General features: G+C 53.6%; 38 protein-coding genes, 3 tRNA genes and 1 other RNA gene (1 of these 42 only partly in view). 31 read left to right on the top strand and 11 right to left on the bottom strand.

What is annotated here, in order from left to right; genetic code table 11:
• Positions 1 to 179 precede the first annotated feature (179 nt).
• Positions 180 to 267, bottom strand: a tRNA-Ser gene (locus ACTOVJ_RS05200).
• Between the two features lie 212 nt (positions 268 to 479).
• Between ACTOVJ_RS05200 and ffs the strand changes: the two genes are divergently transcribed.
• The 5 genes from ffs to pdxT all read left to right on the top strand — a co-directional run bounded on the left by ffs (position 480) and on the right by pdxT (position 5,944).
• Positions 480 to 575, top strand: an RNA gene (gene ffs, locus ACTOVJ_RS05195) — signal recognition particle sRNA small type.
• 242 nt (positions 576 to 817) lie between these two features.
• Positions 818 to 3,559 (top strand): DNA polymerase III subunit gamma and tau, encoded by a 2,742-nt coding sequence (locus ACTOVJ_RS05190; protein ID WP_449503650.1) that lies wholly within the window; start codon positions 818 to 820, stop codon positions 3,557 to 3,559.
• On the top strand, positions 3,559 to 4,191 hold the full coding sequence (gene recR, locus ACTOVJ_RS05185) for a recombination mediator RecR (protein WP_449502559.1): 633 nt from the start codon (positions 3,559 to 3,561) through the stop codon (positions 4,189 to 4,191). The genes ACTOVJ_RS05190 and recR overlap by 1 nt, the downstream gene beginning before the upstream one ends.
• A 221-nt stretch (positions 4,192 to 4,412) precedes the next feature.
• A complete protein-coding gene (gene pdxS, locus ACTOVJ_RS05180; protein WP_449502558.1) occupies positions 4,413 to 5,288 on the top strand; it encodes a pyridoxal 5'-phosphate synthase lyase subunit PdxS in 876 nt (291 codons plus the stop codon).
• Entirely contained in the window at positions 5,285 to 5,944 is a 660-nt protein-coding gene (pdxT, locus tag ACTOVJ_RS05175; RefSeq protein ID WP_449503651.1) for a pyridoxal 5'-phosphate synthase glutaminase subunit PdxT, read from the top strand. The genes pdxS and pdxT overlap by 4 nt, the downstream gene beginning before the upstream one ends.
• Positions 5,945 to 6,019: 75 nt before the next feature.
• Here the strand turns inward: pdxT and ACTOVJ_RS05170 are convergent, their stop codons facing one another.
• Positions 6,020 to 7,276, bottom strand: coding sequence for a DUF4032 domain-containing protein (locus tag ACTOVJ_RS05170; protein WP_449503652.1), 1,257 nt, complete (start codon positions 7,274 to 7,276; stop codon positions 6,020 to 6,022).
• A 159-nt stretch (positions 7,277 to 7,435) separates the two neighbouring features.
• Positions 7,436 to 8,560, bottom strand: coding sequence for an ABC transporter ATP-binding protein (locus ACTOVJ_RS05165; RefSeq protein WP_449502555.1), 1,125 nt, complete (start codon positions 8,558 to 8,560; stop codon positions 7,436 to 7,438).
• A gap of 222 nt (positions 8,561 to 8,782) precedes the next feature.
• Between ACTOVJ_RS05165 and ACTOVJ_RS05160 the strand changes: the two genes are divergently transcribed.
• The 4 genes from ACTOVJ_RS05160 to trhO all read left to right on the top strand — a co-directional run bounded on the left by ACTOVJ_RS05160 (position 8,783) and on the right by trhO (position 12,647).
• Positions 8,783 to 10,489 carry a serine/threonine protein kinase gene (locus tag ACTOVJ_RS05160; RefSeq protein ID WP_449503653.1) on the top strand — a complete coding sequence of 569 codons (1,707 nt, stop codon included), beginning with the start codon at positions 8,783 to 8,785 and terminating at the stop codon, positions 10,487 to 10,489.
• Positions 10,490 to 10,555: 66 nt separating this feature from the next.
• Positions 10,556 to 11,404 (top strand): DsbA family protein, encoded by an 849-nt coding sequence (locus ACTOVJ_RS05155; RefSeq protein WP_449503242.1) that lies wholly within the window; start codon positions 10,556 to 10,558, stop codon positions 11,402 to 11,404.
• A 133-nt stretch (positions 11,405 to 11,537) separates the two neighbouring features.
• Positions 11,538 to 11,610, top strand: a tRNA-Thr gene (locus ACTOVJ_RS05150).
• A 134-nt stretch (positions 11,611 to 11,744) separates the two neighbouring features.
• Positions 11,745 to 12,647 (top strand): oxygen-dependent tRNA uridine(34) hydroxylase TrhO, encoded by a 903-nt coding sequence (gene trhO / locus ACTOVJ_RS05145; RefSeq protein ID WP_449502552.1) that lies wholly within the window; start codon positions 11,745 to 11,747, stop codon positions 12,645 to 12,647.
• 13 nt (positions 12,648 to 12,660) lie between these two features.
• On the opposite strand, the gene ACTOVJ_RS05140 is transcribed toward trhO, so the two are convergent.
• Complete coding sequence (locus tag ACTOVJ_RS05140; RefSeq protein WP_449502551.1) at positions 12,661 to 13,329, bottom strand: uracil-DNA glycosylase; 669 nt, start codon at positions 13,327 to 13,329, stop codon at positions 12,661 to 12,663.
• Between the two features lie 199 nt (positions 13,330 to 13,528).
• Between ACTOVJ_RS05140 and ACTOVJ_RS05135 the strand changes: the two genes are divergently transcribed.
• The 4 genes from ACTOVJ_RS05135 to groL all read left to right on the top strand — a co-directional run bounded on the left by ACTOVJ_RS05135 (position 13,529) and on the right by groL (position 16,956).
• Positions 13,529 to 14,110 carry a biotin transporter BioY gene (locus ACTOVJ_RS05135; RefSeq protein WP_449503744.1) on the top strand — a complete coding sequence of 194 codons (582 nt, stop codon included), beginning with the start codon at positions 13,529 to 13,531 and terminating at the stop codon, positions 14,108 to 14,110.
• A 36-nt stretch (positions 14,111 to 14,146) separates the two neighbouring features.
• Entirely contained in the window at positions 14,147 to 14,422 is a 276-nt protein-coding gene (locus ACTOVJ_RS05130) for a DUF3263 domain-containing protein (protein ID WP_449502550.1), read from the top strand.
• Positions 14,423 to 14,445: 23 nt separating this feature from the next.
• Complete coding sequence (locus tag ACTOVJ_RS05125; protein WP_449503244.1) at positions 14,446 to 15,033, top strand: LytR C-terminal domain-containing protein; 588 nt, start codon at positions 14,446 to 14,448, stop codon at positions 15,031 to 15,033.
• 300 nt (positions 15,034 to 15,333) lie between these two features.
• Positions 15,334 to 16,956 carry a chaperonin GroEL gene (gene groL / locus ACTOVJ_RS05120; protein WP_449502548.1) on the top strand — a complete coding sequence of 541 codons (1,623 nt, stop codon included), beginning with the start codon at positions 15,334 to 15,336 and terminating at the stop codon, positions 16,954 to 16,956.
• Positions 16,957 to 17,310: 354 nt separating this feature from the next.
• Here the strand turns inward: groL and ACTOVJ_RS05115 are convergent, their stop codons facing one another.
• Positions 17,311 to 18,543 (bottom strand): HD domain-containing protein, encoded by a 1,233-nt coding sequence (locus tag ACTOVJ_RS05115; RefSeq protein WP_449503654.1) that lies wholly within the window; start codon positions 18,541 to 18,543, stop codon positions 17,311 to 17,313.
• A 135-nt stretch (positions 18,544 to 18,678) separates the two neighbouring features.
• Between ACTOVJ_RS05115 and ACTOVJ_RS05110 the strand changes: the two genes are divergently transcribed.
• Together ACTOVJ_RS05110 and ACTOVJ_RS05105 are read left to right on the top strand one after the other, a co-directional pair.
• Positions 18,679 to 19,455 (top strand): SDR family NAD(P)-dependent oxidoreductase, encoded by a 777-nt coding sequence (locus tag ACTOVJ_RS05110; RefSeq protein WP_449503655.1) that lies wholly within the window; start codon positions 18,679 to 18,681, stop codon positions 19,453 to 19,455.
• Entirely contained in the window at positions 19,452 to 20,198 is a 747-nt protein-coding gene (locus tag ACTOVJ_RS05105; RefSeq protein WP_449503247.1) for a lysophospholipid acyltransferase family protein, read from the top strand. The genes ACTOVJ_RS05110 and ACTOVJ_RS05105 overlap by 4 nt, the downstream gene beginning before the upstream one ends.
• Before the next feature lie 38 nt (positions 20,199 to 20,236).
• Here ACTOVJ_RS05105 and ACTOVJ_RS05100 read toward each other — a convergent pair whose 3' ends face one another.
• The 5 genes from ACTOVJ_RS05100 to ACTOVJ_RS05080 form a co-directional block, all read right to left on the bottom strand.
• The gene (locus ACTOVJ_RS05100; protein WP_449504645.1) at positions 20,237 to 21,790 is read right to left on the bottom strand and encodes a sensor histidine kinase; all 1,554 of its coding nucleotides are present in this window, start codon (positions 21,788 to 21,790) and stop codon (positions 20,237 to 20,239) included.
• A 4-nt stretch (positions 21,791 to 21,794) separates the two neighbouring features.
• Positions 21,795 to 22,538: a response regulator transcription factor gene (locus ACTOVJ_RS05095; protein ID WP_449504644.1), complete on the bottom strand. Its 744-nt coding sequence runs from the start codon at positions 22,536 to 22,538 to the stop codon at positions 21,795 to 21,797.
• 175 nt (positions 22,539 to 22,713) lie between these two features.
• A complete protein-coding gene (locus tag ACTOVJ_RS05090; protein WP_449503658.1) occupies positions 22,714 to 23,277 on the bottom strand; it encodes an NYN domain-containing protein in 564 nt (187 codons plus the stop codon).
• A 126-nt stretch (positions 23,278 to 23,403) separates the two neighbouring features.
• Complete coding sequence (locus ACTOVJ_RS05085) at positions 23,404 to 24,159, bottom strand: PspA/IM30 family protein (protein WP_449501383.1); 756 nt, start codon at positions 24,157 to 24,159, stop codon at positions 23,404 to 23,406.
• A 102-nt stretch (positions 24,160 to 24,261) separates the two neighbouring features.
• Positions 24,262 to 26,163 (bottom strand): TPM domain-containing protein, encoded by a 1,902-nt coding sequence (locus tag ACTOVJ_RS05080; RefSeq protein ID WP_449504643.1) that lies wholly within the window; start codon positions 26,161 to 26,163, stop codon positions 24,262 to 24,264.
• A 173-nt stretch (positions 26,164 to 26,336) separates the two neighbouring features.
• Between ACTOVJ_RS05080 and ACTOVJ_RS05075 the strand changes: the two genes are divergently transcribed.
• The 11 genes from ACTOVJ_RS05075 (at position 26,337) to ACTOVJ_RS05025 (ending at position 43,204) form a co-directional block, all read left to right on the top strand.
• Positions 26,337 to 26,714: a cold-shock protein gene (locus ACTOVJ_RS05075; protein WP_449501381.1), complete on the top strand. Its 378-nt coding sequence runs from the start codon at positions 26,337 to 26,339 to the stop codon at positions 26,712 to 26,714.
• The gene (locus tag ACTOVJ_RS05070; protein ID WP_449501380.1) at positions 26,704 to 27,498 is read left to right on the top strand and encodes a DUF3027 domain-containing protein; all 795 of its coding nucleotides are present in this window, start codon (positions 26,704 to 26,706) and stop codon (positions 27,496 to 27,498) included. The genes ACTOVJ_RS05075 and ACTOVJ_RS05070 overlap by 11 nt, the downstream gene beginning before the upstream one ends.
• Before the next feature lie 3 nt (positions 27,499 to 27,501).
• On the top strand, positions 27,502 to 28,728 hold the full coding sequence (gene manA / locus ACTOVJ_RS05065) for a mannose-6-phosphate isomerase, class I (RefSeq protein ID WP_449503660.1): 1,227 nt from the start codon (positions 27,502 to 27,504) through the stop codon (positions 28,726 to 28,728).
• 114 nt (positions 28,729 to 28,842) lie between these two features.
• A complete protein-coding gene (locus ACTOVJ_RS05060; RefSeq protein WP_449501378.1) occupies positions 28,843 to 30,318 on the top strand; it encodes an NCS2 family permease in 1,476 nt (491 codons plus the stop codon).
• Between the two features lie 189 nt (positions 30,319 to 30,507).
• Positions 30,508 to 31,194: a metal-dependent transcriptional regulator gene (locus ACTOVJ_RS05055; protein WP_449503661.1), complete on the top strand. Its 687-nt coding sequence runs from the start codon at positions 30,508 to 30,510 to the stop codon at positions 31,192 to 31,194.
• A 920-nt stretch (positions 31,195 to 32,114) separates the two neighbouring features.
• Positions 32,115 to 34,733: an MSCRAMM family protein gene (locus tag ACTOVJ_RS05050; RefSeq protein WP_449504642.1), complete on the top strand. Its 2,619-nt coding sequence runs from the start codon at positions 32,115 to 32,117 to the stop codon at positions 34,731 to 34,733.
• A 44-nt stretch (positions 34,734 to 34,777) separates the two neighbouring features.
• A complete protein-coding gene (locus ACTOVJ_RS05045; protein WP_449503663.1) occupies positions 34,778 to 36,223 on the top strand; it encodes a SpaH/EbpB family LPXTG-anchored major pilin in 1,446 nt (481 codons plus the stop codon).
• A 77-nt stretch (positions 36,224 to 36,300) separates the two neighbouring features.
• Positions 36,301 to 37,194 (top strand): class C sortase, encoded by an 894-nt coding sequence (locus ACTOVJ_RS05040; RefSeq protein WP_449501374.1) that lies wholly within the window; start codon positions 36,301 to 36,303, stop codon positions 37,192 to 37,194.
• A 520-nt stretch (positions 37,195 to 37,714) separates the two neighbouring features.
• Complete coding sequence (locus ACTOVJ_RS05035) at positions 37,715 to 39,193, top strand: MFS transporter (protein ID WP_449503664.1); 1,479 nt, start codon at positions 37,715 to 37,717, stop codon at positions 39,191 to 39,193.
• 11 nt (positions 39,194 to 39,204) lie between these two features.
• Positions 39,205 to 40,866: an exo-alpha-sialidase gene (locus ACTOVJ_RS05030; protein WP_449503665.1), complete on the top strand. Its 1,662-nt coding sequence runs from the start codon at positions 39,205 to 39,207 to the stop codon at positions 40,864 to 40,866.
• A gap of 43 nt (positions 40,867 to 40,909) precedes the next feature.
• Positions 40,910 to 43,204, top strand: coding sequence for a sialidase family protein (locus ACTOVJ_RS05025; RefSeq protein WP_449503666.1), 2,295 nt, complete (start codon positions 40,910 to 40,912; stop codon positions 43,202 to 43,204).
• Between the two features lie 182 nt (positions 43,205 to 43,386).
• Here the strand turns inward: ACTOVJ_RS05025 and ACTOVJ_RS05020 are convergent, their stop codons facing one another.
• Positions 43,387 to 44,304, bottom strand: coding sequence for a DUF4862 family protein (locus tag ACTOVJ_RS05020; RefSeq protein ID WP_449503667.1), 918 nt, complete (start codon positions 44,302 to 44,304; stop codon positions 43,387 to 43,389).
• A 412-nt stretch (positions 44,305 to 44,716) separates the two neighbouring features.
• On the opposite strand from ACTOVJ_RS05020, the gene ACTOVJ_RS05015 reads away from it, so the two are divergent.
• The 5 genes from ACTOVJ_RS05015 to ACTOVJ_RS04995 form a co-directional block, all read left to right on the top strand.
• A complete protein-coding gene (locus ACTOVJ_RS05015; RefSeq protein WP_449501369.1) occupies positions 44,717 to 45,475 on the top strand; it encodes a C40 family peptidase in 759 nt (252 codons plus the stop codon).
• 157 nt (positions 45,476 to 45,632) lie between these two features.
• Positions 45,633 to 46,538, top strand: a complete 906-nt coding sequence (locus tag ACTOVJ_RS05010; RefSeq protein ID WP_449501368.1) for a universal stress protein — start codon at positions 45,633 to 45,635, stop codon at positions 46,536 to 46,538.
• A gap of 102 nt (positions 46,539 to 46,640) precedes the next feature.
• Positions 46,641 to 46,713: transfer RNA gene (locus ACTOVJ_RS05005), tRNA-Arg, on the top strand.
• Positions 46,714 to 46,779: 66 nt separating this feature from the next.
• Positions 46,780 to 51,255 (top strand): hypothetical protein, encoded by a 4,476-nt coding sequence (locus ACTOVJ_RS05000; protein ID WP_449503668.1) that lies wholly within the window; start codon positions 46,780 to 46,782, stop codon positions 51,253 to 51,255.
• On the top strand, positions 51,255 to 51,269 hold the 5' portion of the coding sequence (locus tag ACTOVJ_RS04995) for a hypothetical protein (RefSeq protein ID WP_449501366.1). Its footprint extends 195 nt past the window's final position; 15 of the gene's 210 nt are visible here — the first part of the coding sequence; its start codon is at positions 51,255 to 51,257; its stop codon lies off the right edge, out of view. Before ACTOVJ_RS05000 ends, ACTOVJ_RS04995 begins: the two co-directional genes overlap by 1 nt.

Below are 51,269 nucleotides of genomic sequence, written 5' to 3'. Positions count from 1 at the left end.
CGCCCCGGCGCTCGGGGGCCTGCCGGCCTGTCCCCGGGGGCCCGGGCGCTTCCCCCGCGGGCCCCACTCACGTTGTCCTACATGAACTTGAGATATGAACGGTGAGCGAAATCGTTGACTCTCGATGAATCCGCCCCTATGCAAAACCCGGAGGCCTGGTATCCAAGCCTCCGGGTATTTGGCGGAGGTAGGGAGATTCGAACTCCCGAGGGCTTGCACCCAACACGCTTTCCAAGCGTGCGCCATAGGCCGCTAGGCGATACCTCCACGCGCGCCACAACCGTGGCATGCCCATTTATCCTACGTGTTTTGTGAAGAAAAAGAAAATCGAACCGATGCATTGTTTGTGGTGGAATGTGCCACAAAAGGAGAGGCGCTGCCATGTCTTCCCAGTGCGATAGGCCGCTCTTCCCAGTGCGATAGGCCGCTCATTTTCGCGAATCGCTTGGCGTTACATTGGGAAATTCGGTAACCTGTAGGAAGACTCCTCACGTGGCGTCATCTGATGTAACTCCCCAGGGCAGGAATGCAGCAAGGAAACGTTAGCTCTGGCGGGTGCGTGGGGAGTCCTTATTTTCGGGCGATCCAGATATGAAGACACACTTTTTGTGACATCGCCCTATTCCCCGCACGGCCTTTACACGCGGAGCCGACGCAGAAGCTCTCGAAGCAGCAGATTCACTCGAGCGCACGGTCTTTACGCGTGGAGCCGACCGTAAAATCGCTGAACGATTCGTGGCTGACGCAACGATGCGTACCTACGTCGGCGAAAGTGATCACAATTTTTTGTCATACCCTAACCGGTAGACTAGGGCACGTGAGTATCGCATTGTATCGTCGTTATCGTCCCGAGAACTTCCAGGAGGTCATTGGGCAATCCCATGTGACCACGCCGCTGATGGCTGCCTTAGCATCAGGGCGTACGACCCACGCCTATCTGTTCTCTGGCCCGCGAGGGTGCGGGAAAACTACTTCCGCGCGTATCCTTGCGCGATGTCTCAACTGCGTGGAGTACCCCACCGATACCCCATGCGGGAAGTGCGATTCGTGTCGTGAGTTAGCTCGTAACGGTTCGGGTTCGCTTGACGTCGTCGAACTTGACGCAGCGTCACACGGGGGCGTAGATGACGCGCGCGAGTTGCGTGAGCAAGCGGGTTTCGCACCTGTCCGTGATCGCTTTAAAATTTTCATTATCGACGAGGCACATATGGTGTCGAACCAAGGTTTTAACGCCCTGTTAAAAGTGGTTGAAGAGCCACCCGAGCACGTGAAATTTATCTTTGCGACCACTGAGCCTGAGAAGGTGATCGGTACGATCCGATCGCGTACACATCACTACCCGTTCCGTCTGGTTCCGCCCACTGAACTCGAAGATTATCTTGCTCAAGTGTGCGCGAATGAGGGGATCGAAGCTCCACGTTCAGTCCTCAGCCTCGCTGTACGAGCGGGTACCGGGTCTGTCCGTGACACCATGTCTGTTCTTGACCAACTTATTGGTGGCTCTGAAAATAGTATGCTCAATTATGAGCGAGCAGTGGCTCTATTGGGCTACACATCGGCAACATTGCTTGACGATGCGGTAACAGCGATTGCTAACCGTGATGGTGCGCACCTGTTCAGCGTGGTTGATTCAGTCGTCAAAAGTGGGCACGATCCACGTCGTTTTGTGGAGGACCTTCTCCAGCGCTTGCGCGATTTGGTGATCATCGCGCTCACGGGCGAAACTGCTCGCGATGTTTTCGTCGCCGTCCCTGAAGATCAGTATTCGCGTATGGTGCGGCAGGCAATGAACCTTGGTGCGAGTCGCGCATCGCGTTGTGCCGACCTGGTCAACGAGGCGCTGTCGCAGATGGTGGGTGCCACTGCGCCAAGGCTCCAGCTCGAGTTGCTCTGTGCTCGACTTATTGTCGACGAGGGGACAAATCTGCGTTCTTCCTCTCCTGACGCCGTTGGGGCGGGGATCTCGCAATCATCGTCGAACGTCGGAACGTCGGGGCGTGGGTCAGTTGTACCTCCGCCCGAACAGTTGACGAAATTGAAAACAACTCCGCAAGAGGCTGCACGCACTGCTGCACATCCTCCGCAATCGACGCGCAATCAAGGAATGAGCGCCCCGCAGAATCGGAAGATGCCGCACATACCAGCATCGAGTGCACAGATTGCTCCCCAGGATCGCCCGATGCCGCAGATACCTGGAGAAGATGCTATCGAGCGTCCTCGTCATACTCCAGTGGCACCTGGGCAGGAACAATCAATGCCCGAGAAGACACAGGGGCAGGCCGTTCACGGTGTGCCAACTGAGGCGACACCGCAAAAGAAAACAGCTGTGGATCCATCACGTGCTCTGAATGCAGTTCGTGGTCGCTGGGAGGATGTGCTGGCTGCGGTCAAGAGCACGTCAAAGGTTGCTGGCTCACAGCTTTCGGCTTCTGCTGGGCCGATTGCATTTGAGGATGGAACCCTCGTGATCGGATTCTCTCAGCCTGGATTGGCGCAGGCTTTTGGGCGGCATACGGGGGAAGTCTCTGCTGCAATCGGCAAAGTATTTGGAAAGTCCTTGCCCGTTGAAGCACGTGTAGGGGAACACACTTCGGGCGATCAGAGGGGGAAAATACGTCCTACTGTGTCCGATTCGCAAGAGAAGACGGACGCTGATCTCCCAAAAGGTGAAGCCGCGCAGGCCGCGGCCACTGATCGCGCCAATGACAACACCCATGAAATAGCTCCTCATGGAGACGTTACTGCGGAACACACTGCGCATGAGCTCCCTCTAGCAACATCGGCTGCTGAACAATATCGCGCCTTTTCTGGGGCGGGGCCACTTGGTGAGCCGAAGGATGGTCTTGAAGAAACTGTTCACCCTGAAGACGATCCTGTTTATCACCAGGATCCGAGTCGTGAACCCGAGGTTCGTGACTTGGCAGACCCTGCAGGTGTGCTCGGGACATTGCTCAGTGGTGAAGTGGAATTTGCTGGTGAGGATCATACGCGTGCTTCTGCTCCGATGGGGAAATCCCCGGTGCCTTCGCATACTCCTCCTCCCACCTTAGATGTTCCGATCAGACAAGATCCGATCCATGAGGAAGGGCCTGTTCCTGGCTACGAATACATTCCGCCTGAATTCGAGCCAGCACCCGAAGAAGAATTCGAACCATACCACCCAGCGGCAATGGCAAATGAGACGCCGTTCTATGCCCAAAATATGCCAGAGCCTCCTCCTCAGTCCTTTCCCGCTATCCAGCAGCATTCCAATGCGACGCCTGTGAGGACACCTGCGGTTCCTCATGAGTCGAGCGTAACGGATAATTTCGTTGCTGATACTGTCCGAATGCTAGGGCGCGCGCCTGAATATCAGTCATCACACATGAAACCAGTGACGATCGACGCAACTAGGCTTGCTGTTGCCCACCAGAAGAAAACAGAAGAGCAAGATGACTGGGATGAAGTAACAGATGATGACCCAGAAATCTCCGTTGCTGAAAACGCCGGGGTAAACATTCTGGTGGAAAAGCTTGATGCTCAAATCGTTGAAGAAATCCCGTTTGAGGAGGCACACTAATGGCCGGAGTCTACGATGGTGCAGTACAACAGTTGATTGATGAACTCGGACGTCTGCCTGGCGTTGGCCCGAAAAGTGCCCAGCGCATTGCGTTTTATTTGCTTGAAGCGGAAAACACAGAGGTCGAAGCGCTCGTCAGTGCCTTGCAGGCAGTCAAAACAAAGGTTCGTTTCTGTTCAATTTGCGGCAATGTCACTGAGAGCGATATCTGCTCTATTTGTTCCGATCCGCGCCGGCTTGATTCCGTGATCTGCGTGGTTGAAGAAGCAAAAGATATCGTCGCGATCGAGCGCGCTCGCGAATACCGCGGTCGCTATCATGTGCTCGGTGGAGCTATCGATCCTATCGCCGGTATTGGGCCAGATCAATTGAGAATTCGTGAGCTTTACTCTCGTCTTGGCTCTGGCGAGGTAAAAGAAGTCATTCTTGCCATGGATCCGAATGTGGAAGGCGAGGCCACAGCCACATACTTGTCGTTAAATCTTGCGCATATGGGAGTAGTCGTTTCGCGTCTGGCTTCGGGATTGCCTGTTGGCGGTGATCTGGAATATGCAGATGAAATGACGATCTCTCGTGCGCTTGAAGGCCGAACCCGATTAAGCGAGCCAGCAACGCTGCCGTCGGTAATCTGAAACGCCGTCGGCTTCCTGCCTACGTGCAAGCTGGGAACACCCACTATTGGCAGTACTCGACATACCGCCTGCGTCCCGACCCTAAGGCTGCGCATCAGGAAGGAACACAAGCGAAAACTTGCAGGGCATGAGCGAAAAAAGTCACGTATAGTCTTGTGCGGAAGTCAGCCCGGCGTACCAGCGTGGGCACGGGCACACACTGTCAACAGTAAAGTGAGATTATGGCCAACTCCCGTTACGAACTGAATAAGCAACTTGCACAGATGCTCAAAGGTGGCGTCATTATGGACGTCACGAATGCCGATCAGGCACGCATCGCCGAACAAGCCGGAGCATGTGCTGTGATGGCACTTGAGCGTATCCCGGCAGATATTCGTGCGGCAGGCGGTGTCTCGCGTATGAGCGATCCGCGCCTGATCAAGGAAATTCAGCAGGCCGTATCGATCCCCGTTATGGCGAAGGTACGCATCGGACACTTCGTGGAAGCCCAGGTGCTCCAGGCGCTCGAAATCGATTACATCGACGAATCCGAAGTACTTTCGCCGGCAGACAACGTCTACCACATCGACAAGAACACCTTCGATGTGCCGTTCGTGTGCGGAGCCAAAGACCTCGGTGAAGCACTTCGCAGAATTGCTGAAGGAGCATCGATGATCCGCACGAAAGGTGAGCCTGGCACGGGCGACGTCGTTCAGGCAGTGACACACATGCGTCTGATTCAATCACAAATCCGCCAAGTTGCGGGGTTACGTGGTGACGAAGTGTTTGAGTATGCCAAGCAACTAGCCGTTCCTGTGGAACTGCTTTGCCAGGTCAAGGAAACGGGCAAGCTTCCGGTGGTGAACTTTGCTGCCGGCGGTGTGGCTACTCCAGCCGACGCTGCGCTGATGATGCAACTTGGAGCTGAAGGGGTGTTCGTTGGCTCGGGTATTTTCAAGTCTGGCGACCCTGCAAAGCGCGCGTCCGCAATCGTGAAGTCTGTGACTAACTTTGAGGATGCGGCGTTGATCGCTGAGCTCTCCGAAGACCTCGGTGAAGCAATGGTCGGAATCAACGAGTCTGAGATTGATCTCCTCATGGCGGAGCGCGGTAAGTGACCGGCAAAACAGTAGGGGTTCTTGCCGTTCAAGGTGCGTTCATTGAGCACCGACGTCGGCTAGAAGAACTCGGCTTACGTGCAGTTGAACTGCGTCAAGCAGCAGACGCGCATCAATCGCTTGACGGCCTGGTGCTACCTGGCGGAGAGTCAACAGTCCAGAGCAAGCTCCTACATGAGCTGGATATGTTTGATCCGCTAGCAGAGGCCATTGGCGGTGGAATGCCGGTATTCGGTACGTGCGCCGGACTGATCCTGCTGGCGCAACACGTGATGAACGGTCCAGTGCCCGGGATTGACGGCGCACAAGCAGCGATGGAAACGAGCTCAACCGTGGAGGTCAACGGCTTCTCAACGATGCCGGTGACAGTAGTGCGTAACGCTTACGGACGCCAGCTGGGGAGCTTCCGCATCGACGATGGCCTTTACATTAAGAACGATGATAGCGGGACACTGCAGAATGATCCGGTCATGATCCCCATGACCTTTATCCGAGCACCTCACATTGCCCGACGGGGTGAGGGAGTGGACGTCATTGCGCAATTGCCGAACGGCACGCCCGTGGCGGTGCGCTACGAGAATCAAATAGGAGCCACATTCCATCCTGAACTTGATTCTGACCTGCACATATATGAGGCCTTTGCCCAGATGTTATAGAATGCGATTTCTACTTGAGATCCATGCAGTTGGTGGGTGGGAGATTCCATAAGGAAATCTCCCACCCACCAACTGTCACTCCATGATTAAAGGAATCGTGGTGGTCTCGGTCTGCGGGATCAATGCCTGCTCATCTGGCCGGTGTACAAGCACGTCATTGATATATGACTCGATGACATCCTTCATTGGCACGTCATGGCCTGCCTTTTCAGACATGTACCAGCGATGTTCAAGTACCTCATGGAAAATCTCGGCACGCTGGAGTTTTCCTGCCAGCTCGCGTGGAATCGCATTGACGGTGGGCTCGAATACTTCCGTCATCCATTGATGAGCCACCACGGAGAGCGGAAGCGAATCGCGTCCTGTGAGTGTGCGATACGAATCGAGATCATTCATCATGCGCCGAGCCTGTTGCTCTTCAACATCCATTCCAGTCAATCGCATGATTTGACGTGAGTAGTGCCCGGCATCTACCACCATCGGTTGAATCGAAAGCTGTGTTCCACCAATATCAGTGGACATCGACATCTCGCCGACATCGAATCCGAGCTGATTGAGCCTGTTGATCCGCTCGTCCACACGCCAACGATCGGATAACGAGAAAGATTCTGCTGCAGTCAGCTCCGCCCACAGCGCATGGTAGCGCTCTTCAAAACGGTTTCCGACGGCGATCGCATCGAACTCTTCGTCCAGAATTCCACCGGCTTGGAGATCCATGAGTTCACCGATGATATTTGTCCGTGCAACATCGATATCGTAGGCGCGTTTGCGCGGCGAAAGGTTCGCCTCAAGCTCGCCCGTTTCTGCATCGACGAGATAAGCGGCATATTCCCCGGCATCGCGCCGGAAAAGTGTATTCGACAGTGACACATCGCCCCAGAAAAAACCGATGAGGTGTAAACGCACCATCAGTACGGTGAGCGCGTCGGTGAGACGATTGACAGTCTCAGGCCGCATTGAGGACTGTTGAGAAAAAATTGCGCGGTACGGCAAAGAGTATGGCAGGTGGTGCGTAATCAACACAGCGTTGAGAGGGTCACCAGCGTCGTCGTAACGGCCAGTAATAACAGCGAGTGCATCGACACAGGGCGCATCAATACGATCGAGATCGCGAAGCATCTCGTATTCGTGATGTGCCACTTCTTCACCGATTTCTTTGATCGCGATGATTTCGCCTTCGAGGTTGACGAACCGGACAACGTGACGAGAGATGCCTCGCGGAAGTGTTGCGATGAGTTCTTCAGGCCACTCTTCGAGCGGAATGTTCCACGGCAGATCGAGTAACGCTGGCACAACTTTTGCCGACGTAATCTGAAGCGCCTTTGGTGGCATTCGCAGATCCTTTCTTTGCGGTCTTGAGAACCTCAGTCTACTCGCCGACGCCGGTGGGACGGGTTCTCACGGGTTGAGCGTGGCAAGCATTGCCGCACAAGTCAGGGGGTCGGTGCTGGAATAGCACCGACCCCCTGATGAGACACGATGAGACTTTTCTCAGTCACCTAGGCGAACGCCTGAGGAGGCTGCGAAGAAGTGTGCATGATCAAGCTGCGGACGCAGGTACACAATTGAGCCGGGCAGCGGGTTCATCGTCGGAGGTGTACGCACGGTGACGATGTCCGAGTTGTCGCCAGAGCCAAAGCGTTCAGCTTCGCGCTCTTGTCCAACGATGTGACCATGGACGTAAGCATCCGAACCTAGCCCTTCAACGAAGGTTACCTTCAACGGGATTGACTGCTCAGCTTCGGACACGACGTCGAACGCTTCAGGGCGCAGACCCACGATGATCTTGCCATTATCCTCAGCGGTGACGCCTGCTGCGACGTTGGCCGGAACAGGAATCGACGCATCACCGAAGCGAGCAACGCCGCCGTCAAGTGTCCACGGGCCAAGGTTCATTGCCGGTGAGCCGATGAAGCCTGCGACGAAGGCGTTTGCTGGACGTGAGAACATTTCTGCCGGAGACGCCACTTGCTGGAGCACACCGAAGTTGAGCACTGCAATGCGATCACCCATGGTCAGAGCTTCAGTCTGATCGTGGGTCACGTATACGGTGGTGATGCCGAGTTCTCGCTGGAGCGAAGCGATCTGGGTACGGGTCTGCACACGCAGCTTCGCATCCAGGTTCGACAGCGGTTCGTCCATGAGGAACACTTGCGGTTCGCGCACGATGGCGCGCCCCATGGCCACGCGTTGGCGCTGACCACCTGACAGCGCCTTCGGCTTGCGCTCAAGGTATGGAGTGAGATCGAGAATCTCTGCGGCCTTCGCCACGCGCTCCTTAATCACGTTCTTGTCTACACCAGCGATTTTCAGAGCGAAGCCCATGTTCTCGCCAACGGACATGTGCGGGTAGAGTGCGTAGTTCTGGAAGACCATAGCGATGTCACGATCTTTAGGGGAGACGTCGGTGACGTCGCGATCCCCGATGAAGATCTTTCCGGAGTTCACATCTTCGAGGCCTGCAAGCATACGCAGAGCGGTTGATTTGCCCGAACCCGAAGGTCCAACGAGAACCAGGAACTCGCCGTCGGCAATATCGAGGTTCAAAGAATCAACTGAAGGAGTGGTGTTTCCCGGGTAGACGCGGGTAGCGTTTTGATAAGTAACGGTAGCCATTGCTGGTCCCTCCACCGGCAGGTACGTGCCGGACGATCCGAGTGAAAGGTGCCTATATATAAAGACACGATGCCCACGTCGGTGTGGACACCGTGTTGATTATTTCACAGCTTTGCGTATTGGTCTACCTCAGAGCCTCCATTATTTCGCAGTGTTTCGCCGTGCCATCACATTTCATGGGCGATAGGGCAAAATGAGAGAAGTAACTGGGGAGGGGTGATCGTGGAACGCACGGAAATTGGCGGCTATCAGCTTGTTGAACGCATCGGTGTCGGTGGCATGTCGACGGTGTACGAGGCCGTCGATGGAGGTGGCACACGGGTCGCATTGAAACTTCTTCATCCTGCGCTTTCGGCTGACCCCGCTGCCCGAGTGCGCTTGAAGCGTGAGGTTGCAATGCTTCAACGTGTGCGCGGGCCTTATGTTGCGCAGATTCTTGACGCTGAAACTGATGACACCGACGTCTTTATCGTCACTGAGCTGATCGACGGACCGACTCTTGACGACGACGTCGCTCAACAAGGAGTGTTCACGGGGGACGATCTTGCGCAACTTTCACGAGAGCTTGGACAGGCGTTGGAATCGATCCACGCTCAAGGCGTTCTTCATCGAGACATTAAGCCGTCGAATGTGATGCTCGGACGCAACGGGCCAGTGCTCATCGATTTCGGTATTTCTCAGCTGGGTGATGATCTGCGTCTTACTCAGACTGGTTCTCTGACCCACACGCCTGGATGGGCGGACCCTCGAGTGATTCGCGGTAGCGCGCCGGATGAACTGGCAGATTGGTGGTCGATGGCTGCGGTGATGGCATTCGCTGCGACGGGGCGACCGCCTTTCGGGCGCGGTAACACTTCGGCTGTGATGAACCGTGTGCTTGCGGGCGAAGCAGATCTTTCGGGGCTGCCGGATCGCCTCGTCGCTGTTTTTCGTGCTGCGCTGTCGCCGAACGAATCGGCGCGGCTGTCGTATGCGACGCTTCAAAAAGCGCTTGATGATGACGATTTTGCGCCAATGATTCCTGTCGTTGAGAGTGCCGAAAGAGCCGACGACGTGGTGCTTGGTGGCGAGGAGGCAGTCGACGCCGAGCCAGCGCCGATCGTTGAGCCGACCGCTATTGTAGAGCGTCCAACTGTTATTGAGCCTCCCGTTGTGCGTGAGTCCGCACCCGTCGTCGAGCCAACTCGTGTGATGACGATGCCCACGGAACAGCCGATTGCTTCCTCTCCGCGTCGTCCACTTGTCTCGTATGCTCCACAGGGGGACGACGTGCCGGTGCCGCAGCCGATGCCGCAGCCGGTGCCGCAACAGGTGCCGCAGCCGGTGCCGCAACAGGTGCCGCAGCCGATGCCGCAGCCGATGCCGCAGTGGATGAAGACTCCACGAACATTTCCGCTCTTCTTCTTCACCGCAGGGACAACATTGGCGCTGATTGGTGGGGTGTATCCGTGGATGACGATGTTCGCAATGGTGGCCGTGTTCTGGTGTGCCGATATTGTGGGGGACACCCGCGAAGAGCTCCATGACAGACGCTACCGTCATGGAGGTCCCTATGCGGGAGAATCTGTACGTTCTGTCCTCCGTTTACCGTGGGTGATGGTGACGGCGACGTTGAGATTATTGATGTCCGTATTGGTTGGCGGAGGAATTGCCATGGGCGTTGGTTGGGTGATGACGCGAATGGATGTGGCAAGGTCAAGACCCCTATATTCTGCTGTCGTCGGACTTGCTATTGTGCTCATCTGGACGTTTGCCGCGTCTCGCAAGGCAAGAGAAGGCTCACGTTATATGATGGAATCTGTCACTCCGACCTCCGGGTATCGGGCATTGTGGGTGGTTTTTGCGATAGCGGCAGCCGCCGGAGCGTTTGTTTTCTGGGGGAGCGGAACGACAGTCAACCTCGCTCCTATCGGACGAATTCTTTTCTAGGTTAAACTTTCAACTGATACTTGCAGATGTAGCTCACGCATCGGCGTTGGGGCAAGAAAGGACACCATGGCACCCAAGCAAACTCCCGGAACTACCGCGGTCAAACTCTCCAAGGAAGAGCGTCGCGCCGCTGCGCGAGAAAAGGCGCGCGCGCTGAAGGAAGCTGAGACTAAGCGCGCCCGCCGAAACAAGATCGTCGGCATCGTCGTCGCAGCTATTGTCGCGGTTGCAGTGATCGCAACCGCGTATATGGTGTTGACGTCAAACACAGGGGAAGCAAAGTACGGCGGTACAGCGCGTGCACTCGAAATTAAGAACGTCGATAAGGACTACGGCATCACCGTCAATGCGAAGGGTGAAGCGGGAAAGAAAGTTGACGGTAAGCCAGAAGTGGCAATCTACTCAGATTTCCGTTGTCCGTTCTGCCAGCAGCTTGAGCTCCAGAACAAGGATGCCATTAACTCCTACAGCTCAGAAGGCAAGGTTGGCTTCAAATTCTACCCCGTCAATATTCTCCACCAGCCGTTCTCTGCTACTGGAGCTGCTGCCATGTTCTACACGGCAACGTACGCACCCGAAATCGCACGTCCAATGTTCGAAGCTCTGATGGAACAAGGCGCGAAAACCGCTGAATCCTCCGCTGAACAGGCAACTCCTGAAGATATCCGTGAGGTTGCCAAGAAACTTGGCATGAAGGACAAGGATCTCGAAGATCTGGCTGCAACGATCACATCAAAGGAATGGGCCGAGTATGTGACCAAGGCGACCCAGGCATTTGGTGAGAAGGGCTACAACGGCACTCCGACTGTGACTGTCGACGGTAAAAAGGTCGACGTCAGGATTGACCAGTTCGCACAGATGCTTGCAGATGTCAGCGAGGGCAAGGCAATTCCTGAGGCCCCTGAGCAAGGCTGATCGCAATTTTGTATGAGCGAAAACGTTGATAAATAGCCAGATATTTATCGACGAATGAGACGAGGAACGCATAACTAGCGTTCCTCGTCTCATTCTGGCAAAATATTCCCGTTGGCTAGACCACCTAGCCTGCGCCTCCTTAGCTCAGTTGGTAGAGCATCTGTCTTGTAAACAGAAGGTCGTCGGTTCGAGTCCGACAGGGGGCTCTCTTTTTGCTTGAAATACCGCCACTAAGATTTTTTCACCAAAGAAGTGCCCGGACATTTATGATGAAATTGTTTTAGCGGACGAGATAGTGCGCTCGCCTTCGTTCCCGACGCCGTAATTTAAGGGAGAGAACATGACCGATTCAAAAGTGCTGCTGTTTTACAAGTTCGCGCCTCTGCCAGATCCACTTGCAGTGAAGATGTGGCAGAAGAGTCTCTGCGAGAAGCTGGGATTGCGTGGTCGTCTCCTGATTTCCCAAGATGGTATTAACGGAACACTTGGTGGCACGGTTCAGGCGTGCAAGGCATATGTCAAGGAGCTGAAGAGCTATCCGCCATTTGCCGATGTTGATATGAAGTGGTCTGAGGGAACCGGTATTGGTGAGGACGGCTTTTCGCGTGATTTTCCGCGTCTTTCGGTCAAGGTGCGTGATGAAATTGTGGCATTCGGTGCTCCTGGTGAACTTAAAGTTGGCCCCGAAGGTGTGATTGGTGGCGGTGTTCATATCAAGCCTGAGGAAGTTGAGAACCTCATCGATGCGAACCCGGATCTTGTCTTCTTCGACGGGCGCAACAAGGTGGAGTGGGAGATCGGCCGATTTGAAGGCGCCGTCGTACCTAATACCACCACAACGCATGACTTTATCGCCGAGCTCGAATCAGGCAAGTTTGATGACATCAAGGACAAGCCAATCTTGACGTACTGTACGGGTGGAATTCGTTGTGAAGTGCTCTCGGTCTTGATGAAGAACCGTGGGTTCACCCAGGTCTATCAGCTCGACGGTGGTATTGTCCGTTACGGCGAAAAGTTTGCCAACTCTGGACGCTGGCAGGGTTCGCTGACAGTATTTGACAACCGTGAGGTCGTGGATTTCGACGGCGAAGCAACCAAGCTCGCCCAGTGCCACACCTGTGGTGCGCCGGCGGGGCGTCTGCATAACTGCGATGAGCCTTCGTGTCGCACGCGTATGCCCGTGTGTGAGGATTGTGTGCAAAAAGCAGCGTTCTGCGACGAGCACCTCAGTGTGAGTGCCTAGCGTTTGTTGCTTTTCAGCGGCTTAAATCCCAGTTAATCGGCTCGGCACCCTGCTCCATAAGCAGGGTGTTTGCGCGTGTAAATGGGCGGGATCCGAAGAACCCTCGCGAAGCTGACAGTGGTGAGGGATGCGGCGAGGCGATAATCGGAACTCCGCTGAGCAGCGGAGAAAGTTCTTGTGCTTGTTTGCCCCAAAGGATCGCTACCAGTGGGCGTCCACGCCGTGCCAGTGCGCGGATGGCGTGGTCGGTGATGCGTTCCCAGCCTTTTCCGCGGTGGGATGCTGGAGCCCCTGGCGTGACAGTCAATACCCTGTTCAAGAGCATTACTCCTCGTTCGGACCACGGCGTGAGGTCACCATTGGGTGGCATTGGCACGTTAGTGTCGGCGACGAGCTCCTGAAAAATGTTCGCAAGACTGCGTGGAAGTGGGCGTACATCGGCATTTGCTGAGAAGCTCAATCCGATCGGGTGTCCGGGAGTGGGGTAGGGGTCTTGGCCCACGATCAGTACCTTTACCTCGTCGAAAGGGTATGTGAACGCGCGGAGAACGTTGGCTCCTTGTGGGAGGTAGCCGCGACCAGCCGCATTTTCCTTGCGGAGAAAATCACCCATGGCATGAATGTTGTCTTCGATGGGTGCTAGTTCACGTGCCCAGCCGGGATCGATGTTCGTGATGCTCATGGACTTAGTGTAGCGCCCGGTGTGTGCGTTGCTGTTGAGGAATTTTCTTCCCGACGTCGGAGATTTGTTTATGGAGTATGCTCCATTGGGACGTTGTTTCGGTAACGTTCGCGTGCTCTCGTACTACTCGTAACTTACGGTGCAGTAACTTGGATGCGAAGAGCATATTTGGTTCATATCCGAAGGAGATCAGGTGGCTATGACAACATCGACGTCGATCATCACAAACCCTATCCGCATGAAAGCGCTTCCTGTGGTGCAGTCAGTGGTGCTCATTGCCGCAGCAACAGCGCTCATTGCACTTGCTTCGCAAATAAAAATTCCGGTGGGGCCGGTTCCGATCACTTTGCAAACTCTCGTGATCCCACTTGTCTCGCTTGCTTTAGGATTCCGACGAGCCGTCGTCACCACTATTGTCTACATCACGATAGGCCTAGTGGGTGCTCCTGTTTTTGCTGGGGGTCTCGGTGGTACGTCGATTCTTTTCGGGGCAACTTTTGGTTATCTTCTGGGAATGGTTGGCCAGGCGGCGATTACCGGGTGGATGTCTGATCATGGCGTGACGTCGGGGTGGCGTTATGCGGGCGGAATGCTTGGCGCGTTCAGTGTGCCGTTCGTGCCAGGGCTGATATGGTTGGCTGTTTTCTTGGGCGACGGCGCAACATGGGCCACCGTTCTGAGTGTTGGGTTGGTGCCCTTTGTGCCAGGTGAGCTTATCAAAATGGTGTTTGTGACAGTGTCGCTTCCGACTCTGCGCGCATTTAGGCGAATTGCTAGATGATCAATGCTGTCAGAGAGTCGCGATACAGTAGTGAATATGGCGAAGCAAAACTCACTGCCCGACGACGAACGTGGCTTGTCTGAAGAAGAGATCGCTATCCTCGACTTTGAAAAAGGGTGGCGCAAGATCGCCCGCTCAAAAGACGCGGCGATCCGACACACGTTTCAGCTCGCTCCGTTTGAATATTATCTTCGTCTTGCTGATCTTCTTGATGACCCTCGAGCCTATGCTCGTGAACCTGTCCTTGTGGCTCGCTTGAAAGAGCTGACGTGGAAAAAGCTTGCAGAACGCGACAATGGTTCGCATCGTTAGCTCAGCACGGTAAGATCTGCATCGTGAATACTTATCCTGAAGACGAATTCGATAGGCTTGCCCGCGAGCGCGGCTCGCTCGGTGCTCATCGCGGTCCGGAGGTGTCGCTGCGTAAATGGTGGATCGCCCTCATTGCAGTCGTGATTGTGATGCCGTTGCTCGGTGCTGCTGTGGGGCACTTTTATTCCACCTATGAATCATCGCCGGTTTCGTCTGCGGTGAGTGGGAAACCCAGCCAAGCTCCGTCGGCGACGGCTGTCCCGTCGGCATCGGTTGCTCCGTCGGTATCTGCGCCTGCCGCGAAAGCGACCCCCTCACCTGCTAAAACTGAGTCTGCCCAGGTTGCGGATAAAACGATCTCGATTATGTTGCTCAATGGCAAGGGTGTGAAAGGGTACGCGGCTGAACAGGGTAAAGTGCTCAGGGCTGAGGGGTACACCAACATTGAGGTGGGGAACTATTCGAAGGGTGCTCCGGCACAAACGACTGTCTACTATCGTGATTCGTCTGTCAAAGCTGCTGCGGAACATGTGGCTCAAAAACTTGGCGGAACAGCGGTAGAGTCTGTGGCTGCTGTGGGGGCGGGCCAGATTGTGGCGGTGTTGCGCTAGAAGATGAATGACAATGAGGGTGCCTCTGGCACCCTCATTGTCATTGCTGCGGGTATGTTGAGCGCGCGAGTGACGGCAGTGTCAGATGTGTATCGCTCGCGGTGAAATAGGGAAACATAGCGCCACAATTCGTTTGCACTCATAGGCCGTGAGTGCCAGAATTGGTCTTGGCACTCGACGTCAACGAGTGATAAAACTACCGGCCAGTGAGGCGTCGGAAGTGGTGGGAAATGAACGCCACTGCCGTCGTCGTCCGTCGCGGGCACTGGGTGGAATCATCCCTAGTGGAGGAATGTAAATATGTCGAAGATCATCGCATTTGATGAGGATGCACGCCGTGGTATGGAGCGAGGCCTGGATCTGCTCGCCAATACGGTGAAGGTCACCCTTGGCCCTAAGGGTCGCAACGTCGTGTTGGATAAGAAGTGGGGTGCGCCCACCATCACGAACGACGGCGTGTCGATCGCAAAGGAAATCGAGCTTGAGGATCCGTACGAGCGTATCGGTGCGGAGCTGGTGAAGGAAGTTGCCAAGAAGACGGATGACGTTGCAGGCGACGGCACCACCACCGCAACCGTTCTCGCTCAGGCGCTCGTGAAGGAAGGCCTGCGTAACGTTGTTGCCGGCGCCAACCCGATCGCACTGCGCAAGGGCATCGACAAGGCTGTGGCCGCAGTCGTGGCCAAGCTGCATGAGAATGGCAAGGAAATCGAGACCAAGGACGAAATCGCTGCTACTGCTGCTATTTCGGCTGGCGATGCGGAAATTGGCTCGCTCATCGCTGAGGCTCTGGACAAAGTGGGTAAGGAAGGCGTTGTGACCGTTGAAGAGTCCAACACCTTCGGCACCGAGCTGGAGATCACCGAAGGTATGTCCTTCGATAAGGGCTACCTTTCGCCGTACTTCGTCACCGATGCAGAGCGCCAGGAAGCTGTTCTTGAAGATGCATACGTGCTCCTTGTTGAGTCCAAGATTGCCAATATCAAGGACATGTTGCCGTTGCTTGAGAAGGTGATGCAGTCGGGCAAGCCGCTCGTCATCATCGCAGAGGACATTGAGGGTGAGGCGCTGGCTACCCTCGTTGTGAACAAGATCCGTGGCACCTTCAAGTCGGCTGCTGTGAAGGCACCGGGCTTTGGTGATCGCCGTAAGGAAATGCTCCAGGATATGGCAGTGCTCACTGGCGCTACCGTCATCTCCGAGACCGTTGGTCTCAAGCTGGAGAATGCGGATCTTTCCATGCTTGGTACCGCACGCAAGATTGTTCTGACCAAGGACAACACCACCATTGTTGATGGTGCTGGCTCGAAGGAAGATCTCGATGCTCGCGTTGCTGTGATCAAGTCGCAGATCGAGAAGTCCACTTCGGACTACGATCGTGAGAAGCTGATGGAGCGCCTCGCGAAGCTCTCTGGTGGCGTTGCTGTGATCAAGTCTGGCGCTGCAACCGAGGTGGAACTCAAGGAGCGCAAGCACCGCATTGAAGATGCGATCCGTAACGCGAAGGCTGCTGTGGAAGAGGGCATCATCTCTGGTGGTGGTGTGGCTCTGATTCACGCTGCTGACCAGGCTCTGGAGAACATCGAACTTGAGGGTGACGAAGCTGTCGGTGCGCAGATCGTGCGTGTGGCTGCTTTGGCTCCGCTCAAGCAGATTGCTGAGAACGCTGGCCTCGAAGGCGGCGTCGTGGCAGAGAAGGTACGTCACCTCCCCACTGGCCACGGCTTGAATGCGGCAACGGGCGAGTACGAGGATCTTCTTGCTGCTGGTATTAATGATCCGGTGAAGGTGACTCGTTCAGCTCTTCAGAATGCTGCATCGATCGCTGGTCTGTTCCTGACCACCGAGGCTGTTGTGGCTGACAAGCCGGAACCGCCGGCACCGGCAGCTCCGGGCGGTGAAGATATGGGCGGCATGTACTGATCGCATCAGACATTGTCGTGAATTGAGATCGTAAGCGCGGGGGAGACCTTGGCGGTGATCTGATTTCATCAATGGTGAGGGCGGCGGATGAAAATCCGCCGCCCTCACCATATTCGTGCTCTGAAGAAGACAAAGTGATGTTGATGTCAAGCGCTATTGCTTGTTGATTGACTAATTTTCACGGAAGGACGAAAATATCTTCATCATTCTAGACCAGATTAATGAGAGTGATCGTCCCGTTTTTCCAGCGCATTACGATCGGTATGTTGACCCGGAAGTTGGCCGTAAGATGCAACGAATTGCGTGTGCATCGAGGAAAACGAGCGGGCGAAGCACATCGAATTTGGGTGAATCTTAAAAACTATCTTCTACCGAGTCTGCTTTTTCCATCGTCGAAGTTTGCGCTGAACTACTCCTGTCCTTCGCCACGTCAGCCTTGCGGGCTTCTTTTGCGCAGCGACGCTTTGACGCAATGATATCGAGAGTATCGCGGGCGATCTTTTCACGTTTAACAGCTTCGGCTTCTGGCCCTGACAGAACTGTAGGCTGGACTCCTGGCTCGAAAGAATCGTCTGGATCTTCGAGCGTCGAACGAAACTCTTCGGCGGTTAAACGCCTGAATGGAACTATGTGAGGTACCTCGTCGGCACCGCCGTCGGCGTCGAAATTTTCGTCATCTTCAGGCTCGGACTGAGCTAGCAACTGCGCAGTTAACGCATTGCCGACCTCGTCGTGTATTTTCGGTGCAGATGTTGTCGACTCCTTGGTGGTACGTGTGCTGGTATTGCAGGGTGATTCGGATTCGTTGATGAGAGGAAAATACGTGGTATCGCTGACCGCCGATTCATTTGCTTCAATGAACGCCTTGATACGTTCTAGTTCGGCGGTGGCATTCTGACGTGCATTGAGTTCCCAATCAGCGGCAAGTGGAGAGATAAAGAGGCGCTTACGGGAAAGCAAACGGGTGAGGATCCGTGAGCGTGCACGATAATATGACACGTCGTCCACGCCTGCGTATTCCTCGCGAGTCAGGGCGTTGTACTTTTTATAGCGCTTAGGATCAGATGCCAGAACACCCAAGTGGGCGTCCCGGAGAGCAATTTGGTCAGAATCAACCGCATCAAAGGTTGAGGTTTCTCCTAGTTGCTGGGAAAACGATGAGTGACGGTGGTGCAGTGATGTGATCAGCGTAGCAATAGACTCACAAGTTGCTTGCGGAATACCGAGCTGTGCGAGATCTTCACGGGCGACGGCTGCACTAGCAAGCTCATCCTCGCCGCCGTTGTGAGCATAAACGGCGTGATCATCAACAGAAAAAACGACCCCGTGATACCACGTTGCGAGGCAGATGCAATCGGGATCGCGAGTTTCGGGTGCCAGGGTATCGATGCGAGTGAGCATATCCATGACATGCGTCATGTTATGGACCTTACGATCGGGGGTAGACCAAATCTCAATCAGAGCACGGCACGCATGAGCGAGTTCTTTTGCGTGAGCATCAGCACCGACATTTATTGCACTACGCACGAAGGAGCGGATCACCCAATCGGGAACCGCCGCAGTTGCGACTTTTTCGTTTTCGAGCACCCCAGCAGTCTAGCGGGTGATGTGTGAACCGGCGAAGTGGAATTCAGCTTTTGATGGTGTGAAAATCACTGTGAAGTCACTTCCCACAGACCAACTAAGCCACAACTGGCTGGCCTAATGTTTTACATTAGATGGGTGGATACTTTTCGTAAAAGACGTGCTCTCATTACCGGCGGCACTTCGGGCTTAGGCTGTGAGTTCGCTCGCCAGCTTGCGCGACGTGGTTTCGATATTGTGCTGGTCGCTCGCGATGAGGAGCGTCTTGAGCGCACTCGGGGGGAGATCGAGACCCTCGGTGTCGATGTCGAAACTCTCAGTGCCGATTTGTCAACGCCCGATGGCGTTGAGATGGTCAGTGAACGTTTGAAAGCTGATCCGCACGTGACGTTCTTCGTCAATAATGCAGGCGCGGGTCTCTACGCCAAACTTGCGCAAGCCGATTACTCCCAGTTTTTAGCAGGAGCCCAGTTGATGGCTCTCGCACCGATGCAACTCGGAGGCGTTGCTGCGTCGGTGATGAAAAAGCGCGGCTCGGGTGTCATCATCAATACGGTGTCCATGGCCGCTGTCGCTCCCATGGGGTCGTATTCGACGGTCAAAGGCGCTTTCAAAATGTGGTCAGACTCCCTGGCAATTGAGCTTTCCGGCACCGGGGTTCATGTTGTGACGTTTATGCCTGGCTGGGTTCATACGGAGTTCCATGCGCGCACGGGGGTGTCAAATTCCTCGATCCCATCGTTTTTGTGGATGCAGGCTCCCGACGTCGTCGCTGCAGCGCTCGCCGACGTCGACGCTGGGCGTACCTTGTCTATCCCGTCTAAGCGATACAAAGTCCTTGGGTTCCTCGCACAGCACGCCCCGCGTTCGCTTGTTGCCAAGGCCGTGCGCAAACTGAATAAGGGGCGTCGATGAGCGAAAACCAGCGCAGGAAACTCCATCCTCTTGACAGCTATCACTCTGGTGCGAAGCGTAACCAGCGCAAGGCCGTGCGCAAACTTGTGACGCGTCCGGTGATCAATGCATTGTTGAATGCCACAGTGTGGGGATCAGAAAACGTTGAGGGGCTTGAGGGTGCCTATATTTGTGTGGGCAACCACTCTTCGCATCTGGATGCTCCGATGGTGTTTTCCTTACTTCCAGAGTTTATGGCCGAGCGTCTGGCGACAGGAGCCGCAGCTGATTATTTTTATCGCCGCAAGGGGATCTCAAAGCTCACCTCGATGTTTTTTAATACCTATCCCATCGAGCGAAAAGGAAAATATCACGGGCCGAATGCCGGGCGTGCTGCCGGAATGACAGGCCGACTTCTGCGTGACGGTGTCCCGATCTTGATTTTCCCTGAAGGAACACGATCGCGCGACGGCCAGATGGGGCAGTTCAAGCCAGGAGCGGCGGCGCTGGCCATCAAGACTCATGTCCCGATTATCCCGTTGGGGCTTGCAGGCGGGCACGACGCGATGCCTGTTGGACGTTTCTTACCGAAGTTGGGGCGACCGCCGGTCAGTATGTATATCGGAAAGCCGATGTGGGCATTGCCAGATGAAGAGCCAGAGCAGTTCATGGCTCGCGTTCAAACACATATTGAGTCGATGCTTGTCAGCCGTTCAGCCAATCCCGAAATGCTGGGTGAAACTGGTGGCGGCGAGTGCGCATGATTGCGTACTCGCCGCCGGGGATAACGTTGGGGGGATAATTATTTGCGTGAAGTGAATGCTTTAGCAAGTTTTGGTGCTGCATAGGTGGACATGTGTTGGCGTGACTTCTCAGGCGCGCTCGGTTTTTCCATGAGCCGGGGGAAGGTCAAGCGAATAGTCAGCCCACCACCCGGGGTTTCTGCTACTTCAGTACTTCCAGAGTGTGCTTGCATAATGGCTGAGACAATGGCCAGGCCGAGTCCCGAACCACCTGATTCACGCGAACGTGACGTGTCAGTTCGGAAGAAGCGCTCAAAGACTCGAGATCGGTCTTTCTCCTTGATTCCAGGGCCGTGATCGCGCACTTCAACAATCGCGGAATCTGGGCGTTGATTCGAGCGTCCGACAGCCACTTCTACTGCTGTCCCTGATGGTGTGTGCGAGCGAACATTCGATAGCAGATTCGAAATCACTTGGGTGATCTTCTCTTCGTTGCCGATAATCATCACTGATTGAGGCTCATCCCCGTCCAGATCGGTGACTTCAATGGGGTAATCAGGTGCGCGTACCTCGAAGTCTGACACTGCATTCAAGGCAACTGAAGCCAGATCGACGTCGGAGTAGTTGAGTTTGCGTCCTTCGTCCAGGCGCGCGAGTTGTAGCAGATCTTCGACGAGGTGGCTCATTCGTGTCGACTCGGACTCAACTCGTGCCATGACGTGCGGTACCTGATCTGCGGGGACGCCGCCCATACGGTAGAGCTGGGCGTAACCGTTGACGGAGGCCAGTGGTGTGCGCAGTTCATGGGATGCATCCGACACGAATTGTTTCATTTTTTGTTCGGAAGCTTCTTTTGATTCGAATGATTCCTGAATCTGCGACAGCATGACATTGATGGATCGTCCGAGCATACCGACTTCGGAACCTGATGAACCTGACGGCACACGGCGGGAGAGGTTTCCAGAGGCAACGTCACGTGTCGCTACTTCGATCGCATGTAAACTTCGCAGCTGGCGCCGGATCATCAAAAATGATACGGCTCCACCGAGGACACCAAGAACGAGCTCGAACGCTACGAGCATCTGGATCAGGTTCGTCACTGCTGCGTCGACGCTGATTGTGGGCAGACCGATCACGACAGAACCGATTGGTTGATTTGTTTGCGGCTCCACCATTTGTAGCGTAATAATCCGCCACTTGGAGTTCTTTGTGCCGGGGACGGTGATGGGATCCTGTGTGAGCTGTGTTGCCAGCGTCGCTGGATGGGCAGGTTCTCCCACGGTGCGTCGCATGGGTTCGCCCACCACAGTGAATGGTTTGAAATTCTGGTAGGCGACGTACACAAAATATTCAGATGGCAGGATCTGTGTGTAATCGGATGCAGTAATTTCTTTGCGTGACCCGTTGACCACGCGATCGAGGGTTTGGGTCGCGATTTCGGTACCGGAGGTCATCAGCTCGGTGTCAATTTTCCGAGTCAGGTGAGTGCGCAAGATCTGCGCGCCGATGAAAGAGATCAGGACGAACACGACAACCAGCAGTGACATGAAGGTAACGCTGAGTTTAAAAGAAAGCGTGCGATACCAACGTGGCGGATCGTGTGGAGCCATCATGAGTTCACTTCGCGGTACGGAGCACGTAACCGATGCCGCGCTTGGTATGAATCAACGGCACGAAGGCGGCTGCTTCCTGTGGGTCGGTCATACCGAGGGCTTGAGGTGAATCGAGCTTGCGACGCAAATAAGAAATGTACGATTCGACGATCGAGGCTTCTCCTACCCAGTTGTAATCCCACACGTGATCGAGGATCTGCATTTTAGAAACCACGCGTTCGGAGTTCACCATGAGGTAACGCAAGAGCTTGAACTCAGTGGGGGAGAGGTCGATCTCGCGGCCAGCGCGCGTCACTTCGTAGGTGTCTTCGTTCAAGATAATATCTGCATATGTGATGACGGCGGTCTGTGGAGTGGTTGCGGTGGTGCGACGAAGAACAGTGCGAATACGTGCGACGACTTCTTCAAGCGAGAATGGTTTAGTGATGTAATCGTCCCCGCCGACTGAGAGGCCTTGGAGCTTGTCTTGGAGATCGTCTTTTGCTGTCAGGAACACGACCGGCAATGTTGCGCGATGTTCGCGCAGGTGACGAAGTACCTCGAATCCATCCATGTCGGGGAGCATAACGTCAAGTACGACGATGTCAGGGTTGAAAGCAAGTTGTTGTTTGAGCGCTTCGGCGCCGTCGCCTGCGGCAGCGACTTCGAAGCCTGCAAAACGCAGGGAGGCTGAGAGGAGCTCACGGATGGTTGGCTCATCATCGACTACGAGGATGCGAGCTTCCGGTTCAGAATACTGGGCTGTCATGCCACTATTCTTACCATTATCGCTGGAAGTGTGCTGAAAGTTTTCTGAATGCGCCGGATATGTTTTCCTGCCGACGACGGCGGTGCGCTGTTGTTTTGTGCACACTCTGCCGAGCGGTGAGGCAAGTGACGATTGTGTGAAGAAATATGGAGCGGGTCAGGCTCACATACGGGCATTAAATAAACTCCAGAGGATCGAATTCTTCGACATCCATCGCGTGGATACGTGACAGTGGCTGGTTGAAAGCATGAACATCATATTCGAGATCGATAATTGTCACCCCTCGATCTTGGAGAGAGGCGAGTGATGTCGAAAGGAATTCGCGGAAACACAAAATGGACACACGATGCCCAGCGTCTAGTAGTTCTTCGATCTGGGGAAGATAGTCCGCGTCATGTGAACCGAGCACGATATCGGTGCCGGGCTTCGTCTTCGCGATGGCTTCAAGCGTGCGTTGGATTCCTCGATCGACAACCTTGACATTGGGATCTTCAGACGTCAAAAGAAGTGGACGCCATCCGATGGCCATGAGTGCTTGGACAAACGAGGTTGCGATCTTTTCGGTGGCGTTCAAAAAGAACAGACCCGAAATAGAATGGCCGTCTGACGGCTGGTCTTGCCAAGGATCGAAGTCAAGTACGCGATCCCAGCGGGGGCGCTCCTCTGCTCGTGGAGCACGCCCAAGAATGTTGACACCCAACGTGGCATCAAGGTTTTCGCCGTCAATAAGAAAATACATAGCGCAATTCTAAACCGAATGCGGGCGGGAGGTTAGCCTCCCGCCCGCATTGGTGAATATTGTGATGACTCAATTCGAGGTTAGTGCTGTGAGAAATTGGGGATCGCCCATCCCTCACATGCCTGATCAGTAGGCTGTGAAGTCCTTGCCTTCAATTTGCTTAGCGGGTTCGCCAGCCTGCAACGCTGCCAAGCGGGCTTCTACTTCGGTCATGTCTTTGCCTGATTCCAGTTCAGCGAACTGAGCGTCCAGGGAAGACTGGGCAATTTCAGCTTTGCCTAGTGCGAGTGCTTCTTCGCGGCGAACCTTTTCTTCGAAGCGACCAAGCTCAGAAGTGGGATCGAGAACGTTGATTGCCGAGATCGCATCATGAACCGTGTTTTGAGCGGCGGCAGTCTTTGAGCGAGCCACTAGCTGATCACGCTTTGCCTTGAGTTCTTCAAGCTTGGAGCGCATCATGTTTAAGCCGTCTTTGAGCTTAGCAACGACTTCTTCTTGCGAAGCGAGTACCGGTTCTGCGGATTTTGCTTCACCTTCGGACTGGATTTGCTTCTCGATTGCGATCTTTGCCAGATTTTCGAACTTCGCGGCGCCGTCTTCGTTGCCGGCTTCGCGCAGTTGCTTCGCCTTCGCGACCGCGGCGGCTGCCTTCTGACCCCATTCGCGTGCGGATTCAACGTCTTCTTTGTAGTCTGACTGGGCCAGGCGGAGGTTGCCCACGGTGACAGCGACGGCGTCCTCAGCCTCAGCAATGGAGTTGGTGTAATCGCGGACCATCTGATCGAGCATCTTTTGTGGATCTTCGGCGCGATCGAGAAGCGCGTTTACGTTTGCTTTCGCCAATTGAGCGATACGGCCCAGGATCGACTGCTTTTCTGCCATGGTTAGCCTTTCGTTGGATATCGGCTGTTTCTTCAAGAAACATCCGGTCTCTATTTTATCGGTGTTTCGTTGTTGTGACTGCTTATTGCGCTCAGCGTGAGATCAGAACTTCAATGAGCCGCCGCCCCCGCCGCCAAAACTTCCTCCTCCGAAGTCTCCGCCGCCAAAGGAACCACCGCCCCAGCCTCTATCCCATCCACTCGAACGGTGCCCGGAGGAAGCGATACCGTTAAGAATTCCGCCAATGATCATGCCGGTCAGGAGGTCACCGCTGTTGTTGCCACGGCGAGAATGATCCATCCTGCGGATGTCGTTTTGTGCTTCACTCAGCGCAGCAGTTGCCTGTGTTGCCGCTTCGCGCGCGTGATCGGCCTTGCGCTCAAGCTCCGTTTCGCTCATGGCACGAGCCAGAGCAGTGCGGGCGCGAGCCAATAGAGAACGCGCCTGAGCGCCGACGCCGGAACGATAAGTGTTCACGAGTGCGTCAGCTTGGGATAGAGCATCGGTTGCAGAATTCATATCCGCCTCGGTGCGCGACTGAAGCTTCTGACGGCGATCATCGGCTGCGCGCACGCCAGAAAGAGCCAGATCAAGAGCATCTTCGGCGGTGCGGAGATCGTGTTGGAGCCCAAGGAAATTATCATCACTTCCCACGCGTGCCAACACTGCGCGCGCTTCTTGAGCGCGAGCGTGAATGGCACCATCGGAGCCGCCTAGGCGATCGGCGTCGGCGAGGTCAGAGGTCAGCGATGCGGCTGCCTGAGCGACAGCGTCCTTTGCGTTTGCGATCAGCTCAGGTGCTCGATCGATGCTTGCCACGAGTTCGGATGCTTGGCCGATTGCCCCCTCAGCAAGTTGCGCATACGGGACGGCCTTGTTTTTCTCTCCTTGAGCCACGAGCTTATTCGCCGTGTCAATGGACTCTCCTGCTGCTGCGAGCAGACCTTCGACTTGTGTTGGGACGGTTTCAAAACTCACCAGCATCTGTTTGGCATATGAACGTGACAGGTCATCGAGTTTCTTTGCCACCAAGGGAAGTGTGGAGAAGATGTCATCTTTGCGTTGGCGTAACTCCTCAAGCTTGACGTCAACGTGTCGAGCCAGAGATCGCAGTTCAGAGAATGCTTTTTGGTGTTCCTTGAGTGCGGTTTGCACGGACTGCGCGTAAGCGAGGATTTTTTCATTCATCTCGCGTTGCTCTTCAGGGGTTTCGGGGTCATCGTCCCCTAGGAGCTTTTGCAGCATGAATGCTTCATGGATATCACGTTGGGCACTGTCCAACACGGACGAAAACTTCGCTGTGGCATCAACTCCAAACTCTGCTTGAGCGAACTCCAACTCGGCTTGGGCTGAACGCAGGTTGTCATCGGCGTCGAGAAGAGCGGCAGACGCCTGCTGCGCGAGTTTGTTAAGATCGGCAGCTTCAATTTTCTTTTTGTTGCGCGCCTTCACGCGCGAGACAGCAAAAATGCCAGCGCCGACGGCGAGTGCTCCACCGGCGATGGGCACGATAGGCGGAGTCGAGCCACCGTGTTCCACACTGTCGCCGTTCATTGCTGAGGTGACGTTCTGGGCAAGTTTCTGCACAGCAGTGTCCCAGTTCTCGTTCTTGAGATCCTGCAAGACACTGTCATTGATAGCCTGTTGTAAAACGGAGGCAGTGACACCGTTGTATCCATCAAGAGCATAAAAACCGATATCGCGAGTTTTGGTGGCGATTGCCACGATTCCCTGGCCTGCTTTGAGCCCGGTTTTTTCTGCGGTTTGCTTGGCCCAGGTTTCAGAATTCATTTGGGAAAAATCATCCACAATGACCACGTACAAGCCGGTTTTGGGTACCCGAGCCACGGAATTGAAAGTTTGTGCTGAATCTGTGACCACGCCACTTTCATCGACGAAATGTGCATCGAGTGAATGAGGCTCAACTGCTAACGCTGCCGCTGGCCACATCAATCCTGCCAGCATTGTCATGCCAGCGGCGACCTTCACCAATCGTTTCACCATGACATCAATCTACCAAGGTGAGTGTTGTCTCGCGGTGGCTGTTTCGCTTCAAGCCGTAAACCGGCGTCGCTAAGGCGGGGGCAAAGTGCCATAATGAAGGAGAATAGCTTTTCGGGGAGATCCCCCGCGCTCGCGGTATGTCCGCGAAATTTTAGAAGAAAGAGAGTGAAGCTGTGCCTACCGGAAAGGTGAAGTTCTTCGACGAAGCGAAGGGTTTCGGTTTTATTTCTGGCGACGACGGCGAGTCTGTCTACCTGCCCGCTAGTGCGTTGCCGATTGGTGTGCGTGTCAAGGCAGGAACGCGTGTGGAATACGGTGTGGGGTCAACCCGCCGCGGTCCTGCTGCGCTCTCGGTTGAGGTCATCGCTAAACCTACATCTCTTGCTGCTGCGGCTCGCCGTAAGCCAGAGGAGATGCGCCCGCTGATTGAAGATCTGATTAAGATTCTCGATTCGGCGTCTGAGCAGTTGCGTCATGGCCGCTACCCTAAGGATGGGCCGCGTATCGCGATGGCATTGCGTGCTCTCGCAGAGGATTTCGATGTCGAATAATCGCATTGTCCCTCAGGATCGCCCGGTCAAAGATAAGTTGCTCGGCGGTGCAATCGAGCAGGCTCGTGAGGCAATTTTAGAGGTCACGAAAGAAAGTAACGTCGGGTCTCATGCCGGAATGTTGCAGGAAAGTGATCGCGTCATTACACACGCGTTTGAGTGTCTTTTGCCTGGCTATAAGGGATGGTTCTGGACTGTCACGCTCGCTCGCGCACCTCGGGCGAAGAAGATTACTGTTTCTGAAGTCGTCATGCGTCCTGGCCCGGATGCTCTTTTGGCTCCGACGTGGATTCCTTGGTCTGATCGGCTCAAGCCATCCGATATTTTGCCGTCGGATCGCCTCCCATACAATCCAGACGATCCTCATCTGGAGCAGGTCGAGGATCCTTTGCTCGATCAAGGTTTTGAAGCGACAGGGATCGATGCTGATGCGTCGGCAGTTTTTGAGCTGGGCCTTGGGCGTAAGCGTGTGATGTCCGATGCTGGCCGTGCGGCTACGTTCCGTCGCTGGTATCGCGGTGAGGGTGGTCCGCGTAATCAGGCGACGCGTGATGCGAAAGCCCCCTGCGCGACATGCGGTTACTTCTTGCGGATGGACGGTTCTGCGCGTGCAATGTTTGGCGTTTGCGGAAATGAGTGGTCTGCTTTCGATGGTCGCGTGGTCTCGCTTGATCATGGTTGTGGATCGCATTCAGAGACGGATATTCCTCGGCGTACTCCGCTGTGGGATCCGTCCGAACCAGTGCTCAACGATCGCGATCTTGAGATTATCGAGGAAAACTAGCTCGTGGAGTTCCTTGCTGGGAATGTCAAAAACTACTCGTGGGGGTCGCATCGTGCGATCCCCACGATGTTTGGTTTCCCGGCGTCGGAAGCCCCAGTAGCCGAGCTTTGGTTCGGTGCTCACCCGCTTGCCCCGTCGTTTATCGGCCGTCAGTTTTCTCTGGCGTATGGGCAAAAAACGCCCACCGACGTCGTTGATCTTGCCACGCATGTTGCTGCTGCAGCGCAACGGGTGTTGGGGGAGGATGTTGCGCGTCGTACCGGGGGGACGCTTCCTTTCCTTCTCAAGCTCATTGCGCCGGAGGAGCCGCTATCGCTTCAGGTTCACCCGTCGATTGATCAGGCACAGCGAGGATTTGCGTGTGAGGAAGCTCAGGGGGTGCCAGCGGATTCGCCGACGCGAAATTACAAAGATCCCAACCATAAACCGGAGCTTGTTTACGCTCTGACCAGGTTCGAAGCGATTGTGGGTTTTCGCTCGCCACGTCGAATTCTCGGTGTGCTTAGCGGGCTTGGAACCGCGCTTACTCAGCGGCTCGCTCATTTCATCGAAGAAGAACCGAATGCTAACGGAGTGAAAGCGGCATTTGAGTGGCTGCTCTCTTCGCATACGCGTCCCGACGCTGTTGCGGTGAGTCAGGTGGTCGACGCATGTCAGGCGCGTGCGCCGGAAGAGAGTCCTTCGCCGCGCGCAGATCGAATCGTGGCTTATCTTGCGCAGTACTATCCAGGAGACCCGGGTGTTGTTGCTTCGCTTTTGCTTAATCCGGTCACGTTGAGTCCTGGTGAAGCGATGTTTACTCCTGCGGGTACGGTTCACGCTTATCTTTCGGGAGTTGGTGTGGAGGTCATGGCTGCCTCGGATAATGTGATGCGGGCTGGATTGACGCCGAAACATGTGGATGTGCCGGCGTTACTTTCCGTCCTTGATACTGTGGCGGCACCTCCGATTCGGATCGCACCTGAACGCGTCAGCCCGATCCAGTCCATGTTCTATGCTCCAGTGGATGATTTTGAACTGTCGGTAATCGCTTTGCGTGATGCGTCATCATGGGAACGGGTGCGCGGGAGTGGTCCACGGATCATGTTGTGCCTCGAAGGGGCGGCGCAGATCAGGTGTTCAGGTGAGACTTTACGGATGAACACCGGTTCGGCAGTTTTTATCGAAGCTGCCGACGGTGGTGTGGAGCTTCGTGGTGTTGGCAAGTTTGTTCAGGCCGACGTGCCTTAAAGCGCTGAGGTTCAGCCAATCTACCCGTCAGGGATCAAATTGTGAGACAAAATGTGTTCACATTGTGGAACGGGTCTTGAAGTGGTGGGGCTTCTCCGTCTAGAGTAGCCGCACGTGAGTACTTCTATTGCTGAAAAACAGAGCCCGAACACAGCTGGCTCCGCGTCCTCCCTCGACCGACTCTTTCGCATCTCGCGCCGCGGTTCTACACTCGCCACAGAGATTCGTGGCGGAGTGGTGACCTTCTTCGCGATGGCCTACATTCTCGTCCTTAATCCACTAATCCTCCAAGGGCCTGACTCTACTGGTCACTACCTCGGCGGTGGCACCGCTCCCAATATTCCTGCAATCGCTGCTGGTACCGCTCTTGTGGCTGGCATTATGAGTATTCTCATGGGAAGCGTGGCGAATTACCCCATCGCGCTTGCTGCTGGCCTCGGGCTGAATTCGATGGTGGCCTCGACGATTGTCCAGATTCCGGGAATGACGTGGGCTGACGGCATGGGCATCATTGTCATCGAAGGCTTCGTGATTCTACTTCTTGTGCTCACTGGCTTGCGTGAGGCGATCTTCCGAGCAGTGCCACGATTCCTTCGTGCAGCGATCTCGGTGAGTCTTGGACTCTTCATCACCTTGATTGGGTTGCTCAACGCTGGCCTCATCCACACTTCCCCTGCTGGACTCGCCTTTGGCATGAACGGTTCCATTGGTTCGTGGCCGATGGCGGTGTTCGTTGTTGGTGTCGTTGTGATCATCGTCGGTCTGATCCGCAAGGTCAAGGGCGCTGTGCTCTGGGGTATTCTCAGCGCGACGGTGATGGCAATCATTGCGGAATCAATTGGCCACTTCGGTGTGGCTAGCGAAAATAACCCACTGGGATGGAAATTGACTGTTCCAGCCTTGGCTGGCTCGCCTGCCAACCTCCCTGACTTCTCCACCCTTGGACAGTTCTCAGTGGTTGGCCCGTTCCAGAAGGTTGGCGTGATTGCAGTTGCAGTTCTCGCATTCTCTATTCTTCTGTCAGACTTCTTCGACACTCTCGGTACCATGATCGCCGTGGGTACGGAAGGTGGTCTGCTCGACAAAGATGGCAATCCGCCGTCGACTCGCCAAATTCTCATTGTCGATTCCATGGGGGCAATGGCTGGCGGTCTGGGTGGTGTTTCGTCGAACACCGTGTTCGTTGAATCCACCACTGGGGTCGCTGAGGGCGCGCGAACCGGACTTGCTCCGATCGTCACTGGAACCCTGTTCCTCTTGGCGACATTCCTCTCCCCGCTCTTCGCCATGGTGCCAAACGAGGCGGCTGCTCCAGCGCTCGTTACTGTTGGCTTCCTGATGATGCAGCAAGTGGTGGATATCGATTGGAAGTCCCTCCATGTTGCGATCCCAGCGTTCATGACGATCGCGATGGCACCATTCGCTTTCTCGATTTCTGTCGGTATCGGAGCGGGCTTCCTGACCTACATCCTCGTCGAAGTTGCGCGTGGTCAGGCGCGCAACATTCACCCGCTGATGTGGGGCTCGGGTGCGGTTTTCGTAGTGTACTTCCTTCTTGAGCCGATTCAGAAGGTGCTCGGCCTGGCCTGATCCTCGGTGATGAAGGGAGCTGGATGCGTGAGGATACGCATCCAGCTCCCTTAATATTAGGGCAGCCGGTACGCTACATAGATATGCCGGGATGGGATCTGATTTCCCGCCGGTATCGGGTGGCGACATCTACTGACGAAAGATTCGCAAAGTCGGTAAGCTGAGAACAAAATCGCGAAAGGAAAAGCTGTGAGCGACCTCATCGACACCACAGAGATGTACCTCAAAACAGTGTATTCACTGATGGAAGAAGGTACTCCCGCGCTTCGTGCACGTATTGTCGAGCGGCTGGGCCAATCTGGCCCCACAGTGTCCGAGACAATCGGACGCATGGAGCGTGACGGTCTGGTGGAACTCGATGGGCGCCAGATCCATTTCACCCCCGAAGGTCTGCGCCGCGCTACTCGCGTCGTGCGGCGGCATCGTGTAGCTGAACGGTTGATGAACGATGTGCTCGAATTAGATTTGAGCCGTATTCACGATGAGGCCTGCCGTTGGGAGCACGTGATGAGCGACGACGTGGTGGAGAAGATTGAGCAGTTCCTGCATTCCCCAACCACTGATCCTTTCGGCAACCCGATTCCCGACGAAAAGGCTCACGATCCTCAAGAGCTGTCAGGGAAAGTTGCTGGGCTTCAAAATCTGGCAGCACTTATGGAATCGCTTGAGCCGGGACAGAAAGCGAAAGTAAAGATTGCGCGTTTGGCGGAAGTTGTCCAAGATGATGCGGAGATGATCTCGATGATTGCAGATCTTGGCATCCTTCCTGGCAAAGAACTGACAGTGAGCGCGGATCAGGTTCGCACTGATCTGGGTGAGCTTATTGAATTTTCTCCGCATGTGCGCCATGCAGTGTTCGTGAAACCTGTGCAGTGAGTACATTGCGAGCCGCGGTCAGCATGTAACACAACATTTTCGGACATAGCTCCCACCCTGACCCGAGCCAACTCCCTTCGGAGGGATAATCCAACACCCTTCGGAGTGGTAATCGGCACGGTGATAGCCTTCGAGCACGTTCTTGACGATGTTGCGATTGCTACCCGCTGACTGGGATGCTCCCGGCGGTCATGGCGAGGAGGTACCCATTGGTAATCCCTTGCTCGCCAACCTACAAGATTCTCGCCATTAGCGATCGGGTCATTCGCCTTCTGTACCTCCATTAACTCAAACCTGTGCATTTTGTTGCTTGGCATCAAAGAAGGCGCTTGCTTTTCCAGGAATTCGTTCTCCAATGCAAGACGCGTGCTATTTCGGTAATCGTCGTTTCTGATCGATCATGAGATGGTCGTGTCTTGGCGATATCAGTAAGAAAAGATGGACCTGTCTTTTTCTTGTTCTTAATATCCCTGTGACCATTTCAGGCAGAAAATCTAGATAAATCAAACGTAATTTATCAAGCAATAAAGACTATATAGAGCGCCATAGCTGCATTATGTCTAATTATGTTCTATTTAATTGATGAATACTATAAAAATAGTCTAGCAATAAGATTTTATGTAATGTTATTAGTTATTTAAATATAATTAAATCCATCTACCCCCCCCTAACGCGATATAGCATCAACATAAATTTAATTTGCGATAATAAACTATATGAAACTATATAAAATCTAAATATCAGATAAAATCTTTTTAGTATCGCACTTTAAAATAACATCACCATAAGCACATAAAAAAAGCAGTATAATAACACTGATAAATATTTAATAAACTATATAAAAGTGAAAACACCTCAAAGTTGACTATTAGTGTGAGTAGTAGTTCAATATATTCGTTGTCTCACTGCAAAGAGCTTGAATGGGCGGGATATTCTGCTGCGGTTTAAGCGCTTTGTTTTTGAGTAAGACTGTGTTGATTTTTTGCGGGGTGGGGACAATGTCTCAACGACTGACATGGAGACAGAAGATTGCGGCTGCAGTTGTGGCTGTTGGTTTGGTAGGTGCTGCTTCGTTGTGTACACCTGTCGCTGTTTCAAGTGAAATAAATAAAACGAACTTAAGCCATCGAGTTGGCGTCGTGACACAGCCACTGAGAATCGGTGATTCATCCCCTCGTGAGAATGGTGTTTCTCTTCTTGCGGGAGGAGGGGAACTTTATACTCTGGATCCTGATTCAAAAAAAATTACACCGTTGGCTCCCTATCTTCCTCCGATCGATAGCGGGGGCGCTTACTATCCGACAAATCAGAAACGGGTGGTTCGTGTCGCAAAGGCATATAGGCAATGCCAAAGAAGAACATTAAGAGAAGAAGGAAACTGGTGTTATTACGCAAAAGGATTAAGCTATAACGCTTTAGGTGTTGGTCCTGATGGAACACGTTATGCAACATTGAAAATTGGTAATAGTGGTACGCCTTATGCAAATGGGCGAGGCGTTTCGCGCTATCCACTTTTTCAGGTGTATTCCCTCCGTCCAGGTTCACAGGAGTGGGAAAAGTATGGCTCAGAATTTGAATTTCCTGCACAACAGATTTCTGGTGGGGAAAGGCCAGACAATTTAACTTTTAATGGGGGACAGGTTGCTCCTGACGGCACGTATTATCTCTCAGTCACTGATAAAAAAGGGCCATCGAACCAGGCGAAGTTGGTGTCCCATCTTTTTAAGATGACTCCAACAGGGCTGCAGTATGTCGGAGAAGTTACTGACGCGAATTTTAATCAAGGGGATACCGGATCGAGCGATGGGGATATCGTCTTCACTGAATCCGGAGATCTTGTTATTGGATTTTCTATTTTACGTGCGGATATTCCGGGGAATGCAAGACCGGGAGTGAACAGAATTGATTTAACTGTTGTTCCTAAGACCGCTCTTGACCGGGGTAATGGAGGTGCGCTGGAATCTTCCCTCTACTCTGTCGTAAATATCCGAAAGGGAGAACAGAAGAACGAAGAAAATTCTGCAATTGGCGCAACCAACGGTTTTGCGATAGGGAACGATGGCTCATTAATCTCAGCAAACTTCTCCATGACATCAAGTACGAGTTCGTTCTACCGTTACACAGATCTCCATAGTAATGCTCGCATCTTGACAAAAATGCCTATTAATGGGGCTCTCGGTAGTTATTCAAACACCACTGCTCTTCCTGAATGGGAACCCCCACTTGCAAAGTGGCAGGATAACCGAGATAACTCCGGCGGGCATTATTACACTCCTGTGCCTTGGGACTCACAGATTACGGACATGGCTGGTGAAGCTTTTATCCCATCGGTTGTGGCTCACAAGCGCGTGAATGGCCGTGTCTCACCAGCTGACCAGTTTAAAATTGAAGTAGCTTCGAAGTCTATTAGTAGATACGCAACAACAACAGGTAGTGCCAATCAAATTGCTACACAGGCTATACCTGCTCTTTCTGGAACTCAAATAACGGTAACTGAAGAGATCGCTTCAGGATCAAGCTCGTTAGAAGAGTACGAAGTATCAGCTCAGTGCATAATTGGCAATATTCCAATTAAAAATATCTCTGCTCCGAAGATTTTGGGGAGAAAAGCTACTGTTCAATTCGCAGTGCCATCCGTTTCTGGCAATATTGATTGTACATTCGTAAACACTCCCAAACTTAGCGGTCAGTTTGAATGGGCAAAGGAAAGCGACGACGGACAGTTGCTCGCCGGTTCCCAGTGGACGCTTGCACGCAAAGATCAAAGTGAGTTTAAGGTAGAGGGTTCATCGGCACCTGCTAGTAGCTTCGATATTTCGGATTCAGGATCAGGAAGTGAAATCGATCAGAACCCAAATGTGGGCGAATTCTTGGTTAAAGGCTTAAAACCTGGAATATATACGCTCCGAGAAAAAGTTGCGCCAGCAGGGTTTCAGCGGATCAATACTCAGTACACGTTCACGATTGGTTCCCCTGCCCTTGAAGTAAATAAAGTACATCTCTACGACGGAACCGCTCCGGTTCGGGGAAAAACGGGCCGTCATAATTCGATTGTGAATATCCCGCTCACAGGTGTGCTCACTTTCGAAAAACGTGCGGGTTTAGAGCCGGCAACAGGTAACGAAAACTTGCTCGGTGGTTCTGAATGGACATTGACGAACGTCCGCACGCGAGAAGCAATCACGTTGACGGATTGTATAGATACACAGGGCTCCGTGTGTCATGGAGATTTAAAAGATACTGACTCCCGAGCCGGAGTATTCCGAGTTACGGGCTTGAAGCTTGGCACATATGAGCTTCGAGAAAAGAAAGCCCCGGCAGGGTACGTTCTTAATACCACGCCACGGACTTTCACTATCGCTACGAAGCAGCTTGAACATAGCTTCGTTGGAAAACAAGCGATACTCAACCATCAACTGACTGGACCGACTATTCCATTAACCGGCGGAATCGGAAGGGACTTCTACGCCATCATGGGAACAGGGGTTCTTGGTCTTGCAGTTCTTGCATTTCTGCTGCGTCTACGCAAGCAGGGCTAATTTATGGGGGACGAACGTCTATCCCGATGAGAGGAACAAGAATAGTGAATTTTTTGAACAAACTGAAGAAGGGGGCACTCGCCGCAACTGCGCTTGCGCTGACTGCAACCTTTAGCATGGCGGGTAGCGCTTCGGCAGCCCCCGCACCGGGCGATATGCCAACTACAACAGGCAGCATCACCATCCATAAGCACAAGGATCTGGGAAACACAACTGAACTTGCGCCTGATGGTACGTCGAATGCGCCTGCTGAGCCTTTGAAGGGTGTCAAATTCACAATCACCAAGATTACTGGTGTTGACCTTACAAAGAATGCTGATTGGGAGAAGGTCTCGACTCTCACCGTCGAGAATATGGCCAATAATGGTGCCACACGTAGCACTGATGTTCGTACTGTAACGACAGGTGTGAATGGTGAGGCAAAAGCCGACAATCTGAAGACAGGGCTCTACCTTGTTGAAGAAACCAGCGTTGGCAATAACCCCATCACGAAGAAATCTGCTCCATTCTTTGTGACTATCCCGCTTCCTTTTAACAACAAATGGCTAACAAATGTTCACGTTTACCCGAAGAATATTGTGAAGACTCCTGGCACAAAGGAAGTAACCGAGGACACCAATACCCACAAGGTTGGTGATCAGATTGGCTGGACAGTCACAACAACAGCATCGTCAGATAATCCATCTGCTTATGGTGTTGTGGATCAATTGGAAGATTACCTCACGTACGTTGATAAGTCCGCTAAAGCGTATCTAAATGATGATGCTGCTCCACTTACGGATGTGACTGTTGCTACAGGGACTACTCCAAAGAAGCACGTCAAGATCAGCCTAGGCAGTGAAGCGCTTAAGAAGATTCATAAGGGTGACAAAGTCAAGTTTGTTCTTCAAACACGAGTAGACTCTATCCCTGAAAACGGTGTAGTGAAGAATAGCGCATGGCCGATCGAGAACGATTACAACCCGTTTGAGAATCCAAATCCGGATAATCCAACCCCAAATGTCCCACCGATTATCCCAACAAAGGATCCTTACTTCGGCGATTACAAGTTCATGAAGGTAGATTCAGCTAATCCGGCTAAGGCACTTTCGGGCGCAAAGTTCGGGCTATACACAATCGGCAACAATGGGCATGCCGGTACTCTTGTTTCGCAAGCGACGTCAGGAGAAGATGGCGTTGTTGCTTTCAACGGCATCTACCTTGGTACTTTTGATAAAGGCACAGCAGCTACCGATGCTACTAAGCAGTTTGTTGTGAAGGAAATCGAAGCGCCGTCCGGTTATGTCCTCTCAAATGCCGAGAAGACAATCACGATCAAAGCTGGGCATGTGAGCGGTAATACAGATCTGGAGAAGGTCACGAATACCCCGCAGTCGGGGCCGAAGCTTCCGCTTACGGGTGCTGCGGGTACTCTCATGCTCACGCTTATCGGACTCGGACTGGTTGGTGCGGGCACTACAGTTTTCGTTCGTAACTCTCGTCGCAAGTAATTGCATCTGACAAAGGCGTAGGGAAGCACGTGAGTGTTTGCCTACGCCTTTGTTGCGTGATAGACAGGAAAATAAATATGCGCCGTCTTTTGAATGCCTACCTTGTGAGTGTGCTTCTTCTTTTAGGATCAGGATTTCTCTTATACCCTACAGTTGCATCGTGGAAGAGCCAGTGGGAACAATCAAAGGTTGTTGATGCATACTCTGATCTTGTTGACCATGCCAAACCTGATCGTTCCGCTCAAATACAAGAAGCCCACAAATACAATAGCCTCCTCGCGGCCGGTGCAGTACTTGGGCAATACGAACGTATTCCGCAAGGTGCAGGTACCGTAGATGCATCCCATAATTCCGATGTCGTTCCCTATGATCAACAACTCAAAGCAGGAGATACAGGGATCATGGGACGCATCAGAATTCCAAAAATTGATGTAGACATTCCGATCTATCACGGAACAAGCGAAGAAACGTTACTACGTGGTGCTGGGCATCTTGAGGGAACCTCCCTGCCTGTAGGGGGAAAGAGCACGCGAACTGTTATTACCGCACATCGTGGACTCCCTGAAGCCACACTTTTTACTAACCTCGATGAAGTCGAAGAAGGCGATACCTTCACACTCGAAGTATTCGGACAAACGCTAACCTACCGTGTCTTTTCTAAAAAAATTGTTGAACCGGAGGATTCGGAAAGTGTGTTAGTCGAAGAAGGCCGCGACATCGCCACTCTCATCACCTGTACCCCATTGGGAATTAATAGCCACCGCATTCTTGTGAGTGGAGAAAGGGTAATCCCTACGCCTGTTGATAATTTGAAACAAGCCGGGAAAAAGTCTGATCTTCCCCGTTTTCCCTGGTGGATTCCTATCTCCATCGGCGTTGCTACCATTGCTTTGGGATATTCTGCAAGAGAAACGTATCTTTACTTCCACGCTCGTCGGTTAGCTAAAACGCAGCTAGAAAGCACAGAGTAACCTGGAGCGAATATAGGTCATAGATCTTCTTAAACGGTGCCATAGCTGAATTAGTTTGGGTTTTTCTAGGTGTTTACCCTGTTTCTCATTCATGCTGATGGCTTGTGCTGTTATCCGTACTTGTTCTCGATTTCTTCTGGCGTAGGATAGTCAAGTTTCTCGTGGTAGACCAGACTCACTCACCCACTCAAACAGGAGAAAACCTGAACGTCTTCACTTCATTTCTCAGCAAAAGTTCTAAAGACAGAGCATAATCCGCCTCAAAAACACAAAACAAATCCTAGAACACTCCACGGAGCAGCGAATTGTGGTTGCGGAAGCGAATTGTGGTTGCAGAAATATGAGGTGTGGTAGTGCGGATGAGTAGTTGAGTGTGGTCATCGAAAAATTTTTATGTCCAATTTTTGTGCAGGCCTTGTGGATTCTTTCGATCGTGGAGTATGTTTTCCCTGTTCATGTCGTTGTCTGACATCTGACAAATGAACACATTGGTTCAATCTCAAAGAAGAGGAAATTGAATATGCTCAAGCTCAATAAGTCGCAGGGCGAGATTCCCTGGTACAAGCAACTCGGACGTGACAAGTGGAAAGCATTCTTTGCTTCGTGGCTTGGAGTTTTCCTAGATGGCTATGATTTTGTGCTGATCGCATTCGCACTTCCGCATATTCGTGAAGCGTTTAATTTGTCGTTACCCCAGGCAGCCACGCTGGTATCTGCAGCATTCATTTCTCGGTGGCTTGGTGGTTTAGTGCTGGGCGCAGTTGGTGATCGATACGGACGTAAGCCGGCGATGATCATGTCGATTTTCATGTTCGCGTTCGGATCTGTTGCGATGGCCTTTGCCCCAGGCTACTGGACGCTCTTTGCACTCCGCTTGCTGATCGGTTTTGCGATGGCGGGCGAATACTCGGCATCGGCAACGTATGTTATTGAGTCTTGGCCTAAGCATATGCGTAACAAGGCTTCGGGATTCCTTCTCTCTGGGTATGCTTTTGGTGTTATCCTTGCTGCTCAGGTTGACAAGTACCTGTACCCGTGGGTGGAGGCATGGCACCCCGGTTGGGGCTGGCGTGCATTGTTCCTCACAGGCGTTATCCCTGTGGTACTTGCAATTTATATGCGTAAGCGTTTGCCTGAAGCTGATGATTGGGTGGAAGCGAAGCAACAGACGGCACAGGATTCTGGGGCTCGTGATGCGGTGACTATCTTGTTCAAGGGGAAGTACACCACTATTAATGTGATCGCAACTGTCGTAGCCGCTGCATGTTTGGTCTTTATTTTTGCTGTTCCGTCCACGCCGTCGTGGATCGTTGTTTTGCTGTACATTGTGTCGCTTGCAGTTTTCGTTGCATTCATGACGCAGTTCGACCCGCGCCGGTGGATCGTCGGCGTGGCAATCATGGTGACGATTTTTGCTGCCTTTATGTACACTTGGCCGATCCAGGGGTTGCTGCCAACGTATCTCAAGAGCGTGGGCTTCAATGAGGCCACAGTGACATCGATCGTTTCGTTTGCCGGACTCGGAAATGCCTGCGGGTATATTGTTGCGGGTTTCGCCGGTGATCGTTTCGGCATGCGAAAGTGGTTTGTGATTTCGTTGGTGATTTCTCAAACTATCGTTTTCCCGCTGTTTAACGCGGGCGGTTCGGCAGTCATTCTTGTCTCGGTTCTTCTGTTCTTTAACCAAATGTTCGGACAAGGAATCTCTGGTCTCACACCGAAGTGGGTATCGAGCTATTTCCCGATTGAACAGCGAGCAGCTGGTCTTGGGTTTGCATACAACGTTGGTGCACTTGGTGGCGCCGTGGGTCCGCTTCTTGGCGCACACCTCGCGAAGAGTTATGGATTTGGCATGGCGTTAGCAATTCTGTCGGTTGGATTCGCTGCTGTTGTTGCATTGTCAATCGGTTTGAATATTCCAAAGCAGCTTCAAAAGCTTGTTAATAAGGAAGCTGTACGCCCTCAGGACGGTGACGACGAGATTATCGACGAAGCGTAGGGGAGACAAATATGGAAAGAAGATACGTACGAGCGATCGGGCTCGTTTCAGTATTGACATGTATGTTTTCCACATCGGTGGCTCAAGCTGTAGAACCTGACACTGATTCGGTGGGGTGGAAGGCTTTCCAAAGTGAAGTAACAGTTGATTCCACGTTCTACCGGATTCCATTCCTTCTAGAGACGAAGAATGGAATCTTGATCGCTGGGACTGATGCGAATCGAGGGACTACGGGCGATTCGGCCGATAATATCGATGTGGCTATTCGCCGGAAAGTGCAATCTGGTGCATGGGAACCAGCGCAAGTGCCGCCCGTCCTTAACATGCAGGATTATTCGGATAATTCGGGATATGCTCGCGCGAGTGCATCAGTTATTGATGGCGCGATCGTTCAGGACGACAGTACGAGTGAGGTGAAGATCCTCATTGATCTGTGGCCCTGGAACGGCGGTGTTTTTACCAATCTCAATGTGTCCTCTGATGGTTCTGTCCATGGCGGTAGCCAGCGCTCATTTGTTCTTGGTGATGGTTTCGCATCAGTTGGCGGACGTGACATGCTCTTGCTTTCTTCGAAGAATCATAAGGGCGATGCGGACGGACAAAAGGGTGTTGTCAATCTCAACACGAACCGAGCCGATTTCGATTACGTTGCCGATGTGAATGGTCCGCGAGATAGTGATGGCCGAATCCGCGTTTATCATCTCAAAGGGCAACCACGTCAATACACGCCTCATGGTGTGGATGATTCGAATCTCCTGCTCGGAGCGGAATCAGAATACTCGTTGAGTAGTGATTTTGAGCTTTTCAAGGATGGAAAGCTACTGAACTCTCACCAGGTAGACACAGGAAAATCTGTGCCAATGAAGATCATGTACCGTGATTGTGAACTGCAGATGTTTAATACTCAGCATGTTCTTCAAGTGAGTTCGGCAGATGACGGACAGTCGTGGAAAACAGATGGGCTCAAGACCCGTGACTTTAGGTCACCAGACTCGATGTATTCTCTGATTGCTCCCGGGAAAGCTCTGCAGACTCGCGAAGGAAAGAAGCCGGGCAGGATCATCGTGCCTGTGTATACAGAGAAGACTGGGGGAGTTTTCGCAGAGAGTGTCTACAGTGATAACGGCGGTGTGAGCTGGAATCGCGGTGGCGCTATCCCGAAGAACACAAATCTTCACGAATCAACCATCGTTGAGATTTCTGGAGGGACGCTCCTGAGTTTCAACCGTAATCCGGGGAACAACGGTAAAGTTTTGTGGTCCTACAGCCATGACAGTGCTATGAGTTGGAGTGAACCGCAGTCGGCACTGGGAGATTCTGCCCAGGGAATTGCAAGTCAGGTGTCCGCCGTTACGCTCAAGCAGAATTTGAAATCACGGCGCACAGGCGAAGAATTGCCGTCGGTCGCGGTTCTCACGCCGAGTGAGCGTGACCGTACTCATGGTGTCGTTCATTTTGCGGTGATTCATAACGCGAATACTCATCCAGAAATTGAGTGGATCGGGACAACCGAAATTACTGGCAAGGGTAAGAAGTTTGGGTACTCATCTCTCGAACAGCTCAGCAATGGAAAGATTGGTGTGCTTTTTGAGGCATCACCTACGTCAAATTGGGCTGATGGATTGAAATCCATCTATTACCGCGAAATTGCCGCAACTCCCATGGCCAAGTAAACGCAACTCCCATGGCCAAGTAAAAATGTGAAAGGTTTCAATGATGACAGCGATGAAAGTTCTCGACCTCAGTGAGGGGTTTGACATACTCACTGCAGACAAGCTTCCTGCATCCGAATTTGGTGCGATTCATATTGACTTCGCGACAACGATGGATACGGCTCTGCTCCAAATTGAAGGTGAATCAGGCAGTATCGAGTTACTCGTCAGCGGAGGACGTATCGATGGGTCAGTGCAAGGGGGCACGAAAGAAACAACCCGCCGTCTCGACGACGAAGACTCGCTTGGTGCCGACGACGGCTATGTTCACTCTGTGACACTTGCCGTCACCTCGACGGGTGCGCATCTTTATTTTGATGGATACGAGGATTTTTCCACCACGGATACAACGTGGCTACAAGATATTCGTCCCACAAAGCTCCTGGTGAACGGTAGCGGGGTGGCTAACATCAAGCGTTTTGCAGTGTGGGAAGGTGAGCTAGATTCAGCCGCGGCACTTGCGCTTGCGGTGCCTCCTGAAGCTCTCGTGGAATTTGCAGGTGCTGAACTCGCTGGACGCGATGTGACCAAGCTTGATGGGCTTGCCCATGGCTCTGTCAGAGCGCGCTTCCGTACCCGTGGAGTTGGTCAGTCGGGAGTAATTTTTGCTGCCGAAGGAACCACTGGCGTGTTGCGCTTCGGCGTCATTGATGGTGACTTATATGTGGCGCTGACTGAGAATGGTCAGGAGACTGAACGAGTCACTGCTCCGGGGCATTGGGATGACGGACAGGTTCATGAAGTAGTGCTTGTCAGTGGACGCGGAGCGGTGGATCTGTATGCGGATGGGTATCAAGTGGTTCATCAGCCGGGAGCATTTTTCTTCAGTGATTTAGGAAACTTGCAGCGTGTAGTGACTGGCATGGACACGGACGGAACACGTCTTTTTGGCGAGGCTTCAACAACCATGGTGTATCCGAATGTGTTGACTGATCACCAGGTGAAGCGCCTCGCCGGTGCGCTCCCTTTACCGACAGTCGCACTGTTTGATTCTGGTCTGGCAGGCGCGACGAGTTACCGCATTCCCTCGATTCTGACGTTGAAGTCAGGAGTTGTTTTAGCGGGTGCAGACCAGCGGGTATCGTCAGCTAACGACAGTCCGAATGATATTAAATTTGTTATTCGGCGTAGCCTTGATGGTGGGGAAACCTGGTCAGAACCCGAACGCGTTCTTGACTATCCAGGTGTAGGGCGCTTTGCTTCATCGGTGATTGATTCCGTGCTCGTTCAAGATGAGGAAAGCGGAAGAGTTATCGTACTCATTGACCATTTCCCCGGTGGATACGGTCAGCCGAACGCTGAGATGGGTACTGGTTTCGATGAAGAAGGCCGTAAGATTCTGCATGATTCTGAGGGACGAAATTATGTGCTCCAGCTGGATGGCACAGTCCTGACCGAATCAGGCGAAGCAACGGACTTCGTCGTGGCGAAAAACGGCGACGTGATGTGCGCTGGTCAGCCGGCAGGAAATATTTTCCTTGCGCCAGGAGCAGATCCCCACGAGTCACTTTTCGAGTTCGGAAGTTGCCACCTTCTCCAGATAACAAGTGACGATGATGGCAAGACATGGTCTGAAGTACGTGACCTGACTCCGACGGTGAAAGAGGAGTGGATGCGTTTTTGTGGAACATCTCCGGGCAATGGCATCCAGTTGAAGTATGGTGAGCATAAGGGGCGCATCCTGATGCCGATGTATTTCAATACCGAGAACTGGTTAGCGTTCTCTTGTGCGGTGGCCATTACCGACGATGCCGGTGAGACGTGGAGGAGGGGCGGTTCTCCAAACGATGGCCGTGTGATTGACGGGCGTGTTCTCGACTCTTCGACTTTGGATGATGAACAGGCGTTTACTCATGAGTCAACGATTGTTGAGGGTGCAGATGGCACTGTTCATATGTGGATGCGTAACCAGAATGCTGTTGGCAAGGTTGCACATGCGACGAGTTCGGATGGAGGAGAAACATGGAGTGACGTCGACTTTGTTGAACAAATTCCTGAGATTTTCTCCCAGTTGAACGCAATCCGGTTTACGGACAGTCATGGAAAGGATGCGATGGTGTTTGCCAATGCATCGCAGCTGCTTCCTTTCCGTGGGCGTGGCGTAATCCGCGTAAGTTACGATGAGGGAAAGACGTGGGCTCATAACAAGGTGTTCCGCCCTCGTCACTATGTCTATCAGTGCATGACGCAGATGCCAGATCAAACGATTGGTTTGTTCTGGGAGCGTGAGATCCAGGGCTTGTACTTGACAAAGCTTCCGCTCGAATGGTTGGAAGATTCGTTGAGTACAATTTCCTAAGCTCATTCCATTGAGTTGGCGGGCGTTCAGTTGTCGCTGAGCGCCCGCCATTGCATATCGTGTGGTAACACTCTCAGTAATATCGTGTGGCGACACGCTAACTGTGAGGCTGTTAAAAGCGGTTGTGGATCGAGCACTATTGGCACAGATCCACAACCGCTTGGTGGTATGAAGTGGTTGGCTTAGGCAAGCGGGTTGCCTGAGGCAACAGCAACCCGACGCAGGATTGCGATGCGCTCGTCAACGGTGTATCGGGCATCGAGTGTCAACTTTGCGCCAAAGTAGGAAATGTTATGCGTCAAAGCTTCATGTGCGTCACGTTTTACGAGGTCATCGGTCATTATTGAGCTTGGCTCGTCCCTCTTCAAAGCCACGTGAGAGTCCGTCCACGCGAGCCCGTAATCGCCGTCAACGTCGTGGGCTCCAGAGAAGATCACTCCCGCGAGTTTTCCTGAGGCTCCGGCCTGTTGAATGTGTTGGAGCGGCAAGTCGGAGCCGCGCCCTTCAATAGCGCTTCGTCCCCAGTTCAGTGAGATGAAGGTGTGTTCAGTTCCTGCTTCAGAAATTGCTGCGATTTCATCGTCAAGGCTGAGGAATCCCTTTTGTGGTGCTTGCCCGGGAATAAAGGCATCTTGGTGTTCGATGACGAATTTCGCTCCGTCTGTATCGAGGGTCTCAAGTTCGAGTAATGAGCGAACCAGCGCCTCTTTCGATGCGTGCTCGGTTGGAGCAGTATGGAGAGCGATGTAGGTGAAAACTTGACGGCCAACGGCGTCGTTGACTGCTTTGACTTGGGCAATTCCGTCGGTGAGGAAATCGAGTGCCGCTTGTCGTCCGTCATCGTCAGGTGAAGCGATTCCGAATTTGGGGTTCTTCGCCAGGTTGCCCATAGTTCCTGGAATCGGTGTGAGGACGTTCGTCGTGAAACTTGGGGAAATACGCTGAGCGAACCAGGAAAGATCGTCGGTGATCGAATCGCGCAGGGGGATTTCGAGCCCGTTTACCCACGGAGCGTCGCCAAGATTTGCATAAAATTGTTCTTGCTCGGAACGATCAGACGGCAGGGCTGCATACGCGCCGATAAGAAATGGGGTAGTCATCAAGTGCTCCTTTGCTTTCTTATAACTCACCGACAAGGTTACACCGTCAAAACGCGTGCTTCATGCATTTTCTCTGAGATGTCAGACAAATTTATCTGAGACATCGCAGGAAGAGCGGCACGAAAATTTTCGCGCACACTGAACCTCGCGCACACTGAACCTCGTGAACGCTGAACCTCGTGAACGCTGAACCTCGCGAATGAGTGTTGAAACAAAAATAACGTGTTTGGTACGCCACAATTTACCATCTAATTCCTCTGTGACCTGCGAAAACGTGAGCAGCAACGGGGAAGTGGTTATCGAATTGTTATAAAAGGGTGACAAATTGTTACAGCGTCGTTACTCTATTATCTGGAAGTTGAGTCCGAACCTCTCGGGCTCACAACTGAGTTAAACGGAGATTTACTGGATTATGGCAGGACGTCATTCGCTTCTCGAGAATAAAAACGTGAAGGATTCGGCCGCTCTACGCGGTTTCGCAATTGCAGGTACGGTTGGCGTTCTCGCTGGCGTGGGTATGCCTTCGGCATTCGCAACAGATGGGCAGAACCAGGCGGCTGCGAATAATGCGCTCATTAAGCCCTCTACCGTCAAGATTGACACCACCAAGACAGCAAAGAAGGCTGACAGTGTTCAGGTCAGCACTTCCGCTGCGGGTGAGTGGAAGATCGCTCAGGTTGAATTCGATGCTCGGGATGCTGAAGTAACTCCATATGCTCAGCAGGAAAGTGAAGCCACTGAAGGAACTGTCGCTCCTGATCGTTCTTCGCGCGTTGGCCGCTCTTCCGACTCCGTTGCGCCGGTTGCTCCGATTGGTAGCGGCTCTGTCTCTGGTTCTTCGGTTGTCTCCACTGGACTCGCCTACCAGGGTTCTCCGTACGTGTGGGGTGGCGTGACCCCGGCTGGCTGGGATTGCATTGGCTTCGTTCGCTACGTTTACGCTCAGCATGGTGTGGCTATTGGAAGTGTTCCGTCATCTGTCCTTTCGGCGGGCACTCGTGTTCCTTACTCGCAGGTTCGCCCGGGTGACATCCTCTACTGGCCAGGCCACGTTGCGATTTCGCTCGGCAATGGCCAGAACGTTGGCGCATGGAACCCAGGGATGGGTACCCGTGTTGGCCCTGATTCGTGGATCGGTGGTACCCCGGTGGTTATCCGCGTCGGAGCTTGATTCTTTGATGAAAAGGAGGCATCCATATGGATGCCTCCTTTTCATCTCTGTCATCGTCTTCTGAGTGATGTCTCTTTGAGGTGTTCTCAGGTCACCTATGTCACATTTGGTTTTGTCGTGCGATAATGGGAGTGCCCAAGTGGAAAAGGAGAATCCCATGCATGACAACGTGGTTGTGGTTGGAATCGACGGAAGCGAGCCATCGTATGCGGCTCTTGATTGGGCACTGAACCAGGCAAAGATGCGTGATGCGCGATTGCACTTGGTGTGTGCCTTCGAGCTTCCGACGTACGCAACGGCTTCAGTAAGCGCTATCCCGCAAGACTCTGGCCAGTATTTACGTGATGCTGCTGAGGGAATGTTGCAAAAAGCTGTCGAAAAGGTCGAAGGTCGGGGCGTTCCGGTGACCTCAGCGCTTGAGTTTGGTGATCCGACGGAGATCCTCACAGAGTTATCGAAGAAAGCCGCTTTAGTGGTGATCGGTGGTCGTTCGAACGGCAACAAGTTCTCTGATCGCATCTTGCACACTGCGTCGTCGGCAGTGCCTGCGCACGCCTATTGTCCGACGGTGGTGGTTCCTTTCCGTCATGAGCGCACGTTCCAGCCTATTGAGCATATTGTGGTGGGCGTGGACGGCTCGGAGCATGGTCGGCGTGCTCTTCAGCGTGCGATCTGGGAAGCGGATCGGTGGAATGCTCGTTTGACGGTGCTGTGTGCTGTTCCGATCTCCTACAACCCAGGCATGAATGCTGTGATCTCGGATGAAGATATTCTTGCCGACGCGGAAAAGGAGATTCGCATGGAGATCGATGCGGTCTGCGAAGGCCGTGACGTGAAGATCAATGTTCATGCTCAGCGCGGTAACCCGTCATACGTGCTACCGGAGTTTTCCAAGATGGTTGATCTTGTGGTGCTCGGTACACGCGGGCGCGGAGGAATCACAGGGTTGCTTCTCGGCTCAACGTCGCAGATGGTGCTCGGCCAGGCTGAGTGCCCGGTGATGGTGGTTCCGAAGAAGGTTCGTGAGGGTGACGATGTCGGCCCAGCCAAGCGTGAGCTGTAGTACTGGCAAACACACAAACAAACGCAAAAGATGAAGGCGAAGGAATGGAGGTTCCTTCGCCTTCATCTTTTGCGTGAGTTTCGGGTATGCTTGAACGGCCCTGCCTCCGTAGCTCAGTGGATAGAGCACCGCTCTCCTAAAGCGGGTGTCGGCGGTTCGATCCCGCCCGGGGGCACACATATCTTTTTCGCTTTCGGCGCGCTAGCGCCTGTTTCTTGGCCACGTTGAGTATCGTTGTGGTGTGAGTCCATTTTTGCGTCGTAAGAAGTCTCAGTCCCAGGCCGCTCCGGAAGATGTGGAGTTGCCCCCGGCTGAAAGTGTCCCAGCCCGCTCCCAAGAATCCAGTGTCGAGACGGGGAGCATGTCACCATTAACGCTCGCGCCGCGGGAAAACCGTGAAGCGCTGGTCAACGATGCGCTTCGGATCTGGCATGAGGAATTGTCAACGTATGCTCGCGAGGCGGATGAGCAGGCATTGGCGCAGGTGCGGCAGTCGAGCGTTGATCTGACCCATACCCACCCCACGGGTTCGGCAGTGTTTTATTCGCACGGCGTGACCAAACTTTCTCTTCTGATTCGCGAAGATCGCGCGCTGACGCAGGCGCGCGAAGCGCTCAGCCACCTGCGCCAGCGCATGAATTCCATGAGTGCATCCCATGGTCATGCTCCGTTGTCGCTGGCGTTTGGGCAAATCACGTGGATCGATTTCCCTCAGGGAGAATCGCTGGTGGCTGATGAGTACGAGCTGACCACTGAGCTGCACCTGGATGAAGTGGAAATCGGCAACGGCACCCCGGCGTCGGGGGAAGAACACGAACCCACCGTTGTCAGTGAGCCTGCGATCTTCCGGCAGATCAAACTCGAATTCCTCGAAGGTGACGACGCACTGATTCAGCTCCAACACCGCGTGGAAATCAACCCGGCCGTCCTGCGTGCTTTGCGGGAGAATGGCGCTACCGGGGAACATATTGCGCAGATCCGCGAGCTTGCCGCCACTGGCGACGCCGATACTCTTCTGGCGCGCTTGGTGGAGATTGCGCGTGGGTTTCTTCCGGGTTTCGGGTTTGAAGAGCGGGCGCTTCTCGGTCTTTTTGCGCGTCCTGAGCGGCAGATGCTTGAGGATCTTGAAGCGATTGCGCCTTATGTTCGCACCTCGGGCGTCATGGCGGCGCTTGCTGGTGACGCAGAGACTGCTCGTCTTACTAGCTCACCGATTCCGCCAGGATCGCCGCAGGATCGTGCTCCTGAGGCGGAGCGAGGCGCAGGTGACCACGACGTCGATGAGTTGCATGTTGTTGAAGCGGCCGCCTCTGGTCGTTCATTCGTGTTGGATACTCCGCCAGGTTCGGAGAAATTTTCTACTCTGGTGTCGATCGCTGCTGATCGTGCTGCGAGTGGCGCGTCTGTCCTTTTCGTGCCGACCGATGAAGGCTCGGCGCGTGAATTTGTGACTCATATGCGTCACGCTGGCCTTGAGGATCTCGTCCTTGATCTGACTGACACTGAAGGGGCGCCACGTCGTATCCGCACGGGTATGCGTCTGGAGCTGCCGGAGTTTGATGTTGACGATACGTTGGATGTGCGCGACAAGCTTGTCCGTGTGCGTAAGGTGCTCGGTGAATTTGTTGATGATCTTCATACCCAAGATCCTCAGTGGAATGTGTCGATCCACGATCTCCTTGAGAAACTTGCGGCATTGACTGCGGATCCTCACGGGCCGGCAACTCGCGTTCGTTTGAGTGATGAAGCTGTGTCGATGCTCCACAATGAGGGGCTGGATTCGATTAAGGCGAAGTTTGCTCAAGCTGGGGAAATGGGAGCGTTCGATCAGGTTTACGCGCGTAGTGCCTGGGCGGGCACGCCGATTTCGGAAATGGCTGAGGGCACGCGTGCTGTTGAAGAAGCGCGCCGACTTCATGAGGTGTCGTTACGTGCGGTGATCGCGCAATCTTCGCGCGCTGCAGGGGAAACTGGTTTGACTCAGGCTCGCACGCTTCAAGAGTGGTTCGAGCAGGTTGATGTGTTGTGTGGGGTTGCGCAGTCGCTTGACACGTTCCTGCCGGAAATTTTTGAAACATCTGCGATGGATATGGTGATTGCGACGGGCACTAAGGAGTGGCGTGTTGCGAATGGCCATCAGATGAAGCACAGGGAGCGTCGCCGTTTCCGCCGTCAAGCGCAGGATCTTGTGCGTCCTGGAGTTGTGGTGGATGATCTGCATAGTGAGCTGATTCGTGCGCAGCAACGCCGTGAGATTTGGCGGCGTTATGCTGTTGAAGGCGGTTGGCCGCGTCTGCCTGATGGTATGGGTCAGATTCGTGTGATGCGTGAAGAAGTTGAGCGTGATCTCTCGGCGCTTTCGAGGCATCTTGGGGGCGAGGATTTAGCGGGGATGTTGTTCGAGGATCTCCAGGAGCGGCTTGCTGCTCTTGTGGCCGACGCTGAACACATGAATTTCTTGCCGCAGCGTAACGCTATTGTTGAGGAATTGGATCGTTTCGGGTTCGGGGAGCTTCTGCGTGACATGATTGGGCGCGCAGTATCGGCTGAGGATGCGAGTGCGGAGCTTGAGCTTGCCTATGCGTCGAGTGTGTTTGAACTGCTGATTGCGAAGTCGACAGTGCTGGCGAAGCTTGCGCCTTCTGATATTGCTAACCTCCTCGATCATTTGCGCTATCTTGATCAGCGTCATGTGCGTTCTCTTGCTGCGCCGGTGATGCTTGCTGCTGTTAAGCATGGGCGTGAGGTGATGCGTGAATCGAAGTCGGACACGCTCAAGCTTGATGCACAGCTTGCCGAGCGAGGCGTGGGCGGTCTGCATGATTTGATTGCGATTTACTCGCGGATTGTTCTTGCGTCACGGCCGGTGTGGGTTGCCCCGCCGACGGTGGTTGCGCAGCTTGTGCCTCCGATGCCGTGGGTTGATTTGGCGATTGTGGAAGCAACGGAGACTGAATCTCCAGCCGGTATGGTCAGCGCGTTGATGCGCGGACGGCAGGTTGTGGTGGTGGGCGATATTCGCCGTGGTGCCTCGATGGAGCGTTCAGCTATTGGCGAGTTCGCTCAGGTGCTTCCGGTGTGTGAACTGCCTGCTAATCGCGCTGTCTATAACGCGCTTGCTGCGCGGGCGTTGATGACGCACGGTTATGGTGATGTGTTGGCTCCGATCCCGGCAGCGAATAGTATTTCGGCGTCGCATCTGATTCATGTTGATGGGCGCGGTGTGCCTGCTTCAGGGAGCGAGGGTGCGATTGAGTCCACGCAGGTTGAGGTGGATGCCGCGGTTGACGCAGTGCTCGCTCACGCGATGTCGTATCCGGGGGAGAGTTTGGCAGTGATTGGTGTTTCGGCATCTCATGCACATCGAATTCGCGGCGCGATTAATGCTCTTGCTGAGCGTTCTACGGATGTTCGTTCGCTGATGGGCGGGCAGGAGCCGATGGTGGTCTGTGATCTCAGTGGTGTTCGTGGTGTGCGGCGTGATCATGTCATCTTGTCGGTTGGGTTTGGGAAAACGGTTCATGGACGTGTCCTGCACTCTTTCGGTGTGCTGCAAACCCCCGCAGGGTTACGTGGCCTTATTGATGCTATTGAGGCTCCTCGACGTGAGCTGACGGTGATTTCTTCTCTCGAACCGGGGGATATTCAAAAAGATCGTCTCTCCACTGCTGGGCCGAAGCTTTTGGCGGATCTTCTCGAAGCTGCCTCGGGTAACGGCATGGAACCTGTCTTCGATACTGGTGAGCCAGAGCCGTTGCTGGCGGATCTCAAGCGCCGTATTGAAGCTGATGGCTGGGTTACTGCAGTGAACTTTGGGTATGAAGGTTCGGCCACGATTCCGCTTGTTGTTGGCCATCCAGATATCCCTGGTACGTGGGCAGTGGCTGTGGTATTTGACGATGAGGCGTATGTGGCTGAGCAGTCTTTGCGCCGCCGTGACCGCTATCGAGTGGAGATGCTTGAGATTCGTGGGTGGCGTGTACACCAAACGTTCTCGACTTCGCTTTTTATCGACCCTGATGGGGAGGCTCAGCGGGTGGGCGAGGTGATGCGTGAGGTTGTTCAGCGTTACCGCCCTTCGGATGTGGTGGTTCCAGAGCTTGACGACGACGGTTGGGCTGGTGTTGTGGAAAACGAGTCGGTTTCTGACCATGCGGTGTCTGAACTCATGCCGAGAGTGTTGGCGCGTGGGCCGCGGCCGTCAGTGACGCCGGGTCTGGCTCTTGCTGCATACACTGATGATCAACTTGACGAGATGGCACAGTGGATTGCATCGGATGGCCTGATCCGTAGTCACGATGAATTCGTGGATGTGTTGCGTGCTGAACTGGGGTTGATGCGTCGCGGTGGACAGACGGATGCGATTTTGGGCAATGTTGTTCGCCGATGTGTTCAGGGGAGAAGGAAGGCTTCTGATATCCGGGATGCGCTCACGGCTGAGGCGGAGATTGAGACGCAGGATGAGGCTGAAGAGGAATTGATCGAGGATGTTGAGGATGAGGTTGAAGCTGAGTTAGCGTTTGAGGCTGAGTTGGCGCTTGAGGCTGAGTTAGCGCTTGAAGCTGAGGCTGAACGTGAGCATCGCGAGGCAATTGAACCGGAGAGCATTCCTGAAGCTGTTGCCGATGCTGTGTATGTTGAGGAGCCAGAACAGGGCTTTGAGCTTGATGATGGGTTGGTTCTTGAAGAGGACGATCCAACGTTTGAGGATCGCTGATGGGGAAGCGTGTT

The organism is Arcanobacterium sp. (ex Cirak et al. 2026), from assembly GCF_053585065.1.
The sequence above is the reverse complement of the archived record's forward strand: the minus strand, read 5'-3'. Positions and strand labels throughout refer to the sequence as shown.

Bases quoted from the DNA above. Each gene is read 5' to 3' on its own strand.
- recR (WP_449502559.1), top strand. From the start codon at position 3,559: ATGGCCGGAGTCTACGATGGTGCAGTACAACAGTTGATTGATGAACTC.
- pdxS (WP_449502558.1), top strand. From the start codon at position 4,413: ATGGCCAACTCCCGTTACGAACTGAATAAGCAACTTGCACAGATGCTC.
- ACTOVJ_RS05170 (WP_449503652.1), bottom strand. From the start codon at position 7,276: ATGCCACCAAAGGCGCTTCAGATTACGTCGGCAAAAGTTGTGCCAGCG.
- ACTOVJ_RS05165 (WP_449502555.1), bottom strand. From the start codon at position 8,560: ATGGCTACCGTTACTTATCAAAACGCTACCCGCGTCTACCCGGGAAAC.
- ACTOVJ_RS05155 (WP_449503242.1), top strand. From the start codon at position 10,556: ATGGCACCCAAGCAAACTCCCGGAACTACCGCGGTCAAACTCTCCAAG.
- trhO (WP_449502552.1), top strand. From the start codon at position 11,745: ATGACCGATTCAAAAGTGCTGCTGTTTTACAAGTTCGCGCCTCTGCCA.
- ACTOVJ_RS05140 (WP_449502551.1), bottom strand. From the start codon at position 13,329: ATGAGCATCACGAACATCGATCCCGGCTGGGCACGTGAACTAGCACCC.
- ACTOVJ_RS05135 (WP_449503744.1), top strand. From the start codon at position 13,529: ATGACAACATCGACGTCGATCATCACAAACCCTATCCGCATGAAAGCG.
- ACTOVJ_RS05130 (WP_449502550.1), top strand. From the start codon at position 14,147: ATGGCGAAGCAAAACTCACTGCCCGACGACGAACGTGGCTTGTCTGAA.
- groL (WP_449502548.1), top strand. From the start codon at position 15,334: ATGTCGAAGATCATCGCATTTGATGAGGATGCACGCCGTGGTATGGAG.
- ACTOVJ_RS05105 (WP_449503247.1), top strand. From the start codon at position 19,452: ATGAGCGAAAACCAGCGCAGGAAACTCCATCCTCTTGACAGCTATCAC.
- ACTOVJ_RS05100 (WP_449504645.1), bottom strand. From the start codon at position 21,790: ATGATGGCTCCACACGATCCGCCACGTTGGTATCGCACGCTTTCTTTT.
- ACTOVJ_RS05095 (WP_449504644.1), bottom strand. From the start codon at position 22,538: ATGACAGCCCAGTATTCTGAACCGGAAGCTCGCATCCTCGTAGTCGAT.
- ACTOVJ_RS05090 (WP_449503658.1), bottom strand. From the start codon at position 23,277: ATGTATTTTCTTATTGACGGCGAAAACCTTGATGCCACGTTGGGTGTC.
- ACTOVJ_RS05085 (WP_449501383.1), bottom strand. From the start codon at position 24,159: ATGGCAGAAAAGCAGTCGATCCTGGGCCGTATCGCTCAATTGGCGAAA.
- ACTOVJ_RS05080 (WP_449504643.1), bottom strand. From the start codon at position 26,163: ATGGTGAAACGATTGGTGAAGGTCGCCGCTGGCATGACAATGCTGGCA.
- ACTOVJ_RS05070 (WP_449501380.1), top strand. From the start codon at position 26,704: ATGTCGAATAATCGCATTGTCCCTCAGGATCGCCCGGTCAAAGATAAG.
- ACTOVJ_RS05050 (WP_449504642.1), top strand. From the start codon at position 32,115: ATGGGCGGGATATTCTGCTGCGGTTTAAGCGCTTTGTTTTTGAGTAAG.
- ACTOVJ_RS05040 (WP_449501374.1), top strand. From the start codon at position 36,301: ATGCGCCGTCTTTTGAATGCCTACCTTGTGAGTGTGCTTCTTCTTTTA.
- ACTOVJ_RS05035 (WP_449503664.1), top strand. From the start codon at position 37,715: ATGCTCAAGCTCAATAAGTCGCAGGGCGAGATTCCCTGGTACAAGCAA.
- ACTOVJ_RS05030 (WP_449503665.1), top strand. From the start codon at position 39,205: ATGGAAAGAAGATACGTACGAGCGATCGGGCTCGTTTCAGTATTGACA.
- ACTOVJ_RS05025 (WP_449503666.1), top strand. From the start codon at position 40,910: ATGACAGCGATGAAAGTTCTCGACCTCAGTGAGGGGTTTGACATACTC.
- ACTOVJ_RS05020 (WP_449503667.1), bottom strand. From the start codon at position 44,304: ATGACTACCCCATTTCTTATCGGCGCGTATGCAGCCCTGCCGTCTGAT.
- ACTOVJ_RS05015 (WP_449501369.1), top strand. From the start codon at position 44,717: ATGGCAGGACGTCATTCGCTTCTCGAGAATAAAAACGTGAAGGATTCG.
- ACTOVJ_RS05010 (WP_449501368.1), top strand. From the start codon at position 45,633: ATGCATGACAACGTGGTTGTGGTTGGAATCGACGGAAGCGAGCCATCG.